Source organism: Blautia sp. 1001283B150304_161114_C9 (assembly GCF_015668165.1).
In the GTDB taxonomy this organism is placed as follows: Bacteria; Bacillota; Clostridia; order Lachnospirales; family Lachnospiraceae; genus Blautia_A; species Blautia_A wexlerae.
Genome location: NZ_JADPGO010000006.1, coordinates 57672 through 115342 on the forward strand (window position 1 = coordinate 57672; position 57671 = coordinate 115342).

58 protein-coding genes, 1 pseudogene and 1 riboswitch (2 of these 60 cut by a window edge) are annotated in these 57671 nt (G+C 43.7%); of the genes and pseudogenes, 12 read left to right on the forward strand and 47 right to left on the reverse strand.

The features are described from left to right. Window positions 1-5383 carry the 3' portion of an InlB B-repeat-containing protein gene (locus tag I4V44_RS04730; RefSeq protein ID WP_196002412.1) on the forward strand. It extends 77 nt beyond the left edge of the window, so the window shows 5383 of its 5460 coding nt (coding positions 78-5460); its start codon lies off the left edge, out of view; the stop codon is at window positions 5381-5383. Between the two features lie 601 nt (window positions 5384-5984). Here I4V44_RS04730 and I4V44_RS04735 read toward each other — a convergent pair. The 6 genes from I4V44_RS04735 to I4V44_RS18115 all read right to left on the reverse strand — a co-directional run bounded on the left by I4V44_RS04735 (window position 5985) and on the right by I4V44_RS18115 (window position 10039). Continuing rightward, complete coding sequence (locus I4V44_RS04735; RefSeq protein WP_196002413.1) at window positions 5985-7013, reverse strand: SdpI family protein; 1029 nt, start codon at window positions 7011-7013, stop codon at window positions 5985-5987. Then, window positions 6997-7302 (reverse strand): autorepressor SdpR family transcription factor, encoded by a 306-nt coding sequence (locus tag I4V44_RS04740; protein ID WP_196801867.1) that lies wholly within the window; start codon window positions 7300-7302, stop codon window positions 6997-6999. Before I4V44_RS04740 ends, I4V44_RS04735 begins: the two co-directional genes overlap by 17 nt. 211 nt (window positions 7303-7513) lie before the next feature. Continuing rightward, entirely contained in the window at window positions 7514-8119 is a 606-nt protein-coding gene (locus tag I4V44_RS04745; protein WP_196002414.1) for a TIGR04100 family radical SAM protein, read from the reverse strand. Window positions 8120-8163: 44 nt separating this feature from the next. Next, window positions 8164-8700 (reverse strand): TIGR04002 family protein, encoded by a 537-nt coding sequence (locus I4V44_RS04750; protein ID WP_008704793.1) that lies wholly within the window; start codon window positions 8698-8700, stop codon window positions 8164-8166. Between the two features lie 227 nt (window positions 8701-8927). Then, window positions 8928-9797: a pyridoxamine kinase gene (locus I4V44_RS04755; protein ID WP_118574410.1), complete on the reverse strand. Its 870-nt coding sequence runs from the start codon at window positions 9795-9797 to the stop codon at window positions 8928-8930. A gap of 86 nt (window positions 9798-9883) precedes the next feature. Continuing rightward, a complete protein-coding gene (locus I4V44_RS18115; RefSeq protein WP_334297956.1) occupies window positions 9884-10039 on the reverse strand; it encodes a DUF6783 domain-containing protein in 156 nt (51 codons plus the stop codon). On the opposite strand from I4V44_RS18115, the pseudogene I4V44_RS18120 reads away from it, so the two are divergent. Beyond that, window positions 9977-10108, forward strand: a pseudogene (locus I4V44_RS18120) (DUF6783 domain-containing protein); the annotation flags it as partial. The gene I4V44_RS18115 and the pseudogene I4V44_RS18120 overlap by 63 nt on opposite strands. Beyond that, on the forward strand, window positions 10089-11402 hold the full coding sequence (gene pdxR / locus I4V44_RS04760) for a MocR-like pyridoxine biosynthesis transcription factor PdxR (RefSeq protein ID WP_196002415.1): 1314 nt from the start codon (window positions 10089-10091) through the stop codon (window positions 11400-11402). The pseudogene I4V44_RS18120 and the gene pdxR, both read left to right, overlap by 20 nt. Window positions 11403-11601: 199 nt before the next feature. Here the strand turns inward: pdxR and I4V44_RS04765 are convergent, their stop codons facing one another. The 11 genes from I4V44_RS04765 to I4V44_RS04815 all read right to left on the reverse strand — a co-directional run bounded on the left by I4V44_RS04765 (window position 11602) and on the right by I4V44_RS04815 (window position 25615). After that, window positions 11602-12246: a precorrin-8X methylmutase gene (locus I4V44_RS04765; protein WP_118758894.1), complete on the reverse strand. Its 645-nt coding sequence runs from the start codon at window positions 12244-12246 to the stop codon at window positions 11602-11604. A gap of 187 nt (window positions 12247-12433) precedes the next feature. After that, window positions 12434-13942 carry a cobyric acid synthase gene (locus tag I4V44_RS04770; protein WP_196002416.1) on the reverse strand — a complete coding sequence of 503 codons (1509 nt, stop codon included), beginning with the start codon at window positions 13940-13942 and terminating at the stop codon, window positions 12434-12436. Between the two features lie 189 nt (window positions 13943-14131). Continuing rightward, complete coding sequence (locus I4V44_RS04775; protein ID WP_196002417.1) at window positions 14132-15175, reverse strand: pyridoxal phosphate-dependent aminotransferase; 1044 nt, start codon at window positions 15173-15175, stop codon at window positions 14132-14134. A 128-nt stretch (window positions 15176-15303) separates the two neighbouring features. Beyond that, the gene (gene cbiB / locus I4V44_RS04780; protein ID WP_196002418.1) at window positions 15304-16281 is read right to left on the reverse strand and encodes an adenosylcobinamide-phosphate synthase CbiB; all 978 of its coding nucleotides are present in this window, start codon (window positions 16279-16281) and stop codon (window positions 15304-15306) included. A gap of 4 nt (window positions 16282-16285) precedes the next feature. Then, the gene (locus tag I4V44_RS04785) at window positions 16286-17680 is read right to left on the reverse strand and encodes a cobyrinate a,c-diamide synthase (protein WP_196002419.1); all 1395 of its coding nucleotides are present in this window, start codon (window positions 17678-17680) and stop codon (window positions 16286-16288) included. Window positions 17681-17802: 122 nt separating this feature from the next. Beyond that, on the reverse strand, window positions 17803-19854 hold the full coding sequence (gene cobK / locus I4V44_RS04790; RefSeq protein WP_196002420.1) for a precorrin-6A reductase: 2052 nt from the start codon (window positions 19852-19854) through the stop codon (window positions 17803-17805). Beyond that, the gene (gene cobJ, locus I4V44_RS04795; protein WP_022381463.1) at window positions 19847-20578 is read right to left on the reverse strand and encodes a precorrin-3B C(17)-methyltransferase; all 732 of its coding nucleotides are present in this window, start codon (window positions 20576-20578) and stop codon (window positions 19847-19849) included. Before cobJ ends, cobK begins: the two co-directional genes overlap by 8 nt. Beyond that, window positions 20571-21692, reverse strand: a complete 1122-nt coding sequence (locus tag I4V44_RS04800; protein ID WP_196002421.1) for a cobalt-precorrin 5A hydrolase — start codon at window positions 21690-21692, stop codon at window positions 20571-20573. Before I4V44_RS04800 ends, cobJ begins: the two co-directional genes overlap by 8 nt. Before the next feature lie 73 nt (window positions 21693-21765). Beyond that, entirely contained in the window at window positions 21766-22542 is a 777-nt protein-coding gene (gene cobM / locus I4V44_RS04805) for a precorrin-4 C(11)-methyltransferase (protein WP_022381461.1), read from the reverse strand. A 255-nt stretch (window positions 22543-22797) separates the two neighbouring features. Then, window positions 22798-23958 (reverse strand): cobalt-precorrin-5B (C(1))-methyltransferase CbiD, encoded by a 1161-nt coding sequence (cbiD, locus tag I4V44_RS04810; protein ID WP_055053400.1) that lies wholly within the window; start codon window positions 23956-23958, stop codon window positions 22798-22800. Window positions 23959-24271: 313 nt separating this feature from the next. Continuing rightward, entirely contained in the window at window positions 24272-25615 is a 1344-nt protein-coding gene (locus tag I4V44_RS04815; protein WP_118613203.1) for an MATE family efflux transporter, read from the reverse strand. A gap of 217 nt (window positions 25616-25832) precedes the next feature. Between I4V44_RS04815 and I4V44_RS04820 the strand changes: the two genes are divergently transcribed. Next, window positions 25833-26732 carry an RluA family pseudouridine synthase gene (locus I4V44_RS04820; protein WP_196002422.1) on the forward strand — a complete coding sequence of 300 codons (900 nt, stop codon included), beginning with the start codon at window positions 25833-25835 and terminating at the stop codon, window positions 26730-26732. Window positions 26733-26824: 92 nt separating this feature from the next. On the opposite strand, the gene I4V44_RS04825 is transcribed toward I4V44_RS04820, so the two are convergent. Further along, a complete protein-coding gene (locus I4V44_RS04825) occupies window positions 26825-27589 on the reverse strand; it encodes a type III pantothenate kinase (protein WP_118521638.1) in 765 nt (254 codons plus the stop codon). Window positions 27590-27626: 37 nt separating this feature from the next. Beyond that, entirely contained in the window at window positions 27627-28835 is a 1209-nt protein-coding gene (gene coaBC / locus I4V44_RS04830) for a bifunctional phosphopantothenoylcysteine decarboxylase/phosphopantothenate--cysteine ligase CoaBC (RefSeq protein WP_196002423.1), read from the reverse strand. A gap of 479 nt (window positions 28836-29314) precedes the next feature. Between coaBC and I4V44_RS04835 the strand changes: the two genes are divergently transcribed. Next, on the forward strand, window positions 29315-29878 hold the full coding sequence (locus I4V44_RS04835) for a class I SAM-dependent methyltransferase (protein WP_008704818.1): 564 nt from the start codon (window positions 29315-29317) through the stop codon (window positions 29876-29878). Window positions 29879-29999: 121 nt separating this feature from the next. Here I4V44_RS04835 and I4V44_RS04840 read toward each other — a convergent pair whose 3' ends face one another. Further along, complete coding sequence (locus I4V44_RS04840; RefSeq protein WP_020993724.1) at window positions 30000-30818, reverse strand: peptidylprolyl isomerase; 819 nt, start codon at window positions 30816-30818, stop codon at window positions 30000-30002. 237 nt (window positions 30819-31055) lie between these two features. On the opposite strand from I4V44_RS04840, the gene I4V44_RS04845 reads away from it, so the two are divergent. Beyond that, a complete protein-coding gene (locus I4V44_RS04845; RefSeq protein ID WP_055152940.1) occupies window positions 31056-31535 on the forward strand; it encodes an S-ribosylhomocysteine lyase in 480 nt (159 codons plus the stop codon). A 218-nt stretch (window positions 31536-31753) separates the two neighbouring features. Here the strand turns inward: I4V44_RS04845 and I4V44_RS04850 are convergent, their stop codons facing one another. Further along, a complete protein-coding gene (locus I4V44_RS04850; protein ID WP_118633465.1) occupies window positions 31754-32248 on the reverse strand; it encodes an SH3 domain-containing protein in 495 nt (164 codons plus the stop codon). Between the two features lie 199 nt (window positions 32249-32447). After that, entirely contained in the window at window positions 32448-33443 is a 996-nt protein-coding gene (locus tag I4V44_RS04855; RefSeq protein ID WP_055152936.1) for an XdhC family protein, read from the reverse strand. A gap of 82 nt (window positions 33444-33525) precedes the next feature. Between I4V44_RS04855 and I4V44_RS04860 the strand changes: the two genes are divergently transcribed. Further along, complete coding sequence (locus I4V44_RS04860) at window positions 33526-34737, forward strand: dicarboxylate/amino acid:cation symporter (protein WP_022381450.1); 1212 nt, start codon at window positions 33526-33528, stop codon at window positions 34735-34737. A gap of 57 nt (window positions 34738-34794) precedes the next feature. Here I4V44_RS04860 and yedF read toward each other — a convergent pair whose 3' ends face one another. Both yedF and hydA read right to left on the reverse strand, forming a co-directional pair. Next, window positions 34795-35409, reverse strand: a complete 615-nt coding sequence (gene yedF, locus I4V44_RS04865; protein WP_022381449.1) for a sulfurtransferase-like selenium metabolism protein YedF — start codon at window positions 35407-35409, stop codon at window positions 34795-34797. Between the two features lie 29 nt (window positions 35410-35438). Continuing rightward, window positions 35439-36809, reverse strand: a complete 1371-nt coding sequence (gene hydA, locus I4V44_RS04870) for a dihydropyrimidinase (protein ID WP_196002424.1) — start codon at window positions 36807-36809, stop codon at window positions 35439-35441. A gap of 366 nt (window positions 36810-37175) precedes the next feature. Here hydA and I4V44_RS04875 point away from each other — a divergent pair, with 366 nt between their 5' ends. The 3 genes from I4V44_RS04875 (at window position 37176) to I4V44_RS04885 (ending at window position 40188) form a co-directional block, all read left to right on the forward strand. Next, complete coding sequence (locus I4V44_RS04875) at window positions 37176-37808, forward strand: helix-turn-helix transcriptional regulator (protein ID WP_020993722.1); 633 nt, start codon at window positions 37176-37178, stop codon at window positions 37806-37808. Between the two features lie 330 nt (window positions 37809-38138). Further along, window positions 38139-39407 (forward strand): sensor histidine kinase, encoded by a 1269-nt coding sequence (locus I4V44_RS04880; RefSeq protein WP_196002425.1) that lies wholly within the window; start codon window positions 38139-38141, stop codon window positions 39405-39407. Window positions 39408-39471: 64 nt separating this feature from the next. Further along, window positions 39472-40188, forward strand: a complete 717-nt coding sequence (locus tag I4V44_RS04885) for a LytR/AlgR family response regulator transcription factor (protein WP_196002426.1) — start codon at window positions 39472-39474, stop codon at window positions 40186-40188. 92 nt (window positions 40189-40280) lie between these two features. Here I4V44_RS04885 and I4V44_RS04890 read toward each other — a convergent pair whose 3' ends face one another. After that, on the reverse strand, window positions 40281-40466 hold the full coding sequence (locus I4V44_RS04890; RefSeq protein ID WP_008704840.1) for a hypothetical protein: 186 nt from the start codon (window positions 40464-40466) through the stop codon (window positions 40281-40283). 362 nt (window positions 40467-40828) lie between these two features. Here I4V44_RS04890 and I4V44_RS04895 point away from each other — a divergent pair, with 362 nt between their 5' ends. Continuing rightward, complete coding sequence (locus I4V44_RS04895; RefSeq protein ID WP_055060048.1) at window positions 40829-41356, forward strand: hypothetical protein; 528 nt, start codon at window positions 40829-40831, stop codon at window positions 41354-41356. A 281-nt stretch (window positions 41357-41637) separates the two neighbouring features. Here I4V44_RS04895 and ilvC read toward each other — a convergent pair whose 3' ends face one another. The 3 genes from ilvC to I4V44_RS04910 form a co-directional block, all read right to left on the reverse strand. Then, window positions 41638-42657 carry a ketol-acid reductoisomerase gene (ilvC, locus tag I4V44_RS04900; RefSeq protein ID WP_008704844.1) on the reverse strand — a complete coding sequence of 340 codons (1020 nt, stop codon included), beginning with the start codon at window positions 42655-42657 and terminating at the stop codon, window positions 41638-41640. A 128-nt stretch (window positions 42658-42785) separates the two neighbouring features. After that, window positions 42786-43283, reverse strand: coding sequence for an acetolactate synthase small subunit (gene ilvN, locus I4V44_RS04905; RefSeq protein ID WP_008704845.1), 498 nt, complete (start codon window positions 43281-43283; stop codon window positions 42786-42788). A gap of 160 nt (window positions 43284-43443) precedes the next feature. Then, complete coding sequence (locus tag I4V44_RS04910; RefSeq protein ID WP_020993720.1) at window positions 43444-44496, reverse strand: tyrosine-protein phosphatase; 1053 nt, start codon at window positions 44494-44496, stop codon at window positions 43444-43446. Between the two features lie 244 nt (window positions 44497-44740). On the opposite strand from I4V44_RS04910, the gene I4V44_RS04915 reads away from it, so the two are divergent. After that, the gene (locus I4V44_RS04915; RefSeq protein ID WP_020993719.1) at window positions 44741-45685 is read left to right on the forward strand and encodes an AEC family transporter; all 945 of its coding nucleotides are present in this window, start codon (window positions 44741-44743) and stop codon (window positions 45683-45685) included. Window positions 45686-45702: 17 nt separating this feature from the next. Here the strand turns inward: I4V44_RS04915 and I4V44_RS04920 are convergent, their stop codons facing one another. The 19 genes from I4V44_RS04920 to I4V44_RS05010 all read right to left on the reverse strand — a co-directional run. After that, entirely contained in the window at window positions 45703-46512 is an 810-nt protein-coding gene (locus tag I4V44_RS04920) for an HAD family hydrolase (protein ID WP_008704849.1), read from the reverse strand. A 53-nt stretch (window positions 46513-46565) separates the two neighbouring features. Further along, window positions 46566-47834 carry a M18 family aminopeptidase gene (locus I4V44_RS04925; RefSeq protein WP_020993718.1) on the reverse strand — a complete coding sequence of 423 codons (1269 nt, stop codon included), beginning with the start codon at window positions 47832-47834 and terminating at the stop codon, window positions 46566-46568. A 132-nt stretch (window positions 47835-47966) separates the two neighbouring features. After that, entirely contained in the window at window positions 47967-48293 is a 327-nt protein-coding gene (locus I4V44_RS04930; protein WP_008704853.1) for a cupin domain-containing protein, read from the reverse strand. A gap of 136 nt (window positions 48294-48429) precedes the next feature. After that, window positions 48430-49281 (reverse strand): 2-amino-4-hydroxy-6-hydroxymethyldihydropteridine diphosphokinase, encoded by an 852-nt coding sequence (folK, locus tag I4V44_RS04935; RefSeq protein WP_008704856.1) that lies wholly within the window; start codon window positions 49279-49281, stop codon window positions 48430-48432. 57 nt (window positions 49282-49338) lie between these two features. Continuing rightward, window positions 49339-50148, reverse strand: a complete 810-nt coding sequence (folP, locus tag I4V44_RS04940) for a dihydropteroate synthase (protein ID WP_020993717.1) — start codon at window positions 50146-50148, stop codon at window positions 49339-49341. Between the two features lie 39 nt (window positions 50149-50187). Beyond that, entirely contained in the window at window positions 50188-50685 is a 498-nt protein-coding gene (locus tag I4V44_RS04945) for an HD domain-containing protein (RefSeq protein WP_008704860.1), read from the reverse strand. Further along, on the reverse strand, window positions 50682-51239 hold the full coding sequence (gene folE, locus I4V44_RS04950) for a GTP cyclohydrolase I FolE (RefSeq protein WP_008704861.1): 558 nt from the start codon (window positions 51237-51239) through the stop codon (window positions 50682-50684). The genes I4V44_RS04945 and folE overlap by 4 nt, the downstream gene beginning before the upstream one ends. A 135-nt stretch (window positions 51240-51374) precedes the next feature. Beyond that, a riboswitch (THF riboswitch) is annotated at window positions 51375-51471 on the reverse strand. Window positions 51472-51701: 230 nt separating this feature from the next. Beyond that, window positions 51702-52115, reverse strand: coding sequence for a hypothetical protein (locus tag I4V44_RS04955; protein WP_196002427.1), 414 nt, complete (start codon window positions 52113-52115; stop codon window positions 51702-51704). 15 nt (window positions 52116-52130) lie between these two features. Next, on the reverse strand, window positions 52131-53657 hold the full coding sequence (locus I4V44_RS04960; RefSeq protein WP_196002441.1) for a Y-family DNA polymerase: 1527 nt from the start codon (window positions 53655-53657) through the stop codon (window positions 52131-52133). A 39-nt stretch (window positions 53658-53696) separates the two neighbouring features. Then, entirely contained in the window at window positions 53697-54152 is a 456-nt protein-coding gene (locus I4V44_RS04965; RefSeq protein ID WP_196002428.1) for a YaiI/YqxD family protein, read from the reverse strand. A 10-nt stretch (window positions 54153-54162) separates the two neighbouring features. Continuing rightward, a complete protein-coding gene (locus tag I4V44_RS04970; protein ID WP_196002429.1) occupies window positions 54163-54531 on the reverse strand; it encodes a VOC family protein in 369 nt (122 codons plus the stop codon). Between the two features lie 27 nt (window positions 54532-54558). Beyond that, a complete protein-coding gene (locus tag I4V44_RS04975) occupies window positions 54559-54969 on the reverse strand; it encodes a peptide deformylase (RefSeq protein WP_196002430.1) in 411 nt (136 codons plus the stop codon). A 56-nt stretch (window positions 54970-55025) separates the two neighbouring features. Continuing rightward, a complete protein-coding gene (locus tag I4V44_RS04980; RefSeq protein ID WP_330610586.1) occupies window positions 55026-55349 on the reverse strand; it encodes a hypothetical protein in 324 nt (107 codons plus the stop codon). Between the two features lie 250 nt (window positions 55350-55599). Beyond that, the gene (locus I4V44_RS04985; protein WP_182449079.1) at window positions 55600-55761 is read right to left on the reverse strand and encodes a hypothetical protein; all 162 of its coding nucleotides are present in this window, start codon (window positions 55759-55761) and stop codon (window positions 55600-55602) included. A 17-nt stretch (window positions 55762-55778) separates the two neighbouring features. Then, window positions 55779-56186 carry an arsenate reductase ArsC gene (locus tag I4V44_RS04990; protein WP_118576052.1) on the reverse strand — a complete coding sequence of 136 codons (408 nt, stop codon included), beginning with the start codon at window positions 56184-56186 and terminating at the stop codon, window positions 55779-55781. After that, complete coding sequence (locus tag I4V44_RS04995; protein ID WP_330610587.1) at window positions 56179-56868, reverse strand: DUF5714 domain-containing protein; 690 nt, start codon at window positions 56866-56868, stop codon at window positions 56179-56181. Before I4V44_RS04995 ends, I4V44_RS04990 begins: the two co-directional genes overlap by 8 nt. A 3-nt stretch (window positions 56869-56871) precedes the next feature. After that, a complete protein-coding gene (locus tag I4V44_RS05000; protein ID WP_055201525.1) occupies window positions 56872-57141 on the reverse strand; it encodes an ArsR/SmtB family transcription factor in 270 nt (89 codons plus the stop codon). Window positions 57142-57282: 141 nt separating this feature from the next. Continuing rightward, on the reverse strand, window positions 57283-57507 hold the full coding sequence (locus I4V44_RS05005) for a hypothetical protein (protein ID WP_196002431.1): 225 nt from the start codon (window positions 57505-57507) through the stop codon (window positions 57283-57285). A 29-nt stretch (window positions 57508-57536) separates the two neighbouring features. Next, window positions 57537-57671 carry the 3' portion of a (deoxy)nucleoside triphosphate pyrophosphohydrolase gene (locus tag I4V44_RS05010; RefSeq protein ID WP_019163307.1) on the reverse strand. Its footprint extends 270 nt past the window's final position, so 135 of the gene's 405 nt are visible here — the last part of the coding sequence; its start codon lies beyond the right edge, outside the window; it ends in the stop codon at window positions 57537-57539.

Here is a 57671-nt window from a genome sequence, read left to right on the forward strand (position 1 = left end):
GGAGGGAGAGACCGGCGCACGTGCATCGAACCCGGGCGGTCTGTGCGAACACCACCCGGAGCATGACGAGGCCTGCGGCTATACCGAAGGGACAGCGGAAATTCCCTGTTCCCATGAACACACGGAGGAATGTTATAGTCTCATAACCCGGTGCGTCCATGCGCATACGGCGGAATGCTACCCGGCGGAAAGCGTGTCGGAGAATGCCGACGGCTTATCGGAGGCCGAAAACGCAGCACCGACGGAATGCGTCCATGGGTGCACCGAGAAAAGCGGCTGCATCCTTCAAGCATCAGACTGCAAGCACGCGCATGGCAAGGATTGCGGCTACGCACCGGCTTCCATAGGGAAGTCCTGCACCTATGTATGTGAGATTTGCGGTTCCAAGGACGGAAAAACGCCAATGCCTCTGCTCGGGGCAGCCCGTCCCGCTGCCACCCAATACACCTATACGCTGCATTACGATGCCAACGGCGGCAGCGGTGCGCCGCCAAGTCAGAGCGAGACCAGCTCGGAATTATCTGTATGGATTCCCATATCAGAAAAAATTCCAACCCGTGACGGGTATACCTTCAAGGGTTGGGCGGATAGCCCGAATGAGAATCCGAAATATCTTCGCGAAGAGGGATATTATTGGAATTACCTGATGGTACATCCGTCTTTGAACGAAACCATCTACGCCATATGGGAGGTGCACAATCATAGCTGGGGCGAATGGACCTCCAACGGCAATGGAACGCACACACGCACCTGCACCACGGACAGCAGCCATACCGAAACCGGCAACTGCTCCGGCGGCAAGGCCACCAGCACGGAGAAGGCCATTTGCGAAACCTGTCATACGGCCTACGGAGAACTTTTGCAGCTCACCAAAACGGTCATCACCACCCCGCCCACGCTGCCCTCTGAGGGGTATGTCAGCGAGTGGTACTTTGATGAGGATCTCAAAGGCGGCGAAGCAATGGTCGAGGGGACGGACATCGTTGTTCCCGGCTCGTTCCGCTTCAAGCACAATTGGGGTGGCAATGTGTACCCGGGCGAAAACCGCATGGAAATCCTCTTTACCCCCGACGATGCGGAGACATACGCCACGGCGGAATGTATCGTCATCGTGACGGGGATTAAGCACACGATCACAAGCGTCACAGAGGAAGTCCTCACCGATGAGCCGTTGGGCACGGCGTTTGAGGATCTGTTGCTTCCTCCCTTCGTCGAGGTAAAGACCAACACCGGCAGGACCTTCGGTCCCATCCCCGTGACATGGGACGGCTCCACCTATGACCCGAGCGCTCGTGGCGAGCAGATCATTACCGGCGAGCTGCATGTTGAAGAGAGCTTCCACGCGGAGGAGCTGGAGCCGACAAGCATTAAGGCCATCGCCAGAATCACGCTCATTGGCGACGAGCCCATTGTGCCAACGCTGGAGCAGCCCACCTACTCCAGGCAGATATACAGCGGCGATTTTTGCCAGCTTGCCTTTTCCGACGAGTATCTTTCCGGCGGAAAAGCCACGGCAGATGGCGAAACGGTTCCCGGCGTGTTCACTCTGAACGAGGAGCAGGAATTATACGGCTACTGGCGGAGAGATGGCGGGCTTGTTCAGGTGGGACCGCTGGCGCTCAAGGTCACCTTCACACCCGATGACCTGCAGAAGTACACCACGGCGGAATGTACCGTCAACGTGGACGTCATTCCCCGCAAATTCAGGCATTCCAGCACCACATACATTGACAATAAAAAGATCGGAACAGCCTTTGAAGATCTCGGTCTGCCGAACGCGTTCTATTTCTTCGCGGCGACCGATGAACCAAACCACGAGGGAAGCGGGCTGAACGGCAATGTGCCCGGCATCATCAAGTGGGACGATTCAAACTACGACCCCAATTCTTATGAGGAGCAGACCATCTACGGCGAGGTCAACCGCGCCGAATTTGAGAAGTATTACATCGTACCCGAGGGCGCCGACCTCAGAGGCGTGATCAAGGTCACTCTGCAGGCAGACCCGGCCGAGACGGAGATCACGCAGCCGCCCGTATTCCGGTGGAAAAACGGCGATTTTACGCTGCCCGACAATACCATGTTCGTCAATCGGATCTTCGAGATGGGAGCCACAGGCGGGGGAAGCGCCAATCTTGCGGACGGCGTGGCAAGGGTCAAGGGAACGGATACCGTCGTCCCCGGCACGTTCTCCTTCAAGGAGGGTACGCCCGGATGGTTTGACGAGCTGGGCGAGAACGTTGTAACGGTGGTATTCACGCCGACTGACCAGCACGGCTACAGGACGGCGGAGACAACGATCAAGGTCAACGTCATCAAAAATACCTTCAAGCGTTGCGAGGAGCCGGATCCCATTACGGAGAAGAAACTCGGTACGACCTTTGCAGGGCTTAACCTGCCGGAAATTGTGGTCGTCGAGGCCATCGACGGTCTCAGGGTTGGCATGGAGGTTTCGTGGGAGGAATCGTCCTATGACGCGCAGTCCACGGCTTGGCAGACCATCCCCGGTACGCTGGTATTCGACGCTAACGACGAGCACAGGTATCAGCAGCCGGAGCCTGCGGTAACAGCCGCGATCCGGGTGAAGCTCCTAGGTTCGGAGGATGCGCCGGCGATTACTACCACGACGCTGCCCGGCGGCACGGTCGGCACGCCGTACCACCATCAGCTTCAGGCAACTGGGGGAGGCTTCATTCTGTGGGAGCTTTTCAGTGGCGAGCTGCCCAAGGGTCTGACGCTGAAACAAACCACCGGCGAGATCAGCGGCACGCCCACTGCGGAAGGAACCGCCCAATTTACCGTTCGAGCTCTCAACAGCGTGGGCAACGATAAGAAGGAGCTGTCTATTACGATAACCAACGCCCCCGCCGCCGAGCACACCATCACCGTCACCACAGCGGGCGGCGGAACGGCTTCTGCAAGCTCCACCTCGGCGACAGCCGGAACAGAAATCACCCTGACTGCCACGCCAAACACCGGCTATCACTTCAAGGAGTGGCAGGTCGAATCTCTGGCAGGACTTGTAATCACCAACAACAAGTTCACCATGCCGGACAGCAATGTGACGATCAAAGCTATCTTCGAGGAGGATTCACCTTTTGCACCCACCAAGCATACCGTCACCGTGAAAACGGACGGCAACGGAATAGCTTTCGCATCTCCCTTATTGGCCGTGGCTGGTACGGAGATCACCCTGACCGCCATGCCCAAAGAGGGCTACCACTTCAAGGAGTGGCAAGCCATCAGTGGCGGTGTGGCCATCGAGAACAATAAGTTCCTCATGCCGGACAGCAATGTGGAGGTCAAGGCTGTCTTCGAGAAGGACGCGCCGCCTGCACCCACCGATCCCGGCAAGCCCAGCATCAGCGTCACCGGAGCCTACACCTACAATGGCTCCGAGCATACCGCAACCGTGAGCGGTTATAATCCCGCCACAATGGACATCGCAGGCAACACCGCCACAGACGCAGGCGATTACACCGTTCGCGTCACATCCAAGACCGGCAGATGGGCGGACGGCAGCACTGGGGCCGTGACCGCAGCGTGGAGCATCGGCAAAGCCACGCAGGAAGCGCCTAACGGCTTGATCGGTGTCGCGCCCACTACCGAGGGCGGCAGCGACGGCAAGATCACCGGTGTGGATGCAACGATGGAATACCGTGCGGAGAGCGAGACTATCTACACCGCCTGCACCGGTATCGAGATTGAAAACCTGCCTGCCGGCAATTATTTCGTCCGCTATGCGGAGGATCACAACCACTTTGCCAGCCCCGATGCGGAGGTCACAGTGGGTGAGGGTACGCCGCTTGCGGATTGTACGATCACCTTCAACGCAGGCGGCGGCAGCGGCAGCATGGATTCCGTGACCGTCAATGCAGGGACAATTTACATCCTGCCCGCCTGCGGCTTCACTGCTCCCGCCGATCAGGAGTTCAAGGCTTGGGAGATCGGCGGCACGGAGTACAAGGTGGGAGATTCCTACACCGTGCTCGTGGATACCGAAATCAAGGCGCTGTGGGAAAACAGCGTTATTACCCCCACCACCTACACCGTCACCGTCAGTAATGACGGAAACGGCACGGCTTCCGCCTCTCATGCAAAGGCTGCGGCAGGCACGGAAATCACCCTGACCGCTACGCCCCAAATCGGCTACCACTTCAAGGAGTGGCAGGTCGAATCTCCAGCAGGACTTGTAATCACCACCAACAAGTTCACCATGCCGGACGGCAATGTTGATGTCAAGGCCATCTTCGAGAAGGACGCACCTCCTGCGCCCACCGAGTTCATCGTCACCTTTGACGGCAACGGCGGTACGCCCTCTGTCGGCAGCATGACCACCACCGATCGGAAGCTGACCTCTCTGCCCAGCGCCTCCCGAAGCGGCAGTTACAGTTTCTACGGCTGGTACACCGAAAAGAGCGGTGGAACAAAGATCACGACGGATACCGTATTCCATGCAAATGCCACCGTCTACGCCCACTGGACCTACACCGGCGGCGGTGGCGGCGGCTACAATCCACCCGTCACCTACTACACGCTGCGCTTTGAAACAGGCGGCGGCAGTGATATTCCCAGCGTGCAGGGAACATACAATACCTACATTGACCTGACAAAGTACGTCCCGGCCTGGCGTGGACATGCCTTTATCGGCTGGTACAGCGAACGCAGCCTGACGAACAAGGTTTCCGGTGTTTATCTGACGAAGGATATGACCGTGTATGCAGGCTGGCGCGTGGACGAAAATCCGGGCACAGGCGTGAATCCCTTTACCGATATTTCTGAAAAGGACTGGTTCTACGGCGATGTGATGTTCGTCTACGAAAACGGATTGATGCTCGGTACGAGCAAGACCCTGTTCAGTCCGCATGGGACGGCGATGCGCGGCATGATGGCGACCATTCTCTGGCGCATGGAGGGCAGCCCCGTACCGAAGGGCAAAAACAGCTTTACCGATGTGGAGGCCGGAAAGTGGTACGCTGACGCGATCACATGGACGGCGGAGAACGGCATTTTCGCGGGCTACGGCAAAGACAAGTTTGGCCCGGGCGATCCCATCACCCGCGAACAGCTTGCAGCCATCTTCTACCGCTACGCAGACTACAAGGGCTACGATCTGACCGTCAAGGGAGACCTGGACAAGTTCAAGGACGCGGACAAGATCACGGATTACGCAAAGACGGCGATGCAATGGGCGGTCGGCAGCGGCCTTGTGAATGGAAAATCCGGCAATCTGCTTGACCCGCAGGGCACGGCGACCCGCGCTGAGATCGCCGCCATGCTCCACCGCTTCATTGAGAAGTATGAGCTGGTGCAGGGCAAGGCTCCCGGCGGTCTGATGGGCTGGATCGACCCGAAGTGGCTGCAGACCGGCGACAGCAGCGTGTGAGGCTTGTGGGGGATCTCCCTCTGTACATCTCTTGCCGGATGCCTTGCGCTGACCACATGGCAGATCAGGCGGTGGCGTGAGGAAGAAGCGCTGCAAATCATCGAAAAGTAAACAGGCTCACCTTTAGGGGCGCGGGCAAATAGCCCCGCGCCCCTTTTCGGTTTCATTCGTCAGGAAAGGCGGTTGCTCTTTTGAACAACCGCCTTTCGCCATTTCTATCCGATTTGAGCAGAAAGGAAATCAGTCTATGACAAAAGAGTACGGGAGGTGTCGCTGATGTGGCTTTCCGCCGCACTTCTTCGCCGTAGGCTGCCGCTCCCCGCCGCTCTCCGTTTGGATTCGACCGCAACACCGAACAAAAACATCCAAAGAGCCGGTCGCCTCTTATAAGGAGGTCAGGATCGGCAAGACCCTCTATCGCGTGACAAGCGTGTTTTCCGGCGAAAAGGACCTTAGCAGGACGCTGGAGCAGCTTGCGGTGCGCCGCGCCATGACAGAGCTGGACGCTCCCGCGACCGCGCAGCCCTGTCACGCATCGTAACTGTACTCTTACAGCACCAGCCATACATACAAAAAGGTCTTTTTTATAATTAAACACACACTAATTCATCTGACATTTCTCTATGAGCGTATCATAGATTCTCTTTGTTTCTGAGTCATCTGCGCCATTTACCACCAATATTTTTCCGCCTATATCCATAACTACATATGAGTGGCAGGATGCATGGGTGTAGCGGATATAATCTCCATAAATATCATTTCTGAAATTTCCCATACCATACTTCAGGTTTCCCATACCATTTGTTCTGCGATCATTCCCATTTTGAAATAAATTTTCTTTGTATGAGATACTGTCAATCTGCTCATAATCTACTGTATAATCACTCCATCCCTGTGCCTCAACAGTAAAATCATTATCATGGAAACTGATATCAATACCACCCCAGAACAAAGTCCATATAGTAAATATTACGACAAAAACTGATACGATTACATATATCACGATTGTCTTCTTGTTATACTGGATTTTTAATTTTTCTCCGGCTGCCATTTTTTTCTTATAAAAAAGATAAGAATAAAGAATGCTGACAATTGCAGCAGCCATAATGCTCACAATATACAAAACCAAAGCAGCAATGCTTTCTCCAAAAAGGCCGCAAAGCATACATAAGACACCTGATGCCACCCATAATTTTCCACTGAATCTATGAGTTGCACTCCAGTTTTCTTCATCCTGCAATGTCCATACAACCCTGATTCCTATGGTGTTATTCTGTTTCACCTTTGGCAAATAATTTCCTATGATCATAAACAGTAATCCTGTTCCAAAGTAAATTACTGCCATAAACAGATTCTCACTATTCGTATCCATACTGATCAGTCTTGCCATACCATTATAGATTAACGCGGTAACAGGTATCATCCATATGACCATCCCTATAACCTTGCTGCTCTGCTGTCTGTTCCTGTTGTCATAAAAGGTGATTGTCACCAGTATACAATCTGTCACTACAAAAAACACGTTTATCCATATGCTCTGCGCCATCGTAAAACCCACCAAAATTCCTGCAAGCATTACCAGTACAGAACAGATCAATGTACCTTTATATTTTTTAATCATTTCCTTCATAATCCGATACCCCCTTTAAGTCTGTAATCCACAACATAACATCCTCCAATACAGAAGTATTTAGTTCGTAATAAATAAATTTTCCTTCCCTTTTGCTCCTGATCAGATCAGCATCCTTTAATATTGCCAGATGTCTGGATATAGACGCCCCCGTCACTGAAAAATGTTCACATATCTCTCCTGCTGAAAGCCGTCCGCCCTTTAACAAATTTAGAATCTCACGTCGTATTGGATCTGCCAGTGCTTTCAATGTATCCTGTAATCCCAATAGTTCATCACAGCCTTTCATTTAACATTTAACCTAATTGTTAAATATAATATAGTATAAGAACTTTCATATGTCAAGTGCGGTCTCCTACTGCTTATTACTTTTGCAGCCTTCGTGGAAAGGAACTTCCTTGATTCGGCAAAAAAATAAGCAGCCACGCACGGTAAGGTGCATGACTGCTGTAGTTTTCAGACAAATTCAAAAGCAAAAAACAGAAACTTTCTATTCTGTATCACGGTGAATATTTTCTCACTCTTAACGGAATCCCATTCTGAGCAGCCAGGATTTTACTCTGCTCTACTTTTTCCTCGCCGATCACATCTACAACTGTGAAGCGTACATCATCAATATACTGCTTACAGTCTCTTGCAAATTTCAGCATGGCGTCAAAGGACTTCTCGCCGTATGCAGGACGGACTACTTCATTGTAGGATGCTGCGTCCGGCATATTCAGGCTGATGGATATACTGTCTACAGCCTGACAGATTTCTTTTGCAGTCGAACGTTTGTGGATCAGATCAGATAAGCCGTTGGTATTCAGCCTGATCCGGAATGGGTATCTTTCCCTGATATATTTGCTCACTGCCATAAGACTTTCAAGAGCCATGGTCGGTTCTCCGTATCCGCAGAAAACCACTTCATTACAGTCTGAAAAATCAAACTCATCAATGGCTTTGTAAATCTCTTCCAGTGCAGGTTCATGTTCAAACCAGAGATTGGATGCCTCACCGATGGCATCCTCTGTATTTCGGATGCAGAAAGTGCATCTGCATGGACATTTATTGGTAATGTTAAAATATACCTGGTTTTTATATCTGTATATGATATCTGTTGTCATTTTATATTTTCCTCATTTTAAACTCAGTTATTTTATTTTTCGTATTATTTCGCAATATTGGTCTTAAATCCGATTTTATCAAGCGCAGTACCGATGATCACAAACATAATGGCACTTCCCCCTGACTGTACAATACTTCCGCTGACAGAAGTAAAGAAGGATGCTGTAAATCCAAACATAATTCCTTCTGCAATATAGTATCCTGTTGCTGAGATAGCGAATGCAAGGAATAATGCAACTACATTTCTCTTTGTGACCAGCTTTGTTCCTTTAGAAGAAAACGGAAGGCAGATCAGCATTTTAATGATTATGGTTGCAGGCGCCCATACAGGTGCTGTCAGAAGGTCTGCTAGGCCACCTCCGATCGCTCCTGCCGCACATGCGTAAGGTAATGGCAGAAATGCTGCTGCCAGATAGATCATAGTGTCACCCAGATGTACATATCCTCCGTTCACTCCTACCGGAATGTGGAAGATATAAGCTGTCATTAAAGTAGTCAACGCTGCCATTACCGCTGTGGCTGTGATCCTTTTCACTGTATCGGCTGTTTTAATGTTTTCTTTTGCTGTTAATTCAGACATAATATGGTCCCTCCTGTTATATATTTTACTTAACTATCCGGCATTTGGTATCTAGTACATCGAATATTAAGTAACTGCTATATTGACTTGTCTGATTTTTCATCTGCGGCGTTGTCGTCAATCGCCGTAGCCACCGCTACGCCTCATTCCTCCGCCTTGCAGATGAAGAAATCATCCTGCGTCAATATAGCAGAAACTTAATTTTCGATGTACTATGATTTCCTGTCTTATATCTGTGTCAGTATCCCCAGATATTTTTCAAAACAGACTCCGTCGTTTCTGTCAGTTCCTTCTTCCACTGCATCGTGAATAGCTCCACCCAGAAATTCAACAGCCTTCTCCACACATGCTTTCATGGGAATCCCTCTCACCATTCCCGCACTCAGTACAGATGCCAGAAGATCTCCTGTTCCAGAATAACTGCCGCCCTCTTTTACAGAAAAACACCAGTCTGCTTTTTCTTTCTCCAGAACCAGATTTCCCATTCGTGCTCTGCCGTCACTGCCGGACACCTCTACTCCTGTGATCACAATTGCTTCCAGTCCAAAACGCTGAGTCAGTTCTCTGCCAGATGTTTCTATTTCCTTAAGCAGCTGTGTTTCTTCCATATCAGAAAGTGCTTTCATCCTTTCTTTCATTCCTTCTTTTCCATACAGAAGAAGAAGTGCCTCTGTCAGGTTCGGTGTGATCACTGTAGCTTCTCTGACCAGAGTCCGCATTTTTTCACAGAGAGTCTCTGAATAGGTTTTGTATGTTTCCCCTCTGTCTCCCATAACCGGATCAACCAGGATATGTGTTCCCTCTGTGCAGAACATATCTACAAATTTCAGGATCAGATCCACCTGTCTGGCGTCTCCCAGAAATCCTGTATAAACACCATCCGGTGTAAATCCCATTTTTTTCCACTCATCCATGATCAGCTCCATCCGGTCTGTATAATCATCCCAGAAATAAGATCCGTATCCTGTCTGATTACTCAATATTGCGGTGGGTAGCGGACAAGCCTGGACTCCCATGGCGGAAATTACAGGAATCGCTGCTGTAAGAGAGCATTTTCCCAAGCCGGACAGATCATGAATTACTGCAATTTTTTTCAATTTTTTATTCCTCTTGCTTTCTTTTATGCTTTGTATTAATATAGCATCACAGTGGATATATGAATATAGCCAGATTTAATGTTTTTTTAAGGGTCAGTTTGTTTGATTCCAGAGCGTGTTTGAAAAATGCTTTTCGCAAGATGTGCGTCACAATTTACGGAAGATTTTGTCCGAATGAGGGCGTCGTAGCGGGCTACGGCAACCGAATTCGAACAAAATATACCGCAAAGTGGGGCGTACAGATTGCGGGAATGATTTTTCAAACACACTCTGAAAAGATTGGAGTTTTTTATGGAATTGATTTTAGATAAAAATAAAAAAAAGGAGCACCTGTACCTGGAGGTGTTCCACTATTACAGGGAGCTGATCATGGAGAAAAAGCTCCCGCCCGGAAGCAGGATGCCCTCCCTTCGAAAATGTTCACAGGAACTGAAGCTGAGCCGCACTACCATTGAAAATGCCTATCTGCAGCTGGCTGCGGAGGGATATATTATTTCCAAAGCCCAGAGCGGATATTATGTGACAGATATTGCTGACAGACAACATACATCTGTCAGAAAAGCCGAGAAACAGACTCAGACACCCTGCAGGTTTGATTTTGCTTCTTCAGGAGTAGATCGGGAGAGTTTCCGTTTTGACCTGTGGAGACGTTATATCAAAAGTGCCCTTCGCCAGGATGAACGATTACTGTCCTACGGAGAGCCTCAGGGAGAGGCAGATTTGAGAGATACACTTGCTGATTATGTGAGAGAACGCAGAAATGTGCTGTGTAGTGGGGAGGATATTGTGATCGGTGCAGGTATCCAGAGCCTTTTGCACATCCTCTGCCCGCTCCTTGAGCAACGTCAGACTGTTTCTTTTCCCAATCCTTCTTTTGTACAGGGAAGCACTGTATTTCATGACTATGGATTTCAGATAGATTACAGGAATAAGGACTGCGATATTATTTATGTTTCCCCTGCACATATGACAAAATGGGGTGACATTATGCCTGTTTCCAGGCGCCTGGAGCTGGTGAATTACTCTGCTTCACATGGCAGTCTGGTCATTGAAGATGATTTTGAAAATGAATTTGTGTATCTGCAGAAGCCTACCCCTTCTCTTTTTGGTCTGGCGGGCGGTCAGAATGTAGTGTATCTGGGAACCTTTTCCAGACTTCTGCTGCCTTCCATCCGTATCAGCTTTATGGTCCTTCCTCCGGAGCTTTCTGCACTGTACAGAAAAAAGGCAGACCAATATAATCAGACAGCATCAAAAGCAGAGCAGATTGCTCTGTGCCAGTTTATCCGGGATGGTCATCTGGCAGCACAGACCCGTAAGCTGAAACGTCTGTATTCTGTAAAGCTGAAAGCACTCCGCAGTGCTGTGCGGGAAGTATTTGGAAAAGATTCCCAGATCCAGACCGGAGCCGCAGGTACCAGTCTGGCCCTGACTCTGTCCACAACTCTTACCTGGCAGGAGCTTCAAAAAAAGGCACAGACCAATGGTCTGCGCCTGCAGTTTCTGAGAGAGGCTCCCGGTAAGATTACCCTGATCCTCTCCTGCTCCTCCATGCCTGTGGCAGATTTCATCCCGGCATGTGAACTGTTAAAAAATATTATTTAACTCAGCTTTCCCAGCTGAGATTTTCAAAGCCTTCCTTGATTGTCGCATCTTCCATAGAGGAAATCCAAAGCCGTTCAAACGGCTTTGTTTCCTCACTTTCGATTTTTGAATTGTGCAACAAGTTGCTGCACAATTTCACAATTCATTTCTTACTTAACAATAATACGGAGTTTACCTTCTTCTTTTGTTTTCTGGTATCTCAATACCCTCTGTTATTATCAATCATATAAAGCAATGCATTACAGATACATGCGGCAACATTGCTTCCGCCTTTTCTTCCTCTGGCTACAATATAAGGTACGTCTGCCTGCATGATCAGTTCTTTGGACTGAACCACATTTACAAAACCTACCGGCACACCGATGATCAGCTCAGGATCCAGCTTGCCCTCCTCTATCAGTTCATAGAGACGTACCAGCGCAGTGGGGGCATTTCCGATGGCAAAGATCAGCTTCTTTCCCATGGCAGCAGCCTTATCCATGCTGGCTGTAGCTCTTGTGGTTCCGTTGGCTTTGGCTGTGGCAGCTACATCCTCGTCAGAGATAAAGCAGAATACTTCTCCGCCGTAACGGGAAAGGACTCTCTTGTTGATCCCGGACTCTGCCATGTGTGTATCTGTCACAATGCAGGCACCGTCTTTGATAGCAGCAATTGCTTTCTCAACTGCATTCTCAGAGAAACAGAGATTCTCTGCATAATCAAAGTCTGCGCTTGTGTGAATACATCTTTTTACGATCAGCTCTGTTCCGGGAACCAGCTTTTTATCCCCAAGTTCCTCTGTGATGATCTCAAAGCTGCGCTTCTCTATATCCATTGGTTTTACATTTTCCAGTTCTACTTTCATTCCTTATCTCCCAAATTCCATAAATTCCCGTATACAATAGTTACATCTATCACTCATTATAGCAATCCTCTAAAATAATGCATCTTAATCCAGCCCATCAGAGTGTGAAATTCTGCTGAACTGTCTTAAATGCATTATTTACGAGGATTGCTATAGTTTATCTGGATTTTCACCATACAGTTCCGGATCAGATTCCCTGCTCCAGAATTTCGTAGATTTTCTTCATATCCAGATGTTTCCTCAGTTCTGCTGCCAGAATATCATACTGGGTTTCTTTAAATGCTGCAAAATCGATTCCTGTCATCTGAGATACATCAATCCCCTTTTTCTCACCCAGAACACGTACAACAGCCTCTGCCACATCCTCTCTGTCAAAAACTCCATGGACATAGGTTCCACAGACATTTTTACAGTATGCACCGTCTTCCTTACACCCTCCTGACACCTGATCTTCAATGGATACACTGTGTCCGGCCTCGCCTTTTAACACAGTTTCTCCCATATGGATCTCGTAACCCTCCAGTTCTGCGCCGGAAAGTGCCTGCAGTTCTCCCTCGAGTTCCAGAAATCTGCCGGAAACTCTGGTTCTGGTTTTCTTTTCCGCAAAAACAGTATCCATAGGAAGCAGTCCCATTCCCTTGATGGTTCCTCCGGCTTCCACATGATGAGGGTCACTTAAGGTCTCACCCAGCATCTGATAGCCGCCACAGATTCCAAAGATAATCTTACCCTTTGCAGCTTCCTTCAAAACTGCAGCTTCCAGACCATTAGCCCGCATCCACAGCAGATCTTCCATTGTATTTTTTGTTCCTGGAAGGATGATCATATCCGGATTTTTCAGTTCGCTGACATGCTGTACATATCTCAGGGAAACGCCCGGAATACTTTCCAGTGGATTAAAATCTGTGAAATTGGAGATCCTTGGCACCCGAATCACCGCAATATCAATAAGATCCACTTCCTGTTTTCTGTCAAATCTTTCTGTGAGGCTGTCCTCATCCTCCACCTGAATATCCAGATACGGAGCCACTCCCACTACAGGGATATGGCTTCTCTCCTCCAGCATCTGCACTCCCGGATCAAGGATGGTCTTGTCGCCGCGGAATTTGTTGATGATCAGACCCTTTACCATCTCTCTTTCATCCTCTTCCAGAAGCTCCACTGTACCGATCAGCTGTGCAAAAACACCACCTCTGTCAATATCTCCCACCAGAAGCACCGGTGCCTTTGCCATCTTTGCCATTCCCATATTTACGATATCTTCTGTTTTCAGATTGATCTCTGCCGGGCTTCCTGCTCCCTCGATCACAATGATATCATTTTCTGATGCCAGTTTATCATAGGCTTTCATAATATCCGGCACCAACTTTTTCTTATATTTAAAATAGTCTCTGGCACTCATGGTTCCCAGGACTTCTCCGTTTACGATCACCTGGGAGCCTACATCATTGGTAGGCTTCAGAAGAATGGGGTTCATCAGCACAGAAGGCTTAATTCCGGCTGCCTCCGCCTGCATCACCTGAGCTCTGCCCATCTCCAGCCCCTCTTCTGTAATAAAAGAGTTCAGTGCCATATTCTGGGATTTAAAGGGTGCCACCCTGTATCCATCCTGTTTAAAAATCCTGCAAAGCCCTGCTGCCAGAAGGCTTTTTCCTGCATTGGACATTGTCCCCTGCACCATAATTGCTTTTGCCATTTTTTGTTTCCCCTTTTCTCCTGATCAAGCGGATATTCGCAATCCGCTTCGCTACTTGCTCATAACCGAATAACTGCTCCGCAGTTTATCAGAAGGAGCTTGCACTCCTCCTGATACAAGCAAGTCCCCACCCACTGCTTATTGCTTTTCGCAATTGAAGCAGGGGACTTACTTGATTCGGTTAAATACTTATAAAAGCACTTCTTCCAGTACCTCTATCAGCTTTTTATTCTGTTCATGCAGCTTCACTGCCACACGGTAATATCCTTTTTTAAGCCCCGGATAGTTACTGCAGTCCCGGATCAGGATCCTCTTTGCAACACATCTTTCAAAGAGACCCTCAGGTCCGTAAAAGAATATATAATTTGCTTCAGAAGGATATACCGTCAGCCCAACCTGTCTCATCTTTTCCTTCATCCATGCAGATTCCCTGAAAATGATCTGCCGTCCTGCTTCCACATATTCTGATTCCTTCAGTGCTGCCATTCCTGCCTGCTGTGCCATGGTAGACACATTCCAGGGCTGGGTGACTGCCTCCATCCGGTCAAGTACTTCCCTGTCCGAACAGAATCCATAGCCCAGACGCACACCGGGGATCGCATATCTTTTGGTAAATGCCTTAATAATAAAAAGTCCCGGATATTTTGCCAGTTTTTCCTTCAGCGTATGTTTCTCCGGATCTTTTACAAAATCCAGGAAGCACTCATCTACTACCATAAATATTCCCTGCATGGCACAGGTTTCCAGAATTTCTTCCAGAAGGTCCTGAGGTATGGTGATCCCTGTAGGATTATTGGGATTACACAGGAAAATAATATCCGGCTTTTCTCTTTTCAGAACATCCGGATAATCTTTCTGTATACAGAAATTATTTTCCTCTTTCAGATAATATCTGCTGATCTCACAGCCAACACTGACCAGTGCCTGTTCATACTCCGCAAAGGTAGGAGCAGGAAGAAGGGCCTTCTTTGGATTCAATGCCCTGCTGAGGGAAAAAATAAGGTCTGCGGCTCCATTCCCGCAGATCAGATATTCTTTTTTTGTATGTTCATAATCTGCGATTGCCTCTTTCAGAGGTCCGCATCCTACACGGGGATAATCACTCAGGTCCTCTACACTGTCTATGATCGCCTGCTTTACACTCTTCGGTGTTCCCAGCGGATTACAGTTTGCAGAGAAATCCAGACAGTGATCATATTTATAAACATCACCGCCATGTATATGTTTTGTCATCAGTTGTCTCCTGTCTTACTATACATGTTTTATATTAATTACTATTCGGCAATCCATTATTGAACCAACAAGCTGTTATCCTGCAAGATTATTATAAAAATCAACTTATCAGCACACTGTTACCGGAATTATAAAAAGAAACAGATGCGCACTGCGCTTCCGATCAGAAGGAAGATCACAGCCCCCAGGATTGCTGTTGCATAAAGCAGACGGTTGGATCGTCTGATATCCTCCACCTCCACAGGGCGGATTCCATCTCCGATGGTTGGTTTCTCATAAAGCTTTCCGAAATAGTAAGCATTGCCTGCAAGCTGTACGTCCAGTGCACCTGCCATTGCTGCCTCTGTCTGTGCAGAGTTGGGGCTGGCATGATTTCTTCTGTCTCTGCGGTAAATCTTTGCTGCATTTTTCACATCCATTTTTACAAATGCAGAGGCTGCCACCATCAGCCAACCTGAAAGTCTAGCTGGAATATAATTGGCCACATCATCCAGCTTTGCAGCGCAGCGACCAAAATACAGATATTTATCATTCTTATATCCCAGCATGGAATCCATGGTATTGATTCCTTTGTAAAGAAACATCAGCCACACTCCGCCGATTGCCATATAAAGCATCGGTGCTATAACACCGTCTGAAGCATTCTCTGCCACAGTCTCTACTGCCGCCTTTGTAACACCCTCCTCTGTCAATGACTGGGTATCACGGCCTACGATCATAGATACTGCATAACGGGCCTCATCCAAAGTTCCGTTTTTCAGTCTGTCATAGACTTTCATGCTCTCTGTTTTCAGAGATTTCGTTGCCAGAAGCTGATAACACCAGAAGGTTTCCAGTGCAAATCCCACCCATACTGAGATTCCATAGAGAATGTGCAGGATCAGAAATGGGATTCCACCGCTTAACAAACAGACAAGGATCACTTCCACTGTACCTGCAGCCAGTTCGCCCTTATCTGTTTTCGGAAAAATCTTTCGGAGTATTTTTTCCAGAAATGCGATCAGATTTCCGATCAGACATACCGGATGATACAGCCATCTGGGATCTCCTATCATAAGATCAAGTATGAAGCCTGCTGCAAGGGCAGGCATACTGTAATATAACATATTTTTAAAACTCCTTGTTATGATATTCCAGACATTTCATGAGAAAAGCCCTGGGAATCTGGGGATTTCCATAATAATAGATATGAGGATATCCTGCCAGCAGATTACTGCTGCTGTGTATACAGTCCCAGCCTCTTTTACTTAAAGGCTTCGCCGCATGGAAATCACTTCCACAGTTCTCTGAATCAAAATAGTGGAATTCATGAGCCGGAATCTCACCGATCTCCTCTGCACTTCTGCCGAAAACAGGCTTCCTGGCGGTTAATGTGATATATCCAAATCTGGTCAGTCTGGGAGTGCGGAAACATTTTCCGGGAATCACTCCGCAGGTTTTCCGGAACACTCCGCCCATATCCTCCATCTGCTCATGAAGATACATAAAGCCTCCGCATTCTGCCATACATGGCATGCCCTGTTTAACTGCCTGTGCAATCTCTTCTTTCATGGATGCATTGCGTTCCAGTGCCTCTCCATTTAATTCCGGATAACCGCCATAAAGAAGAATCCCATCCAGATCTGCAGGAAGATGTTCATCATGAACTGGCGAGAAATCAACCAGCTCTGCCCCCATTTCCTGAAGGAGACGAAAATTATCTTCATAAAAGAAACAAAAGGCTTCATCCTTTGCCACTCCGATACGCAGCTTCTGTGGCAGACAATATCCATATGTCCTGTCTTTCTGTATCAGAGATTCCGGCACTTGCAGATCCTCTGCATTTTTGGCAAATGCAAGGATCCTGTCGATTTCCAGTGTGTCTTCCAATATTCCGGCAAGCTTCTGCAGGCGTTCCTTCAGATCAGAAATCTCCTCAGGAAGCACAAGACCCAGATGACGGCTCTCGATCACACAGTCCTCCACCTTTGGCACATATCCAAGAACCTCCACCTCAAGCTGTTCTTCCACCAGCTTCTTCATTCTGGGATAAAGCATGGGCGACATCTGGTTAAAGATCACGCCTTTGATATGGCTGTTCTCTTTATACTCCATAAAACCTTTGATATAAGCTGCCAGGGAAATACTCATCCCTCTGCTGTTTACCACAAGGATGACCGGAGTATCTGTGGTATCTGCCAGGTCATAGGCGCTTGCTTTCGTGGATATTCCACCCACGCCGTCATAATAGCCCATAACACCTTCCATCACTGCAATATCGCAGTCTGCTGCATTTTTCCCAAGCAGGTATCGGGTTGTCTGGGCATCTGTAAAAAAGGTGTCCAGATTACGGGATTTCGTCCCGATGACTCTGGAATGAAACATGGGATCTATATAATCCGGTCCGCATTTAAAAGATGCCACTTTCATTTTTCGATTGACCAGTGCCTGCAGAAGTCCGCAGGTGATCAGTGTTTTGCCACTGCCGCTGGCTCCTGCTGCAAGAAGTATTCTTGGAATATCCATCCCTGTTCTCCTCTGTTTCTGTCCTATATTTTTTCAACAATTTCAGGGCATTCCAATCTATTAACTGTTAATCTGTATTTCCTTAACTGTTAATTTGTAATCCCTGATATCTGCATCATTTGTTATTTCCCGGGATTCTGAAGTGTAATAATATAAATGGGATTCTCGCCCATCATCATATGATAACGTCCGATTGCCTTTGAACGTGCCGCACTTAACTGCACGATTTCATTTTCTTCAAATCCAAACTCTTTCGCTGTTTCCAATGCTTCAGACACAGTTTCAAGAGTGATACAGTTGATCACGATCCGGACCTGAGGGTTCTTTTCAACCAGCAGCTTCACGATCTCTTTCAGATTTCCTGACGAGCCTCCGATAAAAGCATGGGTCGGTGTCGGAAGATCTTTCAGAGCCTCCGGTGCAAGTCCTTCCACAATCTCCAGATTATCCGCTGCAAATTTCACCTTATTCCGGTGGATCAGTTCAACTGCGTCTTCCTTTTTCTCAATTGCCCAGACCTGTCCCTGATGAGCACGAAGTGCCATCTCTATTGACAGTGAGCCTGTTCCTGCACCCACATCATAGCAGACGGAATCAGCGGTCAGACGCAGTTTGGAAAGGGATACCGTACGCACCTCTTCCTTTGTCATGGGCGCTTTGCCTCTGATAAATTCCTCATCTCTGATTCCATGTGTTTCTAGCCGTGTTCCTGCATTTTCATTTACTGCACAGATGACAGATAAGGGGTCTCCCCTATATTCTGTCAGTTCACTGGCTGATTTTACAAAAATCTTCTCATTTTCATAGGACAGATTCTCTCCCACATAAAGGAGCACATCACCCATCCCGTATTTTACCAGTTTCTCTGCCAGAACTGCTACACCGTCTGAGGTTCCAAGTATGGAAAATACTTTCTCCGCATAACAGATATGTGAGATAAGATTACATCCTCTTCCATGTGCACTGACGATTTTGGCATCATCCCAGGACAATCCTATTTGGGACATAAAATATACAACTGAGGAAATCCCGCACTGAATCTCTATCTCTGTATTATTTTGTGCTGAACTATCCCGTTCTTCCTCACTCTTCTCTGATCCGTTCTTTCTCTGTACTCTCAGATCCGCACTGTCCTGACACAGTACTTCCAGAAGTTTTCTGGCCCCGCTGTAGAATCCCACATCTCCGGAAAGGACAATCACAATATTGTCATACTCCGGGTGTGCATCAATATAATCCCTGATCTCCTGGCTTCTGTATTCCACAAACACATCCTGTCCCGGACGTTTCACAGAATCCACCATCCTCCTGGCACCGATCAGAAGATCCGCCTGATCCAGGCTGTTCTTACCCTGGACAGTGAGAAGTTTTTGACTTCCCATTCCAATTCCCAGCAATGTAATATGCGGTCTGTGGGCTAAACCGAAATGCTCTGTAAGAAATCTCTTACATTCTCTCACAGACATGCCTTCCTCCTTCAGAGGACGCCCGATGATCACAGGAACTGCATCACATTCCAGGGCAGCATCGATCTTATCCTGAAATCCCCCTGCTTTTCCTGTATCCTTTGTGACCAGATATCTGCAGTCATACTGTCGGAGCATTGCAGCATTCAGCTCTCTGGAAAAAGGACCCTGCATTCCTATCAGATGTTTTCCCTCAAATCCCAGCTCTGCACAGGCTTTCATCACATTGGGCAGAGAAAGGACTCTTGCATAAAGACGGTTCTGATAATCCTTCATGCCTGTAAAGCCGACCAGCTCCTTGCTTCCTGTTGTCAGCAGTACATTTCCCTGGGTCTGATCCAGATAATCTGCAGCAGCCTGAACACTGTCCACATATACTGCTCTGTCCTCATGTTCCCCTGCTTCTCTCAGCACCCTGTAATATGCTGTCTGCGTATTCTCACAGGCTGTCCTGATATTTACAGTCACCTCAGCAGCATAAGGATGAGTGGCATCCAGCACCATTTCCGGTTTCTCCTGTAAAAAGGTCTCCTCCATGGCTGCAGCATCCAGTCTTCCGGTCTGAACAGTGAGAAATTCATTTTCTGTAAGAGATTTGCTGCCATATTCTGTGGCAACAAATCCCTTTGTCTCTATCTTATGATCTGCCAGAAACCGGCAGATTTCGTATCCTTCTGTTGTTCCCGCAAAAACAAGAACTTTATACATTCCTATATCCCCTCGGTGTTACCATCTTATTGTTGATTTCCTTTGTCTGAGAATTACCGATAAATACTGTGGTAAACATATCCACCTGTGTATCTCTCAGTTCCTTTAATGTCATTACATGAGCTTCCTCGCCATCTCTTGCGATATTGGAAACTGTTCCGCAGATGGTATCCGGTGATTTGTATTTCATCATCAGATCACAGGCTTTCTGCAGGTAATCATGACGTTTTTTACTTGACGGATTGTAAAGGCATACAACAAAATCTGCCTGAGCTGCTGCCAGAAGTCTTGCCTCTATCTTTTCCCATGGTGTGAGAAGGTCACTTAAGCTGATCAGACAGAAGTCATGGATCAGAGGTGCACCCAGAACAGCAGCTCCGCCTGTTGCAGCTGTCACACCCGGAATGATCTCCAGTTCTGTTTCCGGATAATTGACACCAACCTCATACATCAGACCTGCCATACCGTAAACCCCGGCATCACCGCTGCAGATCATGGAAACAGTCTTACCTTTCTTTGCCTCTTCAAAAGCAAGGACACAGCGGTCCACTTCCTTTTTCATAGGTGTAGTCATAAACTCTTTTCCCGGAAAATATTCCTTCACCAGGTCTACATATACGGTATATCCGATGATCGCATCACTTTCATTCATGGCGCGGATCGCTTTTCCTGTCATCTGGTCATAAGCTCCCGGTCCGATTCCGATTACATATATTTTACTCAAAATGTATCCTCCATTCCCTGGCAGCCACTGCTGTGGTCACACCATTTTCTCCTGTTTTTCTCTGCAGCAGTCTGCCATTTTCACTGGCAAGGACTGCACTTCTCTCACAGACATTGTCCACACCTGTGATCTTTTTTACAAAAGGTGAGGGAGTAAATTCTCCAGGCACCTGTTTTAATTCTTCTTCTGTATAAGTCACAAAAGGAATCTGCCAGTCCTGTGACAATGACAGGATTCCCTTTTCTTCTTTCTTCAGATCAATGCTTGCGATCTGCTCAAATGCTTCTTTATGAAATCCGGATCTGTCCAGCACCTTCTGCGCTGCCTCTGCGATTCCACGGGCATCCTTGTCTTTCCTGCAGCCCATACCCAGAGTCAGACATTTCGGAACTACCTGTGTGGTAGAAATAAAAGGATTACAGGAAGTATGTACAGTAACTGCAACTCCGCAGTCTATATTCGTACAGTCTGTCCCTGTTCCATTAAAATCAGAGCTTTTCTGTGTTTCCTCTTCTGATCTGTCATCCGTACTGTTGACAGGATTCCCATATTCGTCACACCGGACCAGCCCCTCCGGCAGTTCGCCGTCCGTCGGAAACTCACTGTAAAATCCAACTTTCTTTCCTGCCAGAAGTGCAGCAGAGACTTCCTTTGCTGCTTTCATGTTAAAAATATTGCAATTGTTTTTCTTTGCAAAAACATCTACTGCAAAACGGTGATGCAGGTCTGTGGCTGTTGTGACCACTGGTATTGCTTCCAGAATTTCTGCTGTTTTCAGCGCCAGTTCATTGGCACCGCCCAGATGTCCGGACAGAAGGGAAATGACAAACTTTCCACATTCATCTACAACCAGCACCGCAGGGTCTGACTTCTTTGACGCTACATAAGGCGCAATGCTGCGGACGGCAATTCCGGTGGCACCGATAAAGATCAGTGCATCTGAATCAGAAAATTTCTCTCCTGCCCATGCAGAGGTACTGATCTGAATAGAATCCAGAAGATATTTACTTTTTTTATCCAGTTCTGCTGTCATACCGGCAGCTTCCAGCCCCCGGCATAATCTCTCCCCGGTCTGCTGACCGGTAAGGCTGAAGCATATAAGTGCAACCTTCACTGTTATATTCCTTCTCTTTCTCCTGTTTACAGTAATCTCATAAACGATAGCAATTCCTTAAGGTTACCAGATTCTATGAGTGATGTGTTTTTGATTTCACAGCTTCACGAAATTCTGTGGTAAACTCCGGATCATACAGCTTGGAACGGTCATAGTGTGCTGCTGCAACTGTATCTCCGATGATCATCAGAGCTGTTTTTGTAATATTATTTTCTGCAGCCGTTTTTGCCAATGTTCCCACTGTGCAGACGAAGGTCTTCTGTTCCGGCCAGGTTGCCTTATATACAATGGCTGCTGGTGTATCTGCTGTATAACCGCCTTCAATAAGACGTCTGCTCAGCTCTTCCAGCATTCCTGTACTTAAGAATACAACCATAGTTGCCTGATGAGCTGCAAATGACTGAATGCTTTCCTTGGACGGAACCGGAGTTCTGCCTTCCATTCGTGTAATGATCACACTCTGGGAAATATCCGGCAGAGTATATTCCAGATTCAGGGCACTTGCAGCACCGCAGAATGCACTGACACCCGGACAGTAATCATAAGCAATATTTTTCTCATCCAGAATATCCATCTGCTCACGAATCGCACCGTAAATACATGGATCTCCGGTATGAAGTCGGACAGTTGTCTTTCCCTCTGCTTCTGCCTTCTCGATCACATGGATCACTTCCTCCAGTGTCATTTTTGCACTGTTGTAGATGGTGCAGATGTCCTTTGTGTATTCCAGAAGCTTTGGATTTACCAGTGATCCTGCATAGATCACCACATCAGCTTCCTCCAGATACTGTTTTCCTCTTACTGTGATAAGATCCGGTGCTCCCGGACCTGCTCCTACGAAATGTACCATAATCTATCATTCTCCTTTTTATAAATTTATTTCAACTGTTCAATACTTTCACAGTTGTGAGTCAAAATCCATTCAAGCGGATATTCGCAATCCGCTTCGCTACTTGCTCATAACCGAATAACTGCTCCGCAGTTTATCAGAAGGAGCTTGCACTCCTCCTGATACAAGCAAGTCCCCACCCACTGCTTATTGCTTTTCGCAATTGAAGCAGGGGACTTACTTGATTCGGTTAAAATCGCCTTTGCGATAGGATCTTTACTGCGCCTCATCATTCTGTGCATTAATCAGCTTTATCAGCTTCTCTGCATCTGCAGTCTGCCCCAGATACCCATAAGTATTATTAAAGATCACTGCCCCCAGAAGGATCTGCTCATAGGATCTGTGATTTAAATAAAACTGGATCCTGTCCAGGATCTCTTTCATGGTCTTCTGAAGTATCTGATATTTTTCCAGAATGTCTATTGCTTCATCTGTAGTAGATGCATTCAGGATTTCCTTTGCACACTCCAACGATGCTCCTGCCCGGATCGCATTGGATGCCAGCACTTCCATCCTGGCATCTGCACTGTGGGAATGGGTATTCATGATCCCTGCTGCAACTTTTACAAACTTTCCGATATGAGCAATGAAAAGGATTCCCTTAACTCCCATATCAATTGCCATGTCAATGGTCTCACCTACATAATTGCTGCATTTGATATTTTTTTCATAAGGGAGATCCATATGCTCCCGCAGATAATCTGCCCCGTAATTTCCCGGTGTTACCAGAAGATATTCTTCTCCCTGGGAAAAATGCTGCTTCATCTCTACATTGATACTCTGTACAAGAGCAGCTTCGCTCATAGGTTCTACAATCCCGGAAGTTCCCAGAATGGAGATTCCTCCCACAATTCCCAGACGTGGATTAAAGGTTTTCTTTGCAATTTCCACACCTTCAGGAACGGAGATGGTGATTTTCAGACCACCCTCATAATCATATTTCTCAGCAATTTCTGTGGCTTCACGCAAAATCATGGCCTTTGGCACAGGATTAATAGCTGCTTCCCCGATTTTCTGGGAAAGTCCGGCTTTTGTTACCCTTCCCACACCAACACCTCCGTCGAGGATGATTCCCGGTTCTTTTGTTTTCTGCACCGTGGCATAAACCAGTATTCCGTTTGTAGTATCCGGATCATCTCCTGCATCCTTCTGAATTGCACAGGTCACCTGATTTCCTTCAATCCGGATGTCTTTCAGTTCCAGTGTAAGCAGGATTCCCTTAGGAGTCATCAAGGTGACAGCCTTCTGCATGACACCACCCAGCAGGATCTCTGCAGCACCCTTACATGCAGCTGCTGCGCAGGAGCCTGTTGTATAGCCAAACCTCATTTTTTTATTGCCACGTATCACGTAGTAATCTTCCAGTCCGTTTTTCATGACGCCTCCTTTGCTGCATTGTTGTCACATTCTGTCTGCAGATTACTCTACAGCATTGCTATACATAAAAAGGAGGGATTTCTGTGTGCAACAAAATCCCTCCTGAAAGCTCTTTTCCCGAAATATCCTCTGGTTGCCGCAGATCATATTTCTTATATACAATGAAAAGCAGACAGTATCTGGCTGTTACAGTAACGGACTTGCGCAGGAATTTCACCTGACTTCCTGTAATGCTTTTCCAGAATTATTTCCGAGAATCATTATATAATTTTGAGCAGTAAAAGTCAACGCATTTCATGGCTATACCACCTTGTTATACTACCTTATGCTTCAGCCATTTCCTACTGTGGAAGCGAAGAGAAAATACGATTCCCCGCACTGTCCAGTCAGTAAACATTCCAATCCATACAGCCATTGGGCCGAAGCCTCTGAAACGGATCAGATATACACAAAGACAAAAACGGAATGTCCACATAGTGATACAGGATGTAAGCATTGAAAATTTTACATCTCCGGCTGCTCTGAGGCCATAAGCAGGAATAAACGCCAAGGTCCATACAATAGGTTTGACAACCGTTATCCAAGATATCATATGGAAACACATTCTTGCACTTTCCGGTTCCATACCACCCAGCTTTGTGACCGGAATGGTTAAGGCAAACACCAAAAGACAGCTTGCAACAACAATGATTTCTGCAAGAACACTTAATTTCTTAATATAGTAAACTGCCTCATCCTTTCTGCCCGCTCCCAGACACTGTCCTACTACTGTCATCAGACCGATTCCTACACCGATAGCTGCAATACCGTTAAGGTTCTCAAGAATATTTGTCATTGCCTGAGCTGCAATAGCTACCGTCCCCAGTGTAGATACGGAAGACTGTATTGCCAGCTTTCCAAGCTGAAACATGCTGTTCTCTATGCCGGACGGGATTCCCAGAGCCAGAACTCTTCTGATCATTTTTCCATCCGGACGGATCTGTCTGTAATTTCTGACTACAATAGGCTGTCTGTCCATACGAAGCTGCCAGAGTACCACTACAGCACAGAAGACTCTGGATGCAAGAGTTGCGATGGCAGCTCCTGCCACTCCCATATTGAATCCCCAGATCAGCGCCGCATTTCCGCCGATATTGATCACATTTGAAATAACCGATACTGTCATTGGCCCTCTGGTATTTCCCTGGGACCGGAATATGGATGCTCCCGCATCATAGAGTGCTATAAATGGAAAGGATAATGCCGTATAGAAGAAATACACCTGAGAGGCAGTCATAACATCTGCTTCTACTTTTCCGAATATCAGTTTTAACAGCGGCACACGAAACAGCAGGCACAGAGCAGTCACTGCTACAGATATGGCAGTAATGATAAATAATACCTGTCTTGCTGATTTATTTGCCATTTCATGATTTTTCTGACCTATGTACTGTGAACAGAGGATTGCACCGCCTGCTGCCAGCGCTGAGAACGCCTGGATCACCAATACATTGATGGAATCCACCAGAGATACTGCGGATATTGCAGCAGAGCCTACATTGCTGACCATCATGGTATCCACAGTTCCCATCAGGGAATTCAGTACCTGTTCAAAAATAACTGGTATCAACAGGGTTCGGAGCATTTTGTTTGTAAAAATATGTTGCTGTTCTTTCATCTTTTCCACCTGAATCTATTTTCTTTTTTTGATTATACGCTTAATTTTCTGTGATGCAATAGAATAAAATGTATTTTTTAAGCATTCTTATGAAATCTGATAATTGTTCTTGTTATGTTCTTCAAAATCTGATACAGTAAATCTGTTAAAAATAAGGCAGGGCATATCAGCCCGCAATTCTTAAATCTTATACAAATCAAGAAAGCAGACAGATCATATGCAAAGAATCCTTAACTATATTATCTCCGAAAATACAACTCCGGTCACGATTCTGGACTTTCTAAAAAAAGAGGGGTTTTCCCGCCACATATTAAGCTCAATGAAGAACACTCCCAACACCATCATTCTCAATAGTGAACGTGGTTTCGGACGATCAGTGCTTAAACCGCAGGATCATCTGATCGTCACTGTTCCTGAAACCGAATCAGGAGAAAACATTATCCGTACAAAGATGGATTTGAATATCATTTATGAAGATGAGGATATCCTTGTGATAAACAAGCCTGCAGATATGCCTGTGCACCCTTCTGCGGGAAATTATGAAAATACTCTGGCAAATGGAATCGCCTGGTATTTTGCAGAAAAAGGAGAGGATTTTGTTTACCGCTGTATCAACCGGCTGGACCGGGATACCACCGGTGCTCTGATCCTTGCCAAAAATCCCCTCAGCGCAGCGATTCTGTCAGTTCAGATGAAAAAACGTCAGATTCTCAGGACTTATCTCGCACTTGTAGATGGGCTTCTTCCTGACTTCGGAACGATCAACGCTCCTATCGCACGAATGGAAGGCTCCGTGATCACCAGGGAAGTAAATTTCGGAACCGGGGAGTCTGCAATAACTCATTATGAACGGCTGGCGGCAGGAAAAGAATATTCTCTGACTGAACTTCATCTGGAAACAGGGCGCACACACCAGATACGTGTGCATATGAAATATATCGGGCATCCTCTGCCCGGAGATTATTTATATAATCCTGATTACCGTCGGATAAACCGTCAGCCCCTTCATTCTTATCAGTTGGAGTTTACTCATCCTATAACCGGAAAGGTCATGCTTTTTACTGCTCCGCTTCCTATTGATTTTATTTCTGCCTTTTATAGCAATTCTCTAAAATAATGCATTTATAGCAATCCCATAAATTACTGCAAACAAAACAGTTCATCAGCTTTTGTCTGATGAACTGTTTTGATATGAATGCATATACATTCTTACTTATTTTTCTCATAAATGATCAGAAGACCTCTCAGAAGAAGTTCCTCATCCAGAATGATTTCTCTTTTACAATGGGGAACGATTTTCTTTGCCAGACCACCGGTTGCCACTACAGTTGCCTTCTCCCCCAATTCCTCTTCGATCCTGTCAATAATTCCATCCAGAGCTGCTGCATTGCTGTAAAGAACCCCACTCTTCATACATTCGATCGTGTTTTTCCCAATCACATGTCTTGGCGCATCAATACTGATTCCGCTGAGCTGGGAAGCCCTCGCAGTAAGTGCATCCAGGGAAACCCCTACACCCGGAAGAATCATTCCGCCTACATACTGCTTCTTACTGTTGACAACAGACGCTGTGGTTGCAGTTCCCATATCAATAAGGATTAACGGCACCGGATAACCGGAAATTCCTGCCACTGCATCAGCAACCTGATCTGCACCAAGCTGTCCCGGATTATCCATCATAATATTCAGTCCTGTCTTTACACCGGGTCCGAGAACAATTGCATTTTTCTTAAGAATTTTCTCTGCGGCAAGTTTCACAATATTTGTGATCTGCGGCACTACAGAAGAAATAATACAGCCCTCAATCTCTGTTTTTTTTATATGATAGATATCAAGAACATTCTTTAAATCCACCGCATATTCCAGTTCCGTCTTTGTACGGTTAGTAGAAAGGCGTTCTATAAAATATGTTTTCAGGTCATCAATACATCCAACTACAATGTTGGTGTTTCCAACGTCAATTGCTAAAATCATAATTATTTATCTCCAATTTCTTAATCGTCCTGTTCCCTTAACAGACAGAATCCTGCATCAGCGAAAGGATTTTATCCAGGATCCTAAAAGCTGCGTCTTCTTTACTCATAAGCGGAAGAGAGATTTCCTCATCCTGTGTGATCAATGTCAGTACATTGGTATCTCCCTGAAATCCGGCGCCCTCCACTTTCACATTGTTGGCAGCCACCATATCCAGATTTTTCTTTGCCAGCTTGGCTCTGGAATTGTCGATCACATTCTGTGTCTCCATGGAAAATCCGCAGAGAAACTGTCCGGCCCGTTTGTGTTCTCCCAGAAACTTCAGGATATCATCTGTTCTTTCCAGTTCTATGGACATCTGTCCGTCACTTTTCTTAACTTTTTCTTCACTGATTCTGGCAGGGCGGTAATCTGCCACAGCAGCAGCTTTAATAATGATGTCCTGTTCGTTGCTGACAGAAGTTACAGCTTCATACATGTCTCTTGCAGTCACAACAGGTATCAGATTTACAAACATGGGAGGTTCAATTGAAGTACGTCCGCTGACCAGCGTGACATCTGCACCTCGGAGCATGGCAGCTTTCGCAATAGCATAGCCCATTTTTCCTGAAGAATGATTGGTAAGATAACGAACAGGATCAACAGATTCCTGTGTAGGACCTGCAGTTACAAGGATTTTCTTTCCTTTCAGATCTTTCTCACAGGCAGCTTCGCGCTCAATATAGGCAAGTAATGTCTCAGGTTCCGGCATTTTTCCCGCTCCTGTGTCACCACATGCCAGATATCCGCACGCCGGAGCGATCACTTCATATCCGTAATGCTCCAGAATCTTTAAATTATCCTGTACTACAGGATTCTCAAACATATTGGTATTCATGGCCGGGGAAATGAATTTCTTACATTTGCATGCCATGATCGTGGTAGTAAGCATGTCATCTGCGATCCCATGTGCCAGTTTTCCGATCACATTAGCACTTGCCGGTGCGATCATCACTACATCTGCTTTCTTTGCAATCGATACATGCTCTACCTGAAACTGAAAATTCCGGTCAAAGGTATCCACCAGACATTTATTTCCTGTGAGAGTTTCAAAAGTGATCGGATTGATAAAATTCGTGGCATTCTCTGTCATCAGCACATGAACATCTGCATGGCGTTTCTTCAGCGCGCTTGCCAGATATGCAATCTTATACGCCGCAATGCTGCCTGTCACTCCCAGTAATACTGTTTTTCCTTCCAGTGTCATTTTCCTTTACCTCTTTCTCCGAACCATATTATTTCTGGCTGTTTCTACGTCTTTATACTTATATGTCAAAATCTATCATAATTCATCTTTGATAACAGGATTCTGACTTTTACAATTCTATTTATTATAGACTAATTATTATCAAAAATGCAATAAGTGATTTGTTTTATTTGCGAAACAATCTGGAATGAATTTTGGCTTGTATGTCTCGGGATTTTGGCATAGTCATGCCAAAACACCTCGCGGGATAGAGGTATGTGAACAGTAACAGCAGGACAATAGGATATTGCAGGTGAACCGCAACAAGATTACACTTAACCGTTGTTTATAAAGATTTCCTGCATTATAATAATAATCAGTCAGATATCCATAATTTGCACTGGACTCTACCTGACTTAACTGACAGACCGGATTACTATAACATACTGATATCAACATATAAATCCGGTGTATGACTTTGTGGAGGAATATAGGAATATATGAAGAACTATCAGATCACACAATGGTGCGCAGCTTTTATCAGACAGCAGGTACAGGAAGGAGACTTCTGTATTGATGCTACAATGGGAAACGGAAATGATACGCTTCTGCTTTCGCAGCTATGCGGAGAATCAGGAAAGGTTCTTGCCTTTGATATTCAGGAGCAGGCACTGACTGCAACCCAAAAGAGACTGAACGCCGGACATGTTCCGGAAAATTACAGACTGCTTCTGGAATCTCACGCAAATATGGCAGAATATGCCACACCAGACAGTGTAAGCTGCATTGTATTTAATTTTGGTTATCTTCCCGGTGGAGATCATTCACTTGCAACCAGAGGTAAAACCAGCATTCAGGCATTGACCCAGGCTTTAACCCTTCTGAAAAAAGGCGGAATGATTTCTCTTTGCATCTACAGTGGCGGCGATTCCGGATTTGAAGAGCGGGATCAGATCCTTGACTGGCTGAAAAACCTTGATCCCCATCAATATCTGGTAATCAAAAGCGAATATTATAATCGCCCCAATAACCCACCGATACCAGTGCTGATAATTAAAAATTAACTGTATCTGTTCCAAAAAGCAGCAGAAAAGATTTTTCATATCTCTCCTGCTGCTTCTTGTTATGCCTTTTCTTCAATTTTTGTTTGTTCTCCGGGCACTTATACTTCGATTTCTGTTTTACTTAATCTGTAATGGTAATCTTCTCAATAACCGGCTGCTGATCTGACGGGATTGTTCCATTGTCGTCTGTCGGTTTTGCATCCTCGCAGATCTTATCAACAATATCCATGCCTTCTGTCACATGGCCAAATCCTGCATAATCTCCGTCCAGAAATGTACTGTCTGCCTGAACAATAAAGAACTGCGAGCTTGCGCTGTCCGGATCACTGGCTCTTGCCATGGAAATAGTCCCTCTTGTGTGGGAAATATCATTGTCTACTCCATTGTTGCTGAACTCACCCTTAATATTCTCTTCAGATCCACCTGTTCCGTCTCCGTTGGGATCACCACCCTGGATCATGAATCCATCCATGATACGGTGGAATGTCAGTCCGTCATAAAAACCTTCCTGTGCAAGTTTCACGAAATTTGTCACTGTGATCGGTGCTGTATCTGCATCCAGTTCCACATCAATCGTACCGTAATCCTTTACTTCAATCTCTGCGTGATGAATTCCTGTCAGTTCTTTGGAAGTATCCAAAAGCACACTGGTTGTACTGCTGTCTGAAGAATCTTTATTTTCAGAATCTGTATCAGCAGAATCACTCTTTTCATCAGAACCATCAGAAAATCCGGCTTTTTCTGCCTCTTCTTCACTTGCTACATTATCACTGTCAGAAGAAGCAGCTTTTGTCTCCGTCTCTTCCTGAGAAGAAGTCTCCTCTTTCGCTGTTTCCTCTGTTTTTGTACTCTCTTCTGTTTTATCACTGCTGCCACATCCTGCCAGTAAACCTGCTGACATAGCTGTAACACAAAGTGCTGCCAGTAATTTTCTTTTCATTTTCCTTTACCTCCGAAATCATTTACAACAATCTGATTATAACCTATCTCAGAAAAAAAACAACTCTTTTCACAAAATGTTCAGATTGTGAATGTTTCCTGTGTTTACTTCTTTCTGATTGCCTGTTAAAATGTATATGGCTGTTCAGTTCTGTACCTTCCCTTTTTGCAGTGAAACCGGAACAACAGACTGATGAACAGTCAGAATATATCTGCAAAAGAAAGCGAGGAATCCAAAATGGAAAAAATAACAAGTTTTACCATTGACCATATCAAATTACAGCCTGGAATTTATGTTTCACGTAAGGATCCGGTTGGCGGCAGTATTATCACTACCTTCGATATCCGTATGACTTCTCCTAACGAAGAACCTGTGATGAATACCGCTGAGCTTCACACGATCGAGCATCTGGCAGCAACATTCCTGAGAAATCATAAAGAGTTCGGCTCTAAAATGATCTACTGGGGACCGATGGGATGCCGTACAGGCAATTATCTTCTTTTAAATGGAGATTATGAGTCCAAGGATATCGTTCCGCTTATGATCGAGACTTTTGAATTTATACGTGATTTTGAAGGTGAAGTTCCGGGAGCATCTGCAAAAGACTGCGGAAATTATCTGGATATGAATCTGCCTATGGCAAAATATCTGGCAGGAAAATTTCTGGATGAAGTTCTTTATGATATCAAGCCGGACAGACTTATTTATCCACAGTAACATTCTACAGTATTATAGCAATCCTCATAAACAACACACCGAAAAAGATTTCTATCGTATTTTTCAGACAAAAAAAGCAGAAGCTGACAGGTCATTATCCCCTGCAGCTTCTGCTTTTACTTATACATTTCTGTCAACATTTTTCCAAAAAAGCCTTTATTGTACCTCTCATAGAAATATATTCAAAGAGGACTGATACAAATTTTTATATCATCAGATTATTCTGCACTTTCATCATAAGACGTATCTGCTGATGTATCTGCTGATGTATCTGCTGCAGTCTCACCTGCGTCTGCTGCCGGAGCTGTTGTTGTCACAAAATCTCCGCTTGCATAACAGGTCTGTCCATTATAATCCACACGAATCCATCCATTCTCGCATACACCTGTACTGTTCAGCTGAGTTCCGGCTGCCACACTTGAAATCAGATCTGCATCTGCACTTGCATCAGAACGAAGATTTAATTCTGATGACGCATAATAGGTATCGGATTTCACTTCTACTTTTACACCACTGGCTGTCTGCTCTGCTGCCGGCGTTGGTGTTGCTTCCGGTGTTGGTGTTGCCTCTGAAGCCTCAGGAGTAGGTGTGACTTCCGGTGTTGGTGTTACTTTAACGATCATAACGCTGGAATCAATAGTAGGATCAAATCCGCATCCCTGAGCAGCAAATGCAAGTCCCAGTACAAGAACCAGCCAAAGTGATTTCTTCATAAGTAGTTTCCTCCTTTATCAAACACGCTCTGTCCCCTCGTGTTTTCTGTGTTCGCTTTATGTATTAATATACACGATTCTTACAGATAATTCAAGTATGCGTTTTGTCCTGCTTTGTCTGCTTTCTTCCATTTGCGCGGAATTGCTGCAGGGTTACTGTTCACTCCGTTCTCAGTAACGCTGTAGGTTCTGTGTTTATCTACAACAATTCATAAAGGACTTCCACTTCGCCGCCACAGATCATTCCCAGATTCGCACCACCCTGATTAGACAGATTATATTTTCTGATTTCTCCATGCTGCGCTTCTGGTGCATATTTCAAAGCCTGAAATTCTACATTTCCGCCTCCGATGCTTCCATATGAATTCCCGTCTTTATCAATAAACATTTTACTTCCTGTCCCTCTTGGAGAAGAACCACTCTTGGATATGATCGTGATCATAATTCCATTTTCTTTTTTCCTGACAGCATCCTCCACAGCTCCATCAATATAAGAAACATCATACCTGTTCTTTTCCTGAACGATCTCCGCAGCAATACTTACAGCAATCTCTGCCGGCATATGTCCTCCGATCGGCAATCCAATCGGTGCATGGATACTGTTGAGCTGTTCTTCGCTGAAACCTTCTTCGAGTAATTTTTGTCTGGTCAGTTTTACCTTATTTTTACTGCCGATCATTCCCAGATAAGTATAAGGGCGTCTCAGGATCTGTCTGGCACAGGCACTGTCTCCGAGATGACCTCTTGTCACGATCACATAATAAGCATTTTCATAGGCCGGTATTTTGTCTGAAAGCTCATCATAGCTGCCTTTGATCAGCCGATCGGCATCCGGAAATCTCTCTGAAGTCACAAAATCTTCTCTGTCATCCATAACAGTCACATGAAATCCCAACATTTTTCCGATTTTTGCAACAGGCTGCGAAACATGTCCGCCTCCAAAAATGATAAGCTGCGGATTTTTCACATAAATTTCCACAAAGAAATCTACATCTCCCATATGAACAACTTTTGTCTCCTGGCACTCCGCCAGATCAGCTTCATATTTTTTCCAGAAATCTGCTGTATTTTCATCGGATGATAAACAATGGTTTTCTTTTATCAGACATTTTTCGCCCTTATGATTCCCGTTTAAAACCATTGCTGTTTTTACTTTTCCTGTTTCTTCCAAAATTTGATAAATTTTTCTGTACATAACTCTCTCCTGTTTCGATATAAAATACCTTTTGACCATGACATCATTATATATTATAATTGACAGAAAAAGGGGGATTATTATGAAAAAAAACTTTTTTCTACACAGTCTGCCCTTCAGACTGCTTGTCGGCGTGGCTTTTGGAATCTGTATCGGACTTCTTCTTAATATAATAGATGAATCTGCCATTACGACTGCAGTACTGAATGTGGTTGTAACATCGAAGTATATTCTTGGTCAGCTGATCAGCTTTTCTGTTCCGCTGATCATCATTGGATTTATCGCACCATCTATTACCAGACTCGGAAACAATGCTTCCAGAATGTTAGGTGTTGCAGTCAGTATTGCTTATGCTTCCTCACTGGGAGCTGCTTTATTCTCTGCATTATCCGGATACCTGCTGATTCCACATTTGTCCTTCAGCTCCACTGCCAGTCATCTCAAAGCTTTGCCGGATGTAGTTTTTGAACTTTCCATTCCACAGATAATGCCTGTCATGAGTGCACTTGTACTGGCCATTATGCTGGGACTTGCATCTGCATGGACAAAAGCCAGTCTGATTTCTTCTTTTCTTGAAGAATTTCAGAAGATCATACTGGCTATTGTATCAAGAGTCATTATTCCGATTCTCCCATACTTCATCGGACTGACTTTCTGTTCACTGGCATACGAAGGAACAATCACCAGACAGCTTCCTGTATTCCTTCAGGTAATCGTCATTGTTCTGATTGGACATTTTATCTGGATAGCTCTTCTATATATACTTGCAGGAATTTATTCCAGAGAAAATCCTCTGAAAGTTGTGAAACATTATGGTCCCGCCTACCTCACAGCCATAGGTACCATGTCATCTGCTGCCACACTGCCGGTCGCCCTCCAATGCGCACACAGGGCAAAACCTCTCCGAAAGGATCTGGTAGATTTTGGTATTCCACTGTTTGCCAATATTCATCTCTGTGGTTCTGTCCTCACAGAAGTATTCTTCTGTATGGCAATCTCCAAAATTCTTTATGGTGCAGTTCCTGCGCCGGGGGCCATGGTTCTTTTCTGTGTCCTGCTTGGAATTTTTGCCATTGGTGCTCCGGGTGTACCGGGAGGCACTGTTATGGCATCTCTCGGTATTATCACCGGTATCCTGAAATTCGGCGATTCTGCTACAGCTCTGATGCTGACTATCTTTGCCCTTCAGGACAGTTTTGGGACAGCCTGTAACGTAACAGGCGATGGTGCCCTGACTCTGATTCTTACCGGATATGCCAGATACCACAATATCAGAGAACAGAAACTGCAATAAAAGTTCAAAATACCATCATATCTGTCTTTTTTCTCAGATATGATGGCCTTCATTTTCTTACGGACGAATCACCTTATCTGCACCTGTCATACGCTCTGCAATCGTATACATATCGGTAACTTTTCCAACCATCAGTTTCTCCATCAGTCCATAATGCTTCAGGCAGGTACCGCAGGTCAGGATTTCCACGCCCTCTTCTTCCATCTTTTTCAGATCTTCCAGACTTTCAGAGTCTTCTGTTGTAAGTTTTGCACCTCCATTATAGAAAAGGATTGTATCCGGATGTGTTTCCATCTGAGAAAGGGCATAGATAAATCCTTTGATCAAAATCTTTCCCAGTTCATCATCACCATTTCCCATAACATTTGAGGAGATTACCGCTACCGTCACTTTTTTATGCGGTGCTTCGCAGACAAATTCCTCTTCTTCCAAGGTACCACCTGTCTGTTCAGTCTTTACTGCCATCTTCACCTGATACTTTTTGTCTCCCAGTTTTTCAGATACAAACGTACAGCCTGTTTTATTTGCAAGTCTGCTCAGATTATTCACTGCGGTTTCATTATCGATCAGAATTTCAATCTCATCACCGACTGCCGCATTATCAATAACCTTCTTTGTCATCACTACCGGAATCGGGCACTGTTTTCCCATTGCATTTACTTCATGTTTCATTTTCTGTCACCTCTTGTTATTCTTTATATTCACTGCTTATTACCGCGTTTAATATATTTTCCTGTTTTCTCCAGAATTACTTTTCCATCCTGCACCACATGAGCTCCTCTTAAATATACGCTGTCAATATCTCCATGAAGCTTAAATCCCTCATATGGATTATTATCCGTATGATACAGATGTGTCTTTGCAGAGATAACGTTTTCCTTCTCAGGATCAAATACAACAATATCTGCATCACTTCCCTCACGTATCACGCCCTTATTGGGATACACTCCGTAAAGTTTAGCTGCATTCTCACTTAACAGACGGCACATCTGTTCCTGCGTGATCCTGCCTGTGCGTACACCGTATGTATAAAGCAGAGTTCCTCTCGTCTGTACTCCCGGCAGCCCTCCCGGAATCTTCGTGAAATCATCTTTACCAAGAGCTTTCTGCTCCATTGTAAAGCTGCACTGGTCAGTTGCAACCGTCTGGATCTGATCATTCGCCAGTGCTTTCCACAGGCAGTCCTGATCTGCTTTCTTACGGATTGGAGGTGCACACACGTATTTGGCACCTTCAAAATCCGGTTTTGAATATACACTGTCATCCAGAAGCAGATACTGCGGACAGGTTTCCGCATATACCTTTTGTCCGTTCATTCTGGCACGCATCACTTCTTCAAATGCTTTCCGGTTGGTAAGATGTACTACCATTACAGGAGCATCTGCTGCATCTGCGATCACAAGAAGGCGGTGAACTGCCTCTGCCTCCATAATATCCGGACGCACCAACGGGTGATTCTCAGGTCCCAGACGTCCCTCTTTTTTGGCTTCTGCGATCAACGCATCGATTGCCCCTGCATTCTCACAATGTACCCCTGCAAAACATCCGTATTCATTTAATTTCTTAATAATCTTATAAAGGTCACCGTCATCTACGATCATTGCCGGATAAGTCATGTAAAGCTTAAAACTGGTAATCCCTTCATTGATCATATCCTGTATTTCTCTCTCAGTTTCCTCATTCCATTCCACAATAGACATATGGAAAGAATAATCACAGGAACATTTCCCATCTGCTTTCTCATGCCACTTCTCAAGGCCTTCCCTCAGCGTATGGCCGCCTTTATCCTGAGACGCATAATCGATCACCAGAGTTGTACCTCCTGCAATGGCAGCTCTTGTTCCTGTTTCAAAATCATCTGCCGTCACTGTTCCTGCCACTTCCAGGTCAAAATGTGTATGTCCGTCTATAAATCCCGGAAAAAGCAGCTTACCGTTTACATCAACTACCTGTGCATCCTCTGCTTCCAGATTCCGGCCTACTTTTACAATCTTCTCTCCATCTATAAGAACATCTTCTATAACAGACATATCCCCCGATACTACTGTACCATTCTTCAGTAAAGTTTTCACTGTTTCTGACACCCCTTTCTTTATTATAAGTTAGGGACAAAAAGTATTTTACCCCTAACTTATCGCAATTCTCATGTTTAAAATATACCACGATTCCTATATCACTTCAATGATTTATGATTATAATCACAAATTTTTTAAGGTATTCACATTTATTTTTTTTAGGCTCTTTTTATTTCCTTTTTTTTATGATAGAATATAAAAAATGTGCAGTTTCCATGTGTCTGCACTGAACGTTTTGACGGATAAATTTATCCGCTTTACTACATGCTCATAATCGAATGACTGTTACTGCTCAGACTATAGAAGCCCCTGCCTGATTCGGTTATGATCCGTTTAAAAGTTATATTAATAGGAGGAAATCAAATGGGACGACTTACTGTGTTAAAACAAATCGCTGCTGATCTTGCTTCCCAGTTCGGACCTGACTGTGAAGTAGTAATCCATGATCTGAAAACTTCGGAGCCGGAACATTCCATCGTCTACATCGTAAATGGTCATGTTACAAACAGAGATATCGGAGACGGACCATCCAATGCTGTTTTTGATGCGATCCGCAATCAGGAAAAAGGAGCAACCCCCGAAGACCATACCGGTTATCTGATGAAAACAGCAGACGGCAAGATCCTGAAGTGCAGCACTTCCTACATTCATGATGACGATGGTACCCTTCATTATGTTTTCGGAATCAATTATGACATTACCAAGCTTACTATGATCGAATCTGCCCTTCATTCTCTTGTCACTCCGGAAAATAAGGAAGAGAAGCCCAAAGAGATCACTCATAATGTCAATGATCTTCTTGATCATCTGATCGAAGAATCTGTAGCTCTGGTAGGCAAACCTGTTCCTTTAATGAATAAGGAGGATAAGGTTACTGCTATTCAGTTCTTAAATGATGCAGGTGCTTTCCTTATTACCAAATCCGGAGATAAGGTTGCAAATTATTTCGGAATCTCCAAATATACATTGTACAGTTATATTGATGTAAATAAGTAAAAACAGGAAAGAATGATATAAAAACAGACCTGCATGGTACTTTTCCATCAGGTCTGTTTTTCTTCTGTTTTTCTTTTTTCATCCAGCGCCGGTATATCGTTAAATATGCTCTTTCTTTCATCTCCTTCCTCGTAATTTTTTCGATATTCCTTTATAGACTGATTATAACACAGAACAACAACATTTTTTCTCTTTCACGCGAACAGTAATTATATGGTGTGAATGGTATGGAAAAAAGGTTGTCTTTAAATTTGAAATCTTTTATACTTGATATATATACAACATTTTGATGATAAATTTTATTAATCCTTATCAGACGGAGGTGCTGTTATGTCTGAACAGATTTTATCTGCTGTTCATGGTGTCACTACCATGCTCTTTGGAATTTACTGTTCTGCATTTTTTCTTGGGATCAAACCGACCAGAAAAAATATCCTGACTATGTTTCTGTTATTTTCAGGGCAGGGACTGTTATATGTAATTGATCTGGCATTATTTGGGGAAACTCTTGCAAATATGTCCTATCCTCTGATCGTACATTTCCCATTGGTTTTATTCCTCTCCGTTCATTATAAGTATCCTCTGATTTCTTCCGCTGTTTCTGTCTTTTCTGCCTATCTGTGTTGCCAGATAAGCAACTGGACCGGATTATTCGCTTTGGCAATAACAGGATTACAGTGGTGTTATTATTCTGTGCGGATCTTAACAACAACCTTAACTTTTGTCCTTCTTTATCGATATGTATTTCGATCTACAAAAACAATTTTTACAAAAAATGCACGTGAGCTTTCCATCATCGGTTTCCTGCCATTTGTATATTACGTTTTTGATTATGCTTCCACCAAGTTTTCAACTTTACTTTATTCCGGAAATAAAGCAGTTGTTGAGTTCATGGGATTTGCATTCTGCATTGCCTACCTGGTATTTCTCATCATCTACTTTCAGGAATATGAGAATAAACAGGAGATAACGCAATACAGCAATCTTCGTGAAATGCAGCTTCAATCCATGCAAAACGAAATTGAACAGGTAAAGATCAGCAGCCAGAGACTGGCGATCCTGCGGCATGATATGCGCCACCATCTGAGTATTATTCTGACCCAGCTGCAAAACGGACATCCGGATAAAGCACAGGAATACATCCATGAAATTAATTCTGCATATGACGATACGATCATCGCCGCCTATTCCGGAAATGAAATGCTGAACTCTGTGCTTTCCATTTATCATTCCCGTTTCGCAGACAGAGGATTGTCTCTTATATGCAATGTTTCTACAGGAAAAGAACTTCCATGCTCCGATCTGTCCCTCTGTACAATCCTGTCCAATGCGCTGGAAAACTCCATGCATGCACTGGAGCAGCTAGAATCACCTTCAAAATGGGCCCGGCTTACTCTTTCACAGAAAAAGAATCACATTCTGTTCCAACTGGAAAATCCCGTAGAAAAAATTCCGGCATTTGTAGATGGAGTTCCGGTTTCTACCAGAAACGGGCATGGAATCGGTGTCAGGAGTATTATTTATTATGTGGAACAATTGCATGGACAGTGTCATTTTTCTATCGTGGACCATTGCTTTGTCCTGCGAATCATCATCTGACACAGGATTTTCACTGCCGGATACAATACATACATTTATTCACAGAAAGGTTTTGATAAAAATTATGAATATTGCAATTTGTGATGATGAAATACTCTTTACCCGGGAATTAAGTTCACTTCTGACTCACTGGGCGGAAAAAAATGATTTTTCACTTACCCTGTATCCATATTCCAACGGTGATGATCTGTTAACAGCTCTCCGGACAATTCCGGTAGATCTGATCTTTCTCGACATCATCATGCCACTATTAAATGGCATAGATACAGCAAAAGAAATACGCAGCATGGGACTGACTGTTCCTGTGATTTTTCTGACTTCTTCCAGAGAATTTGCCCTGGATTCCTATGATGTAAAAGCTTTTCATTATCTTTTAAAACCAGTAAATACTCTGAAACTTTTTTCTGTTATGGATGATTTTTTTAAAACTTATAATGTTCCGGCGGAAACTTTCGTCGCACATACTGCAGACGGATTCTGCTCAATTACGCTCAATGATGTAGATTATCTGGAAGCTCAGAATAAACAGGTTCTGGTCTGCCTTTCAAATGGAACTACTTTAAAAATCCGCGAATTATTTGCAAAGTGTGAAGGGATCTTTACTCCGGAAAAAGGATTCTTTAAATGTCACCGAAGCTATATTGTAAACCTGTCCCACATAAAACAGTTCACAAGAACTATGGTCACTACCGGCATTTCCTCTGTCCCTATTTCCAGAAATAACTATTCTGCATTCAAAGATGCCTATTTTTCATATATGTTTGATTCTAACTCCGGTTAATCCGATAATTACAGCATTTGCGGGTTACTGTCCCCTCCGTTCTCAGCAATACATTTCGCAGTTCACTGCTTTTCGTACACCCTCACATATTCTTATCGTTCCATTTCATGTGCCTGTTTGTAGATTTCACAGGCAGCATAATTCACACATCTGTCATGTGCACAATCCATAAATGTGAGGGTTCTTTTATCTCCTTCCATCGTATATTCGCAGCAGACAGTCTGCCCTCCATTACATGTTCTGCAAAATCCCGAAATAAACTCTTCTTCTATCTCCATTTTATCCTCCTCAATTTTCCTTATATCTCATTATCCTTCCGAGAAGCAAAAATACAGGCAACAATATATTCGTTACTGTTCACAAATATTTTTATTTATTCGTCCGTTTTTTGTTGCATTTTACAACAAACAGATTTATAATCAGTATAACATAGAAATGTGCGGAAACACTATAACAAACATAAAATAATCGTAACTGTTCAGTACCTTCACAGTTACGAGTCAAAATCCATTAAAAATCGCCTTTGGCGATGGGATTTTGACTTGTATGTCTCGGGATTTTGGCATGTTCATGCCAAAACACCTCGCGGGATAGTAGACTGCTGAATAGTTACAAATAATCAAAAAAGAGGGAAAATGTCATGAACAGAGAACTTTATGATGAGGCAATACGCTCCAATATCCTGTCACGCAAACTGATCGAACAGTTGATGGAAAGTATGAATTACAGTAGTATCTCTTTTATCAACTGGACTGTAGAGGTACTAAAGATTATTAAAACACGTCTGGAACGCGGAGATAAAATCACAGACGAAGTATCCGGAATTACTTATGATATAAAATCTTTCCGAAATTTTGTAAGCACCAATTTTTCTTCCTATATTACAAGTCAGGTCTTTGATGCTCCTGATAAAGCAGAGAAAGTATATTTTTCTCTGGAAGCCACCGAAGACGGACATGCCTACAATATGGTTATGGCAAGTTCATCAAAGAACAAAACATATAAGTGGATTTCCAGTCTCAGCGAACGCTTTTCATTAGTGGAGATGATCGCTACCGGAATTGTATATCTTAAAGATAACAGGACAGATACATATCAGCCATTTATTTCCGGAAATGGTAAGTACTGCAGATATGACGTAGAAAAAGGACAGATTGTCGAATTATAAACCGCTGAGATTGATTTGTATCTTATTATATTATGCATAATCTTAAGAATTGCATAATACAGAACAAACAACCATCATTGAGTCAGTACATACAAGAAAGAATCCTGCTTGCAGGATTCTCCGCCTGCGGCGGGTCGCTTCAGCGACATAATTCCTCTCCGTCGCAGTGCGATCCTGCCCGGAGGGCTTTTTTATGTTATAGGAACATTACGGAGTAATTTCCTATAACATAAAAAAACCCCTGCCATTCAGCAGGGGATTTTAATTTAATCATATTCAGATTAGTTGTTGATAAGTTTGTCTTCGCCATTCCAGCTGTAAAGTTTACGGATTTCTTCGCCAACTTTCTCAGACTGATGCTCAGAAGCTTTCTTTCTCATAGCTTTGAAGTGAACCTGTGCACCTGCATCAGACATATCAAGTAAGAAGTCTTTTGCAAATGTACCATCCTGGATATCAGAAAGAATTTTCTTCATAGCTTTCTTTGTATCTTCTGTGATGATCTTAGGTCCTGTGATGTAATCACCATATTCAGCAGTGTTGGAGATAGAATATCTCATTCCTGCGAATCCTGACTGATAAATCAGGTCTACGATCAGTTTCATTTCATGAATACATTCAAAGTATGCATTTCTTGGGTCATAACCAGCTTCAACAAGTGTTTCGAAACCAGCCTGCATAAGTGCGCAAACACCACCGCAAAGTACAGCCTGCTCACCAAAGAGGTCTGTCTCTGTCTCTACACGGAATGTAGTTTCAAGAAGACCAGCTCTTGCTCCGCCGATTCCAAGACCATATGCCAGTGCAAGATCCTGAGCTTTTCCTGTGTAATCCTGCTCTACAGCGATAAGACAAGGTGTTCCTTTTCCAGCCTGATACTCACTTCTTACTGTGTGACCAGGTGCTTTAGGAGCGATCATTGTAACATCAACATTCTTTGGTGGTTTGATGCATCCGAAATGGATATTGAAACCATGAGCAAACATTAACATGTTGCCTTCTTCAAGGTTTGGCTCGATGGATTCTTTGTAAAGTTTAGCCTGTAATTCATCATTGATAAGAATCATGATGATATCTGCCTGTTTAGCTGCTTCAGCTGCTGTATATACCTTAAAGCCCTGCTCTTCAGCTCTCTTCCAGGATTTGCTGCCTTCATAAAGACCGATAATGACATCACATCCGGAATCCTTTAAGTTCAGAGCATGTGCATGTCCCTGGCTTCCGTATCCAATAATTGCAATTTTTTTACCATCCAGTAAGCTTAAATTACAATCTTCCTGATAAAAAATCTTGTTAGCCATTTTATTTTCCTCCTGCTAATCGTAAAAAAATTTATCGTTAAGGGATGCTCCCCTAGCAAACTATATATGTACTGTTTCTGAGATATTCTTCCATTTCCTGCATTCCGAAAAGCCTTCCGGTCTTTTCATCAGAAATAGGTTACATCCTGCGAACCTCTTGATAAACCGGTCATTCCTGTACGTGCAAGTTCGAGAATCTCGTAATCGCCCATCAGCTCAAGAAATGCCTCCAGTTTATTATGGTTACCTGTCATCTCCAGTATCATGGAATCCACACTTACGTCTGCGACTTTCGCATGGAAAACATCCGCTATGGAAATGAGTCCCTGTCTCTGCTCCGGTTTCGCAGCCACCTTGATCATCATTAATTCATGGCATACGCTGTTGTCCGGCTCCAGGATCTTAATATCTCTTACATCTACAAGCTTGGCAAGCTGATTCGTGATCTGCTCCAGAATCAGTTCATCCCCGCTGCACACAACGGTAATTCTGGAAAAACGCTCGTCCGCTGTTACACCTCCGGTAATGCTGTCGATGTTATAGCCTCTGCGGCTGAATAATCCAGATACTCTGGTTGTTACACCTGCAGTATTATCTACTAACAGGGATAATACTCTCTTCTGCATGTCCCACCTGCTTTCAACGTGTACATTTTCACCACGTTAATATAATAAATAGCTCGTATGGTTACCATTATATCAATAATCGTGATTTTGTCAATAAATTTTTCGCACAAAAACAAATGTCTTTCTGTGACAGCTTTTGTAAAAACATCGAATTAACTGCCTATATCAGATATTTATTTCTGAACTCTTCGATCATTTTCGGTTTCAGATAAAATACGGTCTGGAAAAACTTTTCCATAGAACCATAAGTCTTTTTCACTGTTTCAAAAACAGCAGCCAGATACTCCTCTTTTACATTATATATAATCGGAAGCTTCTCGGTCATTTTCTCATCTGCCTCCGGCCAGGTCTGTACAAGTCTCTGCATATATACCAGTTTGGGCTCCATATAACGGTTTGTGCGCAGATAGTCTTCATATATCACATCTTCCTCCACCCCCAGCAGACTGAGCAGAAAAGCAGTCCCGATCCCTGTACGGTCCTTTCCAGTTCCGCAATGCCACAAAACAGCACCTTTTTCCTGCCTGAAAAGAATATCGATAAACTTCGCATACTGTTTCAACACCAACTGATCCATGCATAAATTCCTGTACTGTCTGATCATATATTCTTCCATATCATCCGGGAGTCCTGCAAGCATTTTCACAAACTGTTCTCTGTTGCTGATAACCTGCACATCCTCATCCACAACCGGTACATGGTAGTATTCTACTTCTGCTATAATAGTATCCGGTTTACATTTTCTCTCTTCTGCCGAACGCAGGTCGATCACCGTCTTCAGATTGTATTCTTCTCTGAGTCTGTTCTTATCGCTCTCTGAAATATGATAAAGTTCCCCGCTTCTCAGAAGCCTCCTCGGCAGGATGTGTCTGTCATCAGCTGTAACGATCGCACCCAGATCTCTGGTATTCGGCAGACTATGAAGAGATATCCTGCCGCCCTTCGGGAAACCTGTTGCCATATCCGGGTTTAATATCTTAAGAATGCGGATACACTCATGAATCTCTTTTTCTGTCATATCGAACTTGTATCTCTTCTTACGTCTGGTAACAATTACAAGATAATTTACACTCAGCTGTCTGTCATCACCTTCATCTGCTCCCTCTTTTCGCATATATGCCCATACAATGTCTTTACATGGAAGATTGTTTATCATCATATGTCTGGTAAAAACCAGAAATCCATCTTCTATCCTTATCTTTCCATACTTCATGATCCACCACTCCACTGTCTGCAATTTTATTACTGTTCACTCTGCTCTTAGAGCGTGTCTGAAAAATCATTCCCACAATCTGCAAGGCATACTGAACAGCAACCATTTTTTTCAGAATAACACAGAAATCGGAATTTGACAATTCCTGTCAAACGTTTATAATCATGGTGTTATTGTGATATAGCAATCACCTTATGAACCGTACTTTTTGTACAGAAATTATTTTTTGAAAGGATTTATGAAAATGGAGAATCTTATTTTCTGTCTTAATGCTACAATCCCGATTTTTCTCACCCTGATGCTCGGGCTCTTTTTTCGGAAGATCGGACTCTTTGATGACACCTTTGTCAGCCGTCTGAATAAGTTCGTATTTAATGCAGCTCTGCCTGCGCTTTTGTTTCTGGATATTGCAAAGTCAGATTTCTACAGTGTATGGAATACGAAATTTGTATTGTTCTGCTTCTTTGTCACACTGATCAGTATCGGAATTTCCACAGGACTTTCCTATCTGCTGAAACCGCGAAATATCCAGGGCGAATTTATCCAGGCTTCTTACCGGAGCAGCGCTGCGATCCTTGGAATTGCAATTATCCAGAATCTTTACGGAAACGCAGGAATGGCACCACTTATGATCATCGGAAGTGTGCCGCTTTATAATGTGATGGCAGTTATAACACTGTCACTGTTCGCTCCCGGCGGCGGTAAACTTGATACCGCAAAACTTATCCGAACCCTGAAAGGAATCGCCACGAACCCTATTATCCTTGGTATCCTGACAGGTATGGTATGGTCGCTGCTTCATCTGCCAATGCCAACAATTCTGAATACTGCCGTAGATAATCTCGGAAAAACAGCGACTCCTCTTGGGCTGATGGCCATGGGTGGCGCACTGAAATTCGGCAAGGCATTCGCAAGGCCGAAACCACTGATCGCATGTAGCTTTCTGAAGCTTGTGGGATATGAAGCTGTATTTCTTCCACTGGCTGTGCTTCTGGGATTTTCCCATGATATGCTGGTTGCGATCATTATCATGCTTGGTTCTGCCACTACTGTAAGCTGTTATATCATGGCCAAAAACATGGATTATGACGGCGATTTTACTTCCGGTGTGGTTATGACTACCACTCTGTTAAGCTCCTTTACCATGACAATCTGGCTTTATATATGCAAAAGCCTGGGACTGATCTGAGCCCAGGCTTTTTATGTTTATATTAGCTTCAGATATTCCAGTCCGTTTCTGATTCCATAATGGAACATATCCTGTGTAATATGATCAGCCAGAGCTTTTATTTTCTCTGAACCATTTCCCATGGCAACCTTCACGGCCGCATATTCAAACATGGCGAGATCATTATTGCTGTCTCCAAACACGATCGTATCCTCCCATGGAATATCAAAGAGTCTGCACACTGCCGAGATCCCCACTGCCTTGTTAAAGCCCTTTGGGACAAGTTCAATGGTGGTTCCCGCAATCCCTGAACCACTCTCATGACGGATAATGTCATAATACTCACTCAGTTCCCTACAGGCAGCTTCTGCATCACAGCCTTTTATCATTTTGGCACTGATCTTATTAATGCGCATACAATCTTCATTTCCCCTGATGGGACGCCATTTAGATCCTAAAGATTCTGTGATCAGATCCGTATACCAGTTCACATCTGTATTATATTCATCCTTATCATAATACATGAAATCTGCACCTTCCATAACCGGGACCAGACCATATCTGCGCAGGATTTCCACTGATTTTTTTGCAACTTCCGGGGGCATCTCTTTATTAAAAAGACGTTCTCCATCCTTTTCAATGGTAGCCCCGCAGGCACTGATCATACCGGTAAACGGAAGCTCTTCCAGATACCGGGAAACAAAGGCCCTGCTCCTGCCTGTGCAAAGCCATGCGTCATGACCGTTTTCTCTTAATTTCTTCAATGCCTCCTTTGTGCTCTGGGGTACACCCTTTTCCATATCGCAGAGTGTTCCGTCTGCATCAAAAAACACTGCTTTTCTGTTCACTTTCTTATCTCCTGATTTTTATATTTACGTTTATCTGCCAGTGTACCTGCAAACTATGCAAAAAACACTGTCGCTGCCTTAACCAGGCTCTCTGTATCTTTCGCACCTGTTGTTTCATATACAGAATGCATGGCAAGCTGTGCCAGACCGATATCCACTGTTTTCACAGGAACCTGGGTATTGGAAATATTTCCCAGCGTGGATCCGCCTGCCATATCCGAACGGTTCACAAAGGTCTGGTACGGCACCTTTGCCCTGTCACAGATATCCTTGAAAATTGCAGCGGACACTCCGTCTGTACAATATTTCTGGTTTGCATTGTACTTGATCACGATTCCCTCATTCAGCACCGGACGGTTTACCGGATCTGTCTTATCCGTATAGTTTGGATGGAGAGCATGAGCATTATCTGCAGAAATCATAAAACTGTCTGCAAGTGCCATATAATATTCCTCCTGGGTACGTCCCAGTCCCATATTGATCCGCATCAGAGTATCCTTCAGGAAAGCAGAAGCAGCGCCCTGTCTTGTACTGCTTCCCACTTCTTCATTATCCAGCACACAATGTACAGAAATGCTTTCTTCACGATTTCCCTGCAGGAATCCCTCCATAGAAGAGAATGCACACTGCAGATCATCCAGTCTGGGTGCAGAAACAAATTCCTCATTTACTCCCCACAGAGTACCCGGAGTTCTGTCATAAAGAAACAGATCATGTCCCAGAATATCTTCTGTCTTTACTTCTGCGGCCTCAGCCACAGTTTCCATAAATCTGCCCTTTCCTTCCTTATCGCTGAAAAGAGGCAGCATATCCTTCTGCACATTATATTTATATCCGTCATTTACTTCCCTGTTCATATGAATGGCAAGATTAGGAATAACCAGCAGATCTCTGTCCACAGCCACCATCTTCTCTCTGATTTTTCCATCCTGACGGACGATCAGCCTTCCTGCCACTGACAGAGGTCTGTCAAACCATGGAGACAGAATCATTCCACCGTAACGCTCCACATTCAGTTTGATATAAGCATTCTCCACCTCTATCTCAGGATTCTCCTTAATCTTAAGGGAAGGGGAATCACTGTGGCTTGCCATAATATGAAACTTCCACACAGGCTTCTGCGGAATGGAAAAAGCTATGATCGCAGAATGATTTCTGGTCACATAATAATTTCCGCCTTTTTTAAGCTTCCAGTGATCCTCCTCTTTCAATTCTTCAAAGCCTTCTTTGTCAAGCCTTTTGGTCATCTCCGTCACTGCCTGAAATGCAGTAGGGCTTTTCTCTATGAATTTCAGTAACTTCTTTGCTGTTTTTCTGTACATAGTTTGATTCTCCATTTGAATGATTATGAAATGATACCTGGTTTATACTATTTTTTATTATAATCAGTCTGTCCTGGTAATAAAAACAGCAGTCATTATTTCCATAAGAAATATGTGCTGCTGTTTTTTATATCAGTCTTTAATGATCAGAGCCATAAAAACCAGATCTGTATTTCCTGTATTTGCAAGTGCATGTCCATGATTGTCCGGTGTGAATGTAATATCTCCTGCTTTTACCGGACGATAGGTACCGTTGTCATTGTATTCGCCCTGTCCCTGTAAAATATAGTAGGTTTCACTTTCTCCATGATGTTCATGATATCCCAGTGAACATCCCGGCTCCAGGGTTACCTGTGCATACAGTCCACATTTACCATTCAACTGTTCTGCATCAAGGATTTCTTTGATGATTACGTGACCATTTCCACCTGCCATGTGTTCTTCGCGTCTGATTTTCATAATTTTTTGCCCTCCTGTAGATGTTTTCTCTTTTATAGAATTTCCATTGAATATATCATAGCACTGTTTGTAAAAAATGGCAAAGTAAATATCAATGGAACATTCAACAAAATATCGTTACTGGTTACTGTTCACTTTATTTTGCAGTATTTTCAGATTTGTTCAGAAGGCTGTCCAGAAGCTGCGAAATGGTCTGATTTAACACAGGATGTCGCAGATACGGAGCAATCTGATTCATTGGTACAAGAACGAAATCGCGGTTGTGCAGATCAATATGAGGAATATGAAGATCTGGCATATCAATAATTTCCTGATCATAAAACAGGATATCCAGATCCAGTGTCCTTGGTCCCCAGTGGATGATACGTTCCCTGTTTGCCGCCTGTTCTAACTGATGCAGTCTCACAAGCAATTCTCCAGGAGTAAGAAGTGTCCGCATTTTCAGAACTCCATTTAAAAATTCATCCTGATCAGTAACTCCGTAAGGTTCTGTAATAAGATAATCGGAAATTGCCTCTATACGGCATCCTTTTGTCTCTGCCAGACCACGGATCCCATTGTCTATATACATCTTTTTATCACCCATATTAGAGCCAAAAGCAATGTAAGCAGTATGCCATTTCCGTGTAATTTCCACAGATACGGTTTTCAAAGGAAGACCAACCGGTGCCCAGGGCTTTTCAATCTTCAGAGTAATTTTTTCAAGTCCGGAAAGAGAGCAAAGAAGCATTTCTGCAAGATTCTCTGCAAGAGATTCCAGAAGTTTATAAGTATGTTTTCTGGTGAAATCAGTGATCATATGGCTGACTTCGCCATAGTTTATGGAAGCAGACAACTCATCGGTTAATCCCGCCAGACGTGTTCTGGTAAAAAGCGTGGCAGAAATAACAAATTTCTGTCCCAGAACATTTTCCTCGGGATATACACCATGGTTTGCAAAAACCTCCAGCTCTTTAATTTCTATTTTGTCTAATCTGGTCTCATCCATAACAGCAAATCCTTTCTGTATGTTATTTATATTTACCATCTGTTTTGTGCCAGTAATTTATCTGCGTCCCAGGATTGCTTCTGTCATCTGGATCACACGCTTGTTTTCTTTAACATCGTGGACACGGACAAAAGAGCATCCCTTCATTACGCCAATTACACTGGTAGCCAAAGTCCCCTCCACGCGCTGATCTACAGGAAGATCCAGTGCCAGTCCGATCATGGATTTGCGGGATGTACCAAGGAGAACCGGAAATCCCAGATTCTGAAAAAGCTCCAGGTGATTCATTGCTTCCAGATTCATTTCAAATGTTTTTCCAAAACCAATTCCCGGATCAAGCATGATTTTTTCATCTTTAATGCCAGCCTGTCTTGCAAGATTGACACATTCCTGTGTTTCGGCGAGCATATCAATGAGAAAGTTTTGATATTCTGTATTAGATTTGTTGTGCATCAGGCAACAGGCCACATCATATTTTGCGATCACAGCTGCCATTTTCGGATCATATTTTAATCCCCAGATATCGTTAACCAGGTCAGCTCCTGCCTGGATAGAGCTTTCAGCAACACTGCTCTTAAAAGTATCTACAGAAACAGGAATGTCAAAATGTTTTTTGACCGCTTCAATAACAGGAAGAACTCTCAGTGCTTCCTCGTCAGCACTGACAGGAGTATGACCGGGACGTGTAGATTCGCCTCCGATATCAATAATATCTGCACCATCAGCAATCATTGCCTCTGTATGTTTCAAAGCTTCATCCATATGATTCCATTTGCCGCCGTCAGAAAAGGAATCAGGGGTAACATTCAAAATTCCCATTATGTAAGTATGATTCTTAGTATCAAAAAAACGGTTTCCAATTTTCATGAGCAGAACCCATCCTTTCTTTTGTGCTTATGAAGAAGATCAGTATTCAATTTTCATATTTTTTTTATCATCAGACCAATAGCATTCGGAAGCAGCGGAACATAAAAAACAATTTCTGGACTGCTTATCCGCTTTATAAAGAAGTGCTGCCAGCGTACTGCAGGAATCTCCTTTTCGGTGATGTCCAATGGAAGACAGAATCAGTTCTTTTTCCTGTTCTGTAAAGTGCAGATCTGTCAGAATTTCCCGTGCGATTTCTACTCCTGCAATATCATGGGGAATGTTGTACTGATATTGCTGTGCACGTCCTATATCATGAAGAAGTGCTGCTGCATAGATAAGCTCTTTGGGCAACTCCAGATGTTCCTCCAGTGCATAAATGTACATCAACCGTGCAACATCCAGAAAATGTTCAGGGGTATGACGGCAGAAGATCCGTTCACTTTCAAGTTCCTGTATTTTTTTATAATGTTCCTGATAAACCGGGTGCCTCCAGATCCGATTGACACGATCCATATCTGAAAAATTGTTATTCATCCTTTTACCATAGAAAGGAACATTTTCTGCAGTTCCTTATCTTCTGTAAACGCACCACGGGTTACAGTAGTGATTGTTTTGCTTCCTGGTTTTTTTATTCCGCGCATGGTCATACAGGTATGTTCCGCTTCCAGCATTACCATAATTCCTTTTGGATCCAGAGTACGCTCCAAAGCATCTGCAATCTGAACAGTAAGCCGTTCCTGGATCTGTGGCCTTCTGGAATAAACCTCTACTGTACGTGCCAGTTTGCTTAAACCGGTAACTTTGCCGTTGGGGATGTATGCAAGATGAGCTTTTCCATAAAAAGGCATCAGATGATGCTCACACATGGAGTAAAAGGTGATGTCTTTTTCCAGCACGATTTCATTATTTTCTACAGGAAACTGCTTTAACAGATGCTGATCCGCTTCATGACCAAGACCTCCGTAAATTTCTTCACACATGCGGGCAATCCTGTCAGGAGTATCAATCAGACCTTCCCGTGTGATATCTTCACCGATACCTTCCAGAAGCAGACGGACTGCCTGCTCAATTTTCACTTTGTCAACCATTAAAAAATAACCTCCTTTGTATTTTTGAAATGGAGATTATCCTTTTGACCAAATTAAAAAGGATATCTCCAATTGTGATAGAATGTATGTCGAAAACATTCCCTAACACAATATGAGATATCCTCTTATATTGTTTGCAACGGGTGCGGATAATATACCGTAAGACGCACTTTTCGTTTCAGTGACAACTCCCCATTCACCGAACACTTGACGCATAAAATCCTATTTTGCATATCATTCATTTCGGTATTCAGTATACCATGTAATACGATAATAGAAAAGGGTTTTTCTGACTTTTCAGAATAATTTTTTCTGCTGCCAGAACTAATAGTTTCGAAGCACACTTTGCAGATATTCTTTATACTGCTGCTTTACATCTTCCGGTCCGACAATTCTCATTCCGGATCCAACACCGGTAAGCCATCCAAAAAACTGCGAGCTTCTGAGTATCTGTTTTTACATTTACCACTCTTCACATTTAATACCGCTTATCTGTTCAATTGGAATGACCGTTTGATCTGTCATGATCATGGTATGCTCATATTCGTCTACCTTTTTTACAATACCGGAGTACGTAACATAGGATCCGCCGGCTTTTTTTGCATCGGGAACAAAATAAGTTATCGATACATTCTGTTCTATACCGATATTATTTCTGATTATGTTGATTTTTTCGTTCAGCTGAGCAATCACTTCCTCGCTCAGTTCCAATCTTTCATCGGTTAATCTTGCTGTTTCTTTTATCGCAGCATCATGCCCAGTCAAGGCTGCAAAAGGAGCAAACTGCGCTGCCCGATCCCGAAGTGGCATTTGCGGATGATTCTTAGAGACCGGATGTGGCAAATTGATAATATCTTCATAAGAATTATTTTTCATCCTCTTCCAACTCCTTTACGCCTTATGTCCGCCAATTTGTTCATTTCTGTCTCTGGCGGTTGCACCTTCCTGAAGATTCATTCCTTTCAGTACAGCGTTTTTCCCAAATTTCTTCTTGATACTGAGCATTGCCTCCTGCATACGTTTCTCACGATCCAGCGCAGCCTCTTCCTCTTCCTGCTTTTTCCTTTGCGCCTCATAATCCGTAAAAAGATTCAACTGCTCATACACTTCTTCTCTCTCTACAGAGCTTTCATCCACAAGCCTGTTCGCTGTGATATTAATTCTTCTGATAAGCAAGTTTCTGTCAACAATCCTGTCATATAGTTCTATTACTGCATCCGTTATCAGTTTTGTTGAGGAAGTCTGCCGTTTCAGATTGGTCGTTCCATGTGCGTGTTTCGGAATTCTTCTTCCATAACGGTCAATCGTAACCTCTCCATGATACTGCTTTTTCCTGTCGGCATTATTCAGATTCTCAATATCATAACCAACCGTCAATACAATCTGGTCCGTCACAAGCTTCTTATCCACCAGATCCAAAACCATCTGGTCCGTCATCTCTTTGACGACTAATTTTGCTTTTTCAAAGTCATAAGGACAATGAAGTACCTGCCCGGAACAAACACTGTTCGTTTCCGGTTTGTAAGCCTTGACCATTTTCATGGTACAGGGCTCATATCCCCAGGCATGATTGATCAGCAACTCTGCATTAACGCCAAACAGTTTATATAGCAAATCTTCGTTATATAATTCATTCTCTTTTCCGATGGAACATCTGGCAATATCACCCATCGTATAGAGGCCATATTCTTCCAACTTCTTTGCATATCCCTTTCCGACTCTCCAGAAATCAGTAAGAGGTCTGTGGCTCCAGAGTTTCCTTCGGTATGACATTTCATCCAGTTCTGCAATTCGTACACCATCTTTATCTGCTTTAATATGCTTCGCCACGATATCCATCGCAATCTTACACAGATACATATTTGTTCCGATTCCAGCAGTTGCCGTTATACCTGTCGTTTTCAGCACATCCTGTATCATAGTCATCGCCAGTTCTCTTGGTGTCATATTATAGGTATGCAGATAATCCGTTACATCCATAAATACTTCATCAATCGAATACGGAAAAATATCTTCCGGTGCAATATATTTCAGATATATGCTGTAAATTCTGGTGCTGTATTCCAGATAGAGAGCCATCCGGGGAGGTGCAACAATATAATCAATCTCCAGTGCAGAATTGATATTTAATTCTGTACTGTCATCAGAAGAACCAATAAATGTTCTGTTCGGTGCTTTCCACCTGCGGGCACTATTGACTTCTTTTACTTTTTGAACAACCTCAAATAAACGAGCCCTTCCGGGTATCCCATAACACTTTAATGCTGGAGATACCGCAAGACAGATCGTTTTTTCTGTTCTGCTTCTATCCGCAACCACAAGATTAGTCGTCAAAGGATCTCTATTTCGCTCTTTACATTCCACAGATGCGTAGAATGACTTAAGATCGATTGCGATATAGGTTCTTTTCTTTTCCATCATTCTACGCCTCCCAATTCTCCTGTGCTCTGTTTGTGATTATTTCCCCTTATCCATTACCATATGTATCATTTTTTCAAAAGACGCTCTGAAATGCTCATCATCTTCTGCTGTTCGTTTTCGTGGTCCTTTTAAATGATTCTTTCCGTATGCCCTTCGTGCTTTCTTGTTCAAGTGACGCTCCATAAGCATCTGGTCAATATTTTCATTCGTATACCATTTCCCGGACTGATGAATCGCATTAGCACCTTTTCCTAATGCCATTGCAGCCACACCATAATCCTGTGATACAACAATATCGCCCCTATGGCAAATGCTGATCAGTTTATAATCCACTGCATCTGCTCCGGCTCCAACTACGATCACTTCACTGTAATCAGATGATAACACATGATTGGTATCACACAACAACGTTACCGGAAGATTATGCTCTTTTGCAACTCTTTCAACGATACTGACCACCGGACAGGCATCTGCATCAACCAAAATCTGCATATTCCCTCCTTTAATTGCACCTGAACGGAGTGCGAACCTCAATAAGATTACCACTGGGATCATACAGTCTTACAAGCTTCTGCCCACCTGCAAGTTCTGTCAGTTCGGTGGCATATCGGACGAAATACTTACCAGATTCATATTTCGCAAGCAATCCATCTATATCAAAATCCTCGAAATACAATTCCATCATGTTATTGAACGGCGTAGAAGTTTCATTCAATATTTTCCCCCATATGTCGGCATCCTGCAAAACAAGTCCCTCCGATAAGATCACATTACCTTCATTCTTAAGAATCACTTGCAGTCCAAATAAGTCCCTATAAAATTCTATGGATTTTTCTATATCATCCACCACAATCAGTACATTCTTTAACATACCGGCCACCTCGCAATCCGCATTCGATTATATGATCTTCCCAGACAAATGATCAATTTCATGTTGACAGATCTGCGCCGTCCATCCAAACAGTTTCTGGCGCTGTTTTTTCCAATTGAAGTCATAATACTCTACTTCAATTTCCTGGTATCTGGTCGTCTTACGAACACCATCCAGGGACAGACAGCCTTCTTCTGTCTCATACATATCATGCTTTGAAACAATCACCGGGTTAAACATAACAACATCTATAAATCCCATATTCACAATGATGATATTCTTCCTTACACCAATCATATTTGCAGCCATACCAACGCACCGTTCCCGGTTCGCCTGCAGTGTGTCTTGCAGATCCTTCCCAACCTGGATATCAGCTTTTGTGGCCGGCTCGGATGGCTGGCCTAAAAAGAAAATGTCTCTTACTATTTGCTTTACCATTTATTTTCTCCTGTATTTAATTTCTAATTCTTATTTATCCTGACCGGAAATCTTTCTCATCGACTCAAAATTAGTTTTACAGCATCAATCAGATCCTCACTGAATCCTTCAAGTTCATTCATCGTTATTACTTTATCTCTGACAAAATACGCAATATCCCATAATGCTGTCGACTTACGAAGTTCGATCAAAACACCTGGATGTTTCTTATCCTGTTTTATTCGCTTTTCAAGTTCCCAAAAATGATCCGAAGCGTTTCCCGGGGATGTAAGCAATTCAACATATTCCTTGATGAGCTGCTCCATATAATGTTCCTGCCAGTCTGAAACACGCTCACGATATAACTTCCAATCAGCTTTTGATATTTCCATAATTTCCATAGTCCTCCTCAAGTGTCAACCTTTAAGAATTATTCATATTGTTATGTAGCTTTTGGTAAGTTTTTCACTTTCAATATCACCTCAAGTATAACATAGATATAACCCCTGTAGTGCATGAAATACTTTTTCTGCTCATAAATCACCTTTTTCTACCATTATCCTCATTATTTATCTGATCTTTATAATCAGTCCGTTTCAAAAATCAAACTCATCCGGATCCAATCCTGCATCTTCCAGCGCTTCTCTTCTTTCATCCGGATCCATAAATTCCAAGACTGGAAGTGGTTACCCACCTTCCGGACATTCGTCCCAGAACAGAAATCCTACCGGAATACTTGCAGACAAATAAAGAAAGCAGCTCATCTTCCTTTGTCACAGTAAGTCCTGTGTCATAAAGCTGATAAGCTGCCATTTTGTTCTGCAAGTATTCTATTTGTTCTCGCTCAATCTTTTCTTTAACTCAAAGATATTCTCCTCAATCCGCTGTATCACAGCCTTAAAATCATCGTCTGATTTCCCCGTTGGATCATCAATTCCCCAGTTATCATCAAATGCCCTTCCAATAAAAGGACATCCCACATTACAGCCCATTGATATTGCGATATCAACATCTGGGATATCAGTAATCAGCTTACTATACTGACCATTTGCTTCCATGTCTATTCCATAAATCTCTTTCATGACACGAACGGCATCCTGATTAATCTGAGGCTTTGTCTCTGTTCCTGCCGAATAACTTTCAAATATATCTGATGCCAGATGTTTTCCCAATGCCTCTGCTATCTGACTACGACATGAATTATGAACACAGATAAATGCGATTTTTTTCTTATTCATGAAATGGGCACCTCTCCTTAATACATTGATTGTTCTTATCAAAATGAATACACTTTATAACAGGTTTTTCCATTTGTATATTGAAATTCTCTGCCACATAGTCAATCGCTGAGATTATGGCCATATAAGAATCTCTTTTACAACATCTTGGTCCACCAATGCTCCCGATTGCGTCAAGTGCCTTGGAAGTCATTTTATTAGCCAGACCCCAAGGTTCATTTTTAAGTGGAGTCGCTCCTGAGATTATTGATATAAACATTCCTGTGCTAATTCCAGCACCACAAGCACCCCAGAATCCACATGCGCCACCCGGAACAGCTTTTCCTCGATTCATCATTTCAAGTAGCGCTTCCGGCAAATCAATCTCACCACCTGCATTTTTATATGCAACAAGGAGCGCTGAACCAACCATAACATGATGCTCTGGTCCATGCATATGGCAGAATGGCTGCGCCATCATTCTTCTTATAATTTCTACTGGATTCTTAGATGTTTCACTAAGACATATTTCTATAATTGCATCCATTCCTTTTGTATGACATTCATTACATACATAATGGCCCTGCTCGCACCTAGTCTTACTTAATTCCTTTTTATGACATAGTACGCACTCCATCATTTCATCTTTTTCAAGATATATAAGTGGTACTTTACATATAATACATTCTTCTTTCATTTTCATTTCCTACCTTCCCAAAGCTTCAATAAATGAACTTGCCTCTCTTATTACTTTTTTATTCAGAGAATAATGATGCCATTTGCCTTCCTTACAATCATTTACAAGCCCACAGTCGACCAATATTTTCATGTGATGTGATAAAGTAGGCTGCGTGATATCGAATTTATCCAGAATCTTACATCCACATTTTTCTCCGTCTGACAGCATCTGAACAATCTCCAGCCTATTTGTATCCGATAATGCTTTACATATCAGTATCATATCTCTTGTTTCCATTTTTGCCACCTCACATAGACTTTTGTCTATGTGTTAATTTATCATACGCATAGATACTTGTCAATGTATATTTATTGAATAAGAGTTATATACGGACTTTCCAAAAACAACGACAATCAATAACGTTTAACGGCACTCCCATCAATTCGGAAGTGCCGCTTTTTCCAACTTATTATTTACATCAAGGCAAACCTTATCCCCTTCATTAATGTTACATTCATAGAGCATGGCATCCTCTGCTTTTATCCTTATTTCTTCGCCTGAAGAATTCATAAGCGTCACTATTGCCATGACTGGCATGCCTTTCGGTCGCTCTTCACAACCGAAGTCCAGGTCTTCATCAATTCGTTTTACTGTGTATATCATAACAATTCCTCTGAAAATAATATTAAAAATCAGTTCTCCATGTTCCTTCGAATTTTCTCTATCAAAGTTACATCTGCCGGTAACCAGGCAACGCTGTCCAGTTGATCCTTCGTAAGCCATTTTGCAGCTTCCGCTTCTTTTAGTTCCAGGTGACCGGCTGTGAC

What these genes read in the sequence shown, in the direction of transcription:
- I4V44_RS04735 (WP_196002413.1), bottom strand. Translation starts at nt 7,013, where the DNA reads ATGAAGGAAATGATTAAAAAATATAAAGGTACATTGATCTGTTCTGTA.
- I4V44_RS04740 (WP_196801867.1), bottom strand. Translation starts at nt 7,302, where the DNA reads ATGAAAGGCTGTGATGAACTATTGGGATTACAGGATACATTGAAAGCA.
- I4V44_RS04745 (WP_196002414.1), bottom strand. Translation starts at nt 8,119, where the DNA reads ATGACAACAGATATCATATACAGATATAAAAACCAGGTATATTTTAAC.
- I4V44_RS04750 (WP_008704793.1), bottom strand. Translation starts at nt 8,700, where the DNA reads ATGTCTGAATTAACAGCAAAAGAAAACATTAAAACAGCCGATACAGTG.
- pdxR (WP_196002415.1), top strand. Translation starts at nt 10,089, where the DNA reads ATGGAATTGATTTTAGATAAAAATAAAAAAAAGGAGCACCTGTACCTG.
- I4V44_RS04765 (WP_118758894.1), bottom strand. Translation starts at nt 12,246, where the DNA reads ATGAAAGTAGAACTGGAAAATGTAAAACCAATGGATATAGAGAAGCGC.
- I4V44_RS04770 (WP_196002416.1), bottom strand. Translation starts at nt 13,942, where the DNA reads ATGGCAAAAGCAATTATGGTGCAGGGGACAATGTCCAATGCAGGAAAA.
- I4V44_RS04775 (WP_196002417.1), bottom strand. Translation starts at nt 15,175, where the DNA reads ATGACAAAACATATACATGGCGGTGATGTTTATAAATATGATCACTGT.
- cbiB (WP_196002418.1), bottom strand. Translation starts at nt 16,281, where the DNA reads ATGTTATATTACAGTATGCCTGCCCTTGCAGCAGGCTTCATACTTGAT.
- I4V44_RS04785 (WP_196002419.1), bottom strand. Translation starts at nt 17,680, where the DNA reads ATGGATATTCCAAGAATACTTCTTGCAGCAGGAGCCAGCGGCAGTGGC.
- cobK (WP_196002420.1), bottom strand. Translation starts at nt 19,854, where the DNA reads ATGTATAAAGTTCTTGTTTTTGCGGGAACAACAGAAGGATACGAAATC.
- cobM (WP_022381461.1), bottom strand. Translation starts at nt 22,542, where the DNA reads ATGGTACATTTCGTAGGAGCAGGTCCGGGAGCACCGGATCTTATCACA.
- cbiD (WP_055053400.1), bottom strand. Translation starts at nt 23,958, where the DNA reads ATGAAAAACGGACTGGAAGATTACTACGTGATACGTGGCAATAAAAAA.
- I4V44_RS04815 (WP_118613203.1), bottom strand. Translation starts at nt 25,615, where the DNA reads ATGAAAGAACAGCAACATATTTTTACAAACAAAATGCTCCGAACCCTG.
- I4V44_RS04820 (WP_196002422.1), top strand. Translation starts at nt 25,833, where the DNA reads ATGCAAAGAATCCTTAACTATATTATCTCCGAAAATACAACTCCGGTC.
- I4V44_RS04825 (WP_118521638.1), bottom strand. Translation starts at nt 27,589, where the DNA reads ATGATTTTAGCAATTGACGTTGGAAACACCAACATTGTAGTTGGATGT.
- coaBC (WP_196002423.1), bottom strand. Translation starts at nt 28,835, where the DNA reads ATGACACTGGAAGGAAAAACAGTATTACTGGGAGTGACAGGCAGCATT.
- I4V44_RS04835 (WP_008704818.1), top strand. Translation starts at nt 29,315, where the DNA reads ATGAAGAACTATCAGATCACACAATGGTGCGCAGCTTTTATCAGACAG.
- I4V44_RS04840 (WP_020993724.1), bottom strand. Translation starts at nt 30,818, where the DNA reads ATGAAAAGAAAATTACTGGCAGCACTTTGTGTTACAGCTATGTCAGCA.
- I4V44_RS04845 (WP_055152940.1), top strand. Translation starts at nt 31,056, where the DNA reads ATGGAAAAAATAACAAGTTTTACCATTGACCATATCAAATTACAGCCT.
- I4V44_RS04850 (WP_118633465.1), bottom strand. Translation starts at nt 32,248, where the DNA reads ATGAAGAAATCACTTTGGCTGGTTCTTGTACTGGGACTTGCATTTGCT.
- I4V44_RS04855 (WP_055152936.1), bottom strand. Translation starts at nt 33,443, where the DNA reads ATGTACAGAAAAATTTATCAAATTTTGGAAGAAACAGGAAAAGTAAAA.
- I4V44_RS04860 (WP_022381450.1), top strand. Translation starts at nt 33,526, where the DNA reads ATGAAAAAAAACTTTTTTCTACACAGTCTGCCCTTCAGACTGCTTGTC.
- yedF (WP_022381449.1), bottom strand. Translation starts at nt 35,409, where the DNA reads ATGAAACATGAAGTAAATGCAATGGGAAAACAGTGCCCGATTCCGGTA.
- I4V44_RS04875 (WP_020993722.1), top strand. Translation starts at nt 37,176, where the DNA reads ATGGGACGACTTACTGTGTTAAAACAAATCGCTGCTGATCTTGCTTCC.
- I4V44_RS04880 (WP_196002425.1), top strand. Translation starts at nt 38,139, where the DNA reads ATGTCTGAACAGATTTTATCTGCTGTTCATGGTGTCACTACCATGCTC.
- I4V44_RS04885 (WP_196002426.1), top strand. Translation starts at nt 39,472, where the DNA reads ATGAATATTGCAATTTGTGATGATGAAATACTCTTTACCCGGGAATTA.
- I4V44_RS04890 (WP_008704840.1), bottom strand. Translation starts at nt 40,466, where the DNA reads ATGGAGATAGAAGAAGAGTTTATTTCGGGATTTTGCAGAACATGTAAT.
- I4V44_RS04895 (WP_055060048.1), top strand. Translation starts at nt 40,829, where the DNA reads ATGAACAGAGAACTTTATGATGAGGCAATACGCTCCAATATCCTGTCA.
- ilvC (WP_008704844.1), bottom strand. Translation starts at nt 42,657, where the DNA reads ATGGCTAACAAGATTTTTTATCAGGAAGATTGTAATTTAAGCTTACTG.
- ilvN (WP_008704845.1), bottom strand. Translation starts at nt 43,283, where the DNA reads ATGCAGAAGAGAGTATTATCCCTGTTAGTAGATAATACTGCAGGTGTA.
- I4V44_RS04910 (WP_020993720.1), bottom strand. Translation starts at nt 44,496, where the DNA reads ATGAAGTATGGAAAGATAAGGATAGAAGATGGATTTCTGGTTTTTACC.
- I4V44_RS04915 (WP_020993719.1), top strand. Translation starts at nt 44,741, where the DNA reads ATGGAGAATCTTATTTTCTGTCTTAATGCTACAATCCCGATTTTTCTC.
- I4V44_RS04925 (WP_020993718.1), bottom strand. Translation starts at nt 47,834, where the DNA reads ATGTACAGAAAAACAGCAAAGAAGTTACTGAAATTCATAGAGAAAAGC.
- I4V44_RS04930 (WP_008704853.1), bottom strand. Translation starts at nt 48,293, where the DNA reads ATGAAAATCAGACGCGAAGAACACATGGCAGGTGGAAATGGTCACGTA.
- folK (WP_008704856.1), bottom strand. Translation starts at nt 49,281, where the DNA reads ATGGATGAGACCAGATTAGACAAAATAGAAATTAAAGAGCTGGAGGTT.
- folP (WP_020993717.1), bottom strand. Translation starts at nt 50,148, where the DNA reads ATGAAAATTGGAAACCGTTTTTTTGATACTAAGAATCATACTTACATA.
- I4V44_RS04945 (WP_008704860.1), bottom strand. Translation starts at nt 50,685, where the DNA reads ATGAATAACAATTTTTCAGATATGGATCGTGTCAATCGGATCTGGAGG.
- folE (WP_008704861.1), bottom strand. Translation starts at nt 51,239, where the DNA reads ATGGTTGACAAAGTGAAAATTGAGCAGGCAGTCCGTCTGCTTCTGGAA.
- I4V44_RS04955 (WP_196002427.1), bottom strand. Translation starts at nt 52,115, where the DNA reads ATGAAAAATAATTCTTATGAAGATATTATCAATTTGCCACATCCGGTC.
- I4V44_RS04960 (WP_196002441.1), bottom strand. Translation starts at nt 53,657, where the DNA reads ATGGAAAAGAAAAGAACCTATATCGCAATCGATCTTAAGTCATTCTAC.
- I4V44_RS04965 (WP_196002428.1), bottom strand. Translation starts at nt 54,152, where the DNA reads ATGCAGATTTTGGTTGATGCAGATGCCTGTCCGGTGGTCAGTATCGTT.
- I4V44_RS04970 (WP_196002429.1), bottom strand. Translation starts at nt 54,531, where the DNA reads ATGTTAAAGAATGTACTGATTGTGGTGGATGATATAGAAAAATCCATA.
- I4V44_RS04975 (WP_196002430.1), bottom strand. Translation starts at nt 54,969, where the DNA reads ATGGTAAAGCAAATAGTAAGAGACATTTTCTTTTTAGGCCAGCCATCC.
- I4V44_RS04980 (WP_330610586.1), bottom strand. Translation starts at nt 55,349, where the DNA reads ATGGAAATTATGGAAATATCAAAAGCTGATTGGAAGTTATATCGTGAG.
- I4V44_RS04985 (WP_182449079.1), bottom strand. Translation starts at nt 55,761, where the DNA reads ATGGCAGCTTATCAGCTTTATGACACAGGACTTACTGTGACAAAGGAA.
- I4V44_RS04990 (WP_118576052.1), bottom strand. Translation starts at nt 56,186, where the DNA reads ATGAATAAGAAAAAAATCGCATTTATCTGTGTTCATAATTCATGTCGT.
- I4V44_RS04995 (WP_330610587.1), bottom strand. Translation starts at nt 56,868, where the DNA reads ATGAAAATGAAAGAAGAATGTATTATATGTAAAGTACCACTTATATAT.
- I4V44_RS05000 (WP_055201525.1), bottom strand. Translation starts at nt 57,141, where the DNA reads ATGGAAACAAGAGATATGATACTGATATGTAAAGCATTATCGGATACA.
- I4V44_RS05005 (WP_196002431.1), bottom strand. Translation starts at nt 57,507, where the DNA reads ATGATATACACAGTAAAACGAATTGATGAAGACCTGGACTTCGGTTGT.